The organism is Thiobacillus sp., assembly GCF_024708915.1.
On record NZ_JANJXQ010000050.1, the window covers coordinates 1 to 55,511 of the forward strand.

Consider the following 55,511-nt stretch of genomic DNA (forward strand, 5'->3'; position numbering starts at 1 on the left):
CTTTGTGCGGTCCGTTTCCTATACTGAATGTCCGAAACCCCAAGGAGTCGAGCCATGAACCACAGGATCGCATTGCCAGTTGTCTTGACGGTTGCCTTGGTGGGAGGCTGCGCTGATATGGGCAGCCCGGGAGGGCCGAAATATGGCGCGACAGACAGTGCCGTGGCGAGCCAGACGGATCGCGACGGCACTGTAGCCAAGCTGGAAAACATCGAGGTGGACGACAAGTACAAGCTGGGGGTGGGAACAGCGGTGGGCGCAGTGGCGGGCGGCATTCTCGGCGCGGGAGTGGGCGACAGCACTACGGCCACGGTGGCGGGAGCGGTATTGGGCGGCCTGGCCGGAACCTATGCCGAGAGCAAAATCCATAAGGCGGATGCGCAGCGCGTCACGGTCGACATGAAGACCGGAGGACGCGTGACGATCGTGCAGCCGATGGATGGGCGCCTGCGCGACGGCATGAATGTGCGCGTCGAAGGCAGCGGCGAGAACGCCCGCGTGGTGCCGCGCTGAAGTGGCGCAGCCATTCGCCGGGCGTGTGCCGCCAGGTGTCCAGGCGTGGAATGCCGCCGTTCAATAACCATATCATGATGAAAACTTTGGTTATCGAACGGTTTTTCGCTGTCGTTTGTACTATCCGCCGCGGGCCTTATTAGCGGTATTCGTGACGGCATCTGGTGGCTAGGATGCCCGGTTCGAAAATAGCTGTCCGCATGCCTCATGGCCCGTAGTGCCGTCCCCCTTACCGAGAGCCGTATCCGCCAGATCAGAGCACCCGACAAGCCGACCAAGCTGGCCGATGGCGGCGGCATGTATTTGCTGCTGCGGCCGGATGGTTCGCGTTACTGGCGACTGGATTACCGTTTTGATGGCAAGCGCAAGACGCTGGCACTGGGCGTATACCCGGAGATTTCGCTTGGCGAGGCGAGAAGGCGCCGCCGTGCGGCGAAGGCGCTGCTGGCGACCGGACAGGATCCCGGCGCAGTGAGGAAGGCGGACAAGGCAAATAAACCGGGGACCGGCGCGGATGAGCAGGCCTATGCCCTGGCCATGCTCGGCGAGGGAATGTGGGACTGGGATCTGCGCAGCGGTCGGGTCAGGCATAACGCGCAGTGGGCGCAGCTGATGGGGCTGGACGAACGGCAGCAGGAACACGACTGGCAGCAGGCCGTGGCGGCGCTGCACGAGCAGGACCGGGAAGCGGTGATGACGGCGATACGGCACTGCCTCGATGGCACGGCCGCCTTCGAGTGCGAACACCGTATCCGCCACGCCGACGGCGCCACGATCTGGGTGCGGAACCGCGGCGAGGTCATGCGGCGCGATGCCGACGGCACGCCGCTGCGCATGGTGGGCAGCCTGCGCGAGGTGACCGAACAGCGGCATGAGGCGCGGGTCATGCGCTGCCACAATCTGCTGCTGCAGACCATCGCGGCGGTCAACGAAATGCTGATGCAGGAACTGCCGGATCAGGAGCTGATGGCGCGCATCTGCCAGGAGTTGGTGCGCGACAATCTGTTCCGCATGGCATGGATCGGCCTGATCGACGACGACGGCGTGACGGTGCGTCCCGTGGCGGAGGCGGGCAGTGTCCGCGGCTATCTGGCCCAGGCGGATATCCGCTGCGACGACTCGCCGCAGGGGCGGGGCCCCACCGGCAAGGCCATTCGTTCGGGCATCACGGTGATCAACGACGATACCGAGACCAACCGGCAGTTCGTGCCATGGCGGGAGCGGGCGCGTGCCCAGGGTTATCGCTCGTCGGCGTCGGCGCCGCTGCGGGTGAACGGGCGCGTGATCGGCGCGCTCAATGTCTACAGCGATGAAGCGCACGCGTTCGAGCCTGAAAAACGGATATTGCTGGAAAAACTGGCCGCCGATCTCGGCGTGGCCATGGGGAATCGCGCGGCACTGGCCGCGCTGCGCGAGAGCGAGGAACGCTTTCGGTTGATTTCCAGTGTTGCCACCGATCTGCTGTATTCCAGCCTGCAGACGGGGACGGGGTTTTATGCCTTCGACTGGGCAACGGCTTCGGCGGATCGCATCTTCGGCTATACGCTGGACGAGATCCTGGAGCAGGGCTGCTGGCGCAGCTACGTACATCCCGACGACCTGCCCGAATTCGACCGCAACATCACCCATCTGGCGCCGGGACAGCGCAGCGAATGCGAGCTGCGCATCATCGCCCGCGATGGCGCAACCCGCACTATCCGTGCCTATTCCATGGAGGTGAAATCGGATGACGGGCAGCATCGGCTGTATGGCGCCTGCCAGGACATCACCGAGCGCAGACAGGCGGAAGCGCGCATCGCGTATCTTGCCCATCACGATGTCCTGACCGGCCTGCCCAACCGCGTGCTGCTGCGCGACCGCTTCGAACAGGCGCTGGCGGTAGCGCAACGGGCCCGGTCGCATATGGCCGTGCTGTTTCTCGATCTGGACAACTTCAAGGTGGTGAACGACAGCCTGGGGCACGCCGCCGGCGATGAACTGCTGCTGGCCGCGGTCTCGCGCCTGTCCCACTGCATGCGCGACAGCGACACCATCAGCCGCCAGGGTGGCGACGAATTCGTCCTGCTGCTGAATGACATCCCGGATTTGGATACGGTAAAACGGGTTGCCACCGATATCCTCAGCCATCTGGCCGAACCGCTGGAGATCAACGGCCACGTGCTGAACGCATCCTGCAGCATCGGCGTCGCGATTTATCCCGGGGACGGCAGCGATTTCGACAGCCTGCTGCAGAAGGCCGATACCGCCATGTACAACGCCAAGGGCGCCGGCCGCAACAGCTATCGCTTCTTCGACGAACAGATGAACCAGCAGGCCCAAGAGCATTTGATGCTGCAGCACCGGCTGCACCAGGCGCTCTACCGTGCGGAACTCCAGGTGCATTATCAGCCGCAGCTGGAAATCGGCAGCGGCAAGGTGATCGGCGTGGAGGCCTTGCTGCGCTGGCAGAATGCGGAGCTGGGCGAGGTGGCGCCGGACCGCTTCATCCCGGTGGCGGAAAGCTGCGGCCTCATCGTGCCCATCGGCGCCTGGGTGCTGGAGCAGGCCTGCCGTCAGGCCCAGGCATGGCGCCAGGCCGGATTGGCCGACCTCGCCGTGTCGGTCAACCTGTCCGCCATGCAGTTCCACCGTTTCAGCCTGGTCGAAATGGTTGCAGGCGTGCTGGGCAGAAGCGGCCTGCCGCCGCACTTGCTGGAGCTGGAACTGACCGAGTCCATCCTGCTGCAGGATGTGGAGGGCACCCTGGATACGGTGCGGCAACTGAAGCGCCTGGGCGTACGCTTGTCCATCGACGATTTCGGCACCGGCTATTCGTCGCTCAGCTATCTCAAGCGTTTCGCCGTCGATCGGCTGAAGATCGACCAGTCCTTCATGCGCGGCGTCAATACCGACCCGGACAATGCCGCGATTGTCCGCGCGATCATCCAGCTAGCCCGCAGCCTGCGCCTGGACATCATCGCCGAGGGCGTGGAAACGCCGGCGCAACTGGCTTTTCTGCGCGAGGAAGGATGCCGCGAAGCGCAAGGCTACCTGTTCAGCCGGCCGCTGCCGCCGGCCGCCATGGAGGCCTTTTTGCGCGAACGCATCGCACCGGCCGGTGCGATGAACGGGGCGGCGCTGTAATTCCGGTTCGCCTCCCGGCGTCTCTCGCCCTATGCTGGAGGGATGTTGGTTGCCAATGCAGGTGACGGCCATGAGTCACAAGCGCGAGAGTTTGCTGCGATCCATTTTTGCAGGGCCGGTCAGCGGCAATGTCCACTGGCGCGAGGTGGAGTCGATGCTGACGCACCTGGGCGCCAGGGTGGAGCCGCACCATGGCGCGAATTTCCGCGTGGTCCTGAACGGGGTGGAGGGTTTTTTGCACCGCCCGCACAACAGCAACACCTGCACCAAACAGGAACTGCGCCATGTCCGCGATTATCTGGTGTCGGCCGGCGTGAGCCTGTCGCAGGATGGGGGCGGAGAACAATAAGCGCAGTTTGAAAGCCGGCATGCCGATGCCGGAGAAGCCGGCGGATGGGTCGAGGACGCGTTCCCTCCGTCGGCGGGTGATCCGATGGATCGGGAAATTTGCATAAGTACTTTTTGTTCCTATAGTTTTTTTTATGCGTTGCCGACGCATGGAAAACGGGAGAGACGACATGCAAGTGACTCGAAGACAGTTCTTCAGAATCTGTGCGGCGGGGGTGGGCAGTTCCAGTCTCGCAGCGCTGGGTTTCGCGCCCGGCGAGGCGTTGGCGGAAGTGCGCACATTCAAGCTTGCCCAGGCCACGGAAACCCGCAATACCTGCCCCTACTGCTCGGTGGGCTGCGGCCTGCTGATGTACAGCCTGGGCGACAAGTCCAAGAATACCGAAACCGCGATTTTCCACATCGAGGGCGACCCCGACCATCCGGTCAACCGCGGCACCCTCTGCCCGAAAGGCGCCGCCCTGGTGGATTTCGTGCGCAGCCCGAATCGCCTGAAGTACCCGGAATACCGCGCGCCGGGCAGCAAGGAATGGAAGCGCATTTCCTGGGACGACGCCTTCGACCGCATTGCCCGTTTGTTGAAGGACGACCGCGACAAGAACTTCATCGCCACCAACGACAAGGGCGAAACGGTCAACCGCTGGCTCACCACCGGCGTCCTCGCCGCCTCCGCCTCCAGCAACGAAACCGGCTACGTGACGCACAAGGTCGTCCGTAGCATGGGGATACTCGGATTCGACAACCAGGCGCGTGTCTGACACGGCCCGACGGTGGCAAGTCTTGCCCCGACGTTTGGCCGTGGAGCGATGACCAACCATTGGGTTGACATCAAGAACACGGACCTGGTTCTGATCATGGGCGGCAATGCCGCCGAGGCGCACCCCTGCGGATTCAAGTGGGTGACCGAAGCGAAGGCGCACCGCAAGGCGCGGCTCATTGTGGTCGACCCGCGCTTCACCCGCTCGGCCGCGGTGTCCGATTACTACGCGCCGATCCGTGCCGGCTCGGACATCGCCTTTCTCGGCGGCGTCATCAACTACCTGCTGACGCACGACAAGATCCATCACGAATACGTCAAGAACTATACCGACTCCAGCTTCCTGGTGAAGGACGAGTTCTCGTTCGAGAACGGCCTGTTCTCCGGCTACAACCCGGAGAAACGCAGTTACGACAGATCGTCATGGGGCTACCAGATCGGCGAGGACGGCTACGCCAGGGTCGACCCCACGCTGCAGCATCCGCGCTGCGTCTTCCAGTTGATGAAGGCGCACTACAGCCGCTACACGCCCGAGATGGTTTCCACCATTTGCGGCACGCCGCAGGCGGCCTTTCTCAAGGTGTGCGAGATGATCGCGGAAACCTCGGCGGCCAACAAGACGATGACCATCATGTACGCGCTGGGCTGGACCCAGCACTCGGTCGGATCGCAGATGATCCGTACCGGTGCGATGGTGCAGTTGCTGCTGGGCAACATCGGCGCGCCCGGCGGTGGCATGAATGCGCTGCGCGGCCACTCCAACATCCAGGGGCTGACCGACCTGGGGCTGCTGTCCGATCTGCTGCCGGGGTATCTGACGCTGCCGCGCGATGCGGAGCAGAACTTCGATGCCTACATCGACAAGCGCGCCTCCAAGCCCTTGCGTCCGGGGCAGCTGAGCTACTGGCAGAACTACAAGAAATTCCACGTCAGCCTCATGAAGGCTTGGTTCGGCGACGCCGCCAGCGCGGAGAACAACTGGTGCTACGACTGGCTGCCCAAGATGGACAAGGGCTACGACCTGCTGCAGGTATTCGAGGACATGGGCCAGGGCAAGGTCAACGGCTACGTCTGCCAGGGTTTCAACCCGCTGGGATCGGCGCCATGCAAGGTCAAGGTGTCCAATTCTCTGTCCAAGCTGAAGTTCCTCGTCATCATCGATCCGCTGGCAACCGAGACCTCGGAATTCTGGCAGAACCATGGCGAGTACAACGACGTCGACCCGGCCAAAATCCAGACCGAGGTGTTCCGCCTGCCGTCGACCTGCTTTGCCGAAGAGGACGGCAGCCTGATCAACTCCGGACGCTGGCTGCAATGGCACTGGAAAGGCGCCGAGCCGCCCGGCGACGCCTTGCCGGATCAGCAGATCATGGCCGGCATCTTCCTCAGGATCCGTGCGCTGTATCAGAAAGAGGGCGGCGCTTTCCCCGACCCCGTCCTCAATCTGACGTGGAAACACAAGGTGACGTCGTTCCCGGCACCCGAAGAACTGGCAAGAGAGTTTTCCGGCAAGGCGCTGAAGGACGTGACCGATCCGAAGGATCCGGCCAGGGTGCTGGTCAAGGCGGGCGAGCAGCTGAACGGCTTCGGCGAACTGCGCGACGATGGCTCGACCGCCTGCGGCTGCTGGATTTTTGCCGGCGCCTGGAGCGAGAAGGGCAACCTGATGGCGCGGCGCGACAACGCCGATCCCTTCGGCATCGGCCAGACCCTGAACTGGGCCTTCGCCTGGCCGGCCAACCGGCGCATCCTGTACAACCGCGCCTCCTGCGACCCGAGCGGCAAGCCGTACGATCCGACGCGCAAACTGATTGCCTGGGACGCCGGGGCGGGCAAGTGGACAGGGGCCGACGTGCCGGACTTTGCTGCCGATTCGGCGCCTGAAAACGGGATGAACCCCTTCATCATGAACCCCGAAGGGGTGGCGCGCTTCTTCGCGGTGGACAAGATGGCGGAAGGCCCTTTCCCCGAGCACTACGAGCCTTTCGAGACGCCGCTGGCGGCCAATCCGCTGTCTCCCGACAATCCGCTGGTGCGCTCTTCACCGGCTGCGCGGGTGTTCAAGGATGACTGGGCGACGTTCGGCAAGGCCGACAAATTTCCGTTCGTCGCCACCACCTATCGGCTCACCGAGCACTTCCACTTCTGGACCAAGCATGCCCGCCTGAACGCCATCACCCAGCCCGAGCAGTTCGTCGAGATCGGCGAGGAAATGGCGAAAGAGAAGGGCATCAAGGCCGGCGATCATGTGCGGGTGAAGTCGAACCGCGGCCATATCGTCGCGGTCGCGGTGGTGACCAAGCGCATCATGAGCCTGAACGTGAACGGCAAGCGGACCCATACGGTGGGTATTCCCCTCCACTGGGGCTTCATGGGCCTGGCGAAAAACGGCTATCTCACCAATACCCTGACCCCCTTCGTGGGCGACGGCAACACCCAGACGCCGGAGTTCAAGGCGTTCCTGGTGGATGTTGAAAAAGTCTAGGAGGCGATGACATGGCACTCCAATCGCTCGACATCAAGGCCCGTTCCGCCACCACCACCCCGCCGCCCAGGGCGCGCGACCCGATTCACGTCGCCAAGCTGATCGACATCTCCAAGTGCATCGGCTGCAAGGCCTGCCAGGTGGCGTGCATGGAGTGGAACGACCTGCGCGACGAGGTCGGCACCAATGCGGGAATCTACGACAACCCGCGCGACCTCACCGCCCAGTCGTGGACGGTGATGCGCTTCTCCGAGGTGGAGGTGGAGCAGGGCAGGCTGGAATGGCTGATTCGCAAGGACGGCTGCATGCACTGCGAAGACCCCGGCTGCCTCAAGGCCTGTCCAGCGCCAGGGGCGATCGTGCAGTCCGTCAACGGCATCGTCGATTTCCACCAGGAGCACTGCATCGGCTGCGGCTACTGCATCACCGGTTGCCCGTTCGACATTCCGCGTCTGTCGAAGAAAGACAGCAAGGTCTACAAGTGCACGCTGTGTTCCGACCGCGTGGCCGTGGGAATGGAGCCGGCCTGCATCAAGACCTGCCCCACCGGCGCGCTGGTGTTCGGCACCAAGGGTGACATGATCCGCCATGCCGAAGGGCGCATCGCCGACCTCAAGGAGCGCGGCTATGCCAATGCGGCGCTGTACAACCCCGAGGGTGTCGGCGGCACCCACGTGATGTATGTGCTGCAGCACGGCGACCAGCCGGAGATCTACGCGAATCTGCCGAAGGATCCGCACATCAGCCCGCTGGTCAGCCTGTGGAAGGGCATCGCCAAACCGTTGATGAGCCTGGGCATCGGGCTGGCGGTTTTTGCCGGGTTCTTCCATTTCGTCACGGCGGGCCCGAAGGAAGTCGAGGAAGAGGAGGAGCGGCCATGAGCACGATGATTCAACGCTACACCGCGCGGGAACGCAGCAATCACTGGGTGGTGGCGATCGCCTTCATCCTGGCCGGCCTCTCGGGGCTGGCGCTGTTCCACCCGGCCTTTTTCTTTCTCACGAATCTGTTCGGCGGCGGCCCTTGGACGCGCATCCTGCATCCCTTCATCGGCGTGGCGATGTTCCTGTTTTTCATGGTGATGGCGGTGCGATTCTGGAGCCACAACCGCTTCACGCCCGCCGACCGCCAATGGCGGAAGCGCATCAAGGATGTGCTCTGCAACCGCGATCAGGGGCTGCCCGAACTCGGCAAGTACAACGCCGGGCAGAAAATCCTGTTCTGGGTCATGGTGGTGAGCATCCCGCTGCTGCTGATTTCCGGCATCGTCGTCTGGCAGCCGTGGTTCGCGCCGTTTTTCTCCGTCGGACTGCTGCGCGTGGCGGTGGTCGTGCATGCGCTGGCAGCCTGGATCCTGATTCTTGGCATCGTCGTCCACATCTATGCGGCGATCTGGGTCAAGGGAACGGTCCGGGCGATGACGCGCGGCACGGTGTCGGCCGCCTGGGCGAAGCAGCATCACCGCGCCTGGTACCGCGAGATGACCGGCAAGTGAGTATTGGCGACTTCACACAAGGGATACGCTAGCGCATATGACCACCACCCTCCTGCAACCCGGCCAGATCGAAGCGGCGGCCGGCAGTATTCCCGAGTTGCGGCTGCCGCCCGCCGACGTCTTCCTCACCCGCGCCAGGAGGCTGGAGCAACTGGCCGAAGGCCATGCGCTGGCCGACTACCTGCGCTTCGTCGCCCGGCTCGCGCGCGCCCAGCAAGACCTCCTCGACGCCGGCCCGGCGGGCGGCCTGCCCCCCGCCGAACGGCTCGATCAGTGTCGCGCATACGGCATGCCGCCGCTGGCGCCGGCAGGCCTTCCGCGTCCGGCCGGCTGGCACGGCACCGCCCGCCAGCTTGCCCGCACCGTCCAGCCGCTGCTCACGCCCGCCGGCCAGGCCGCGCTGCAGCCGCTGGTGGACGGCGCCGACGCCTGGCTCGACGAGCAGGCGACGCGCCTGATCGAGAACGATACCGAGCACGTGAATGCCGCGGTCGCACCGATCATCGGCGCCGCGCTGCAGGCGCACTGGACCCATCTCGCACGCCAGCTCGACTCCGCCCAGGTGGCGCGGCCCGAGCATCCCAACCTGTGCCCGGTATGCGGCTCGCATCCGGTCAGCTCCGTGGTACGTATCGGCGGCGCCGAAAACGGCCTGCGCTACCTGCATTGCGCGTTGTGCAGTTCGGAGTGGCACGTTGTACGGGCCAAGTGCAGCAACTGCGACAACACCCGCGGCATCGTCTACCATCATCTGGAAGGGAGCGACAACGGGGTGCGGGCCGAGAGTTGTCCGGAATGCCGGACCTATCTGAAAATCGTCCACCAGGACAAAAACCCGCAGGCCGATCCGGTGGCCGACGATCTCGCCAGCCTGGCGCTCGATCTGCTGATGGACGAGACAGGTTTCGTCCGCAGCGGGGTCAACTGGTATCTGATTCAAGGCAGCCCATGAAAGAGTTCATATAAGGTAGCGCTGTAGCGCTGCAAAACGCCGATTCATAAACTGCAAAGGGATGGTCTATCGTGCATAGCGCCCCGCCTCTCCGCCCCCCTTCGATCGACCGCATCCTCAACTGGAGCGCCGTCGCCACGCTCATCACCGAATACGGCCGCGAACCGGTGCTCGCCGGCGCGCGCAGCGTGCTCGATTCGGCCCGCCAGGCCACACGCGATGGCGCACGGGCCGACTATACCGAGCCCACCCTGACGGCCCATCTTGAGGCGCATCTGGCGCAGCGCAACGCGCCACGCCTGCAGCGGGTGTTCAACCTCAGCGGTACCGTCCTGCATACCAACCTGGGCCGCGCAACACTGCCGGAAGAGGCGGTGGACGCCTTGATCATGGCGGCGCGCCATCCCTGCGCACTGGAATACGACCTCGAAAGCGGTGGCCGTGGCGACCGCGACGACGTGGTCGAGGGCGTGCTGTGCGAGCTCACCGGCGCCGAGGCCGCCACCGTAGTCAACAACAACGCCGCCGCAGTGTTCCTGCTCCTGAATACGCTGGCGATGCGGAAACAGGTGATCGTCTCGCGCGGCGAACTGGTGGAAATCGGCGGCGCCTTCCGCGTGCCCGACATCATGAGCCGCGCCGGCGCCAGGCTGGTGGAGGTGGGCACCACCAACCGCACCCACCTGCGCGACTTCGAAGGCGCCATCGGCCCGCGCAGCGCCATGCTGATGAAGGTGCACACCAGCAATTATGCGATCCAGGGCTTTACCGCCAGCGTGCCGGAGGCGGAACTGGCGACGCTTGCCCACGCCAGCGGGCTGCCCTTCGTGGTCGACCTCGGCAGCGGCACGCTCGTCGACCTTGCCCGCTTCGGCCTGCCGCGCGAACCGACTCCGCAGGACTCGATCGCCGACGGCGCCGACCTCGTGAGCTTCAGTGGCGACAAACTGCTGGGCGGGCCGCAGGCAGGCATTCTGGTCGGCAGCCGCGAGCTGATTCGCCGCATCAAGAAAAATCCGCTCAAGCGCGCACTGCGCGTCGGCAAGCTCACCCTGGCTTCGCTGGAGGCGGTGCTGCGCCTCTACCGCGACCCCGACCGCCTGCCCGAACGGCTCACCGCGCTGCGTCTGCTGACACGGCCGCAGTCCGAGATCCGCGCGCAGGCCGAGCGCCTGCTGCCCGCACTGCAAGGTGCGCTCGCCGGCTGGCCGGTCGGCGTGACGGTCGAGCCCGCGCTGTCGCAGATCGGCAGCGGCTCGCTGCCGGTGGACCGCCTCGACAGCTGGGCGCTGGCGGTGAAGCCATCCACGCGCAGGACCGGCGTGCTGCACGACATCGAAGCCGTGCTGCGCGGCCTTCCGGTTCCCGTGATCGGGCGCATCGCCGACGGTGCGCTGCGGCTCGATCTGCGCTGTCTTGCTCCGGGCGACGAAGCCGACTTCGCCGCGCAATTCGCGCAGTTGATTCCAGACAGTCCCTGAGAGAAGGAGAGCACCATGCAACGACGCGAATTCCTTTGGTCCTCGGCGGCGCTTGCCGCGGGTGTCATGTGGCCAGCCCGGCGGGCGACCGCCGCGTTCACACCGTCCCCGGACAACGGCTGGCGCCTCTTCGAGGTCACCCACCGGGTCGAGGTGCTGCAGCCGGAAGGCACCACCCGTGTCTGGCTGCCGCTGCCTTCGGTTCAGGAGGAGGGCTGGATCCGCACCATGGGCAATCTGTGGCAGGGCAACGCACTGACGGCGCGCCTGCTGCGCAATCCGGAGTACGGCGCCGAGATGCTCTACGCCGAATGGGCGCCGGGCGAGAAGCCGGTGCTCGAGGTGACCAGCCGTTTCGCCACGCGCGACCGCGCCATCGACCTCGAACGCGCCGCCCGGCCCGCGCCGCTGTCGCGCGCCGACCGTCAGCTCTATACCAAGGCAACCAGGATGCTGCCTACCGACGGCATCGTCCGCGATACCGCACGCGAGATCACCCGCGGTGCCAGGACCGACGAGGCCAAGGCGCACGCCATCTACCAGTGGGTGGTCGACAACACCTTCCGCAATCCGAAGACGCGCGGCTGCGGGCTCGGCGACATCCGCTTCATGCTCGAATCGCGCGATCTCTCCGGCAAGTGCGCCGACCTCAACGCACTCTATGTCGGACTCGCGCGCGCGGCCGGCCTGCCGGCGCGCGACGTCTACGGCATCCGCGTCGCCGATTCGCGCTTCGGCTACAAGAGTCTGGGCAAGAGCGGCGACATCAGCCGCGCGCAGCACTGCCGCGCCGAGGTCTGGCTCGGCCGCCACGGCTGGGTGCCGGTCGACCCCGCCGACGTGCGCAAGGTCGTGCTCGAGGAGTCGCCCGGAAATCTCGCGCTCGACGATCCGAAGGTGACAGACGTGCGGCGGCGCCTGTTCGGTTCCTGGGAAATGAACTGGCTCGCCTACAACACCGCACACGACCTGCCGTTGCCGGGCTCGCGCGACGTCACCGTGCCCTTCCTCATGTATCCGCAGGGCGAGACCGCCGCCGGCATGCTCGACAGCCTCGACGCGTCGGCCTTTACCTATCGCATCACCTCGAAGGAAATCACCGCATCCGTATGATCGTCGGAACCGCTGGCCACATCGACCACGGCAAGACCACGCTGGTGCATGCGCTCACTGGCGTAGACACCGATCGTCTCGCGGCGGAGAAAGCGCGCGGCATCAGCATCGAGCTCGGCTACGCCTACCAGCCGCTGGAAGCCGGCGGCGTGCTCGGCTTCGTCGACGTCCCCGGCCATGAGCGCTTCATCCACACCATGCTCGCCGGCGCCGCCGGCATCGACTTCGCGCTGCTAGTGGTGGCCGCCGACGACGGCGTGATGCCACAGACGCGCGAGCACCTCGCCATCCTCGATCTGCTCGGCATCGAGCGCGGCGCGGTGGCGCTGACCAAGGCCGACCGCGTCGATGCGGTCCGCATCGATGAGGTCGAGCACGACCTCGCACAGTTGCTCGCCGATACCGCGCTCGCCGGCAGCCCGCTGTTCCCGGTATCCGCAGTGAGCGGGCAGGGGGTCGATGCCTTGCGCGAGCACCTGCATGCGGCGGCGCAGGCGATACAGCGTGCTGATGAAGCAGGCGGGTTTCGCCTCGCGGTCGACCGCAGCTTCAGCCTCAAGGGTACCGGCACCGTCGTCACCGGCACCGTGTTCGCCGGCCGCGTCGCGGTAGGCGACGAACTGATGGTGACGCCGTCGGGAATGCCGGTGCGGCTGCGCGGCCTGCACGTGATGAACCAGCCGGCGCAGGCGGGGCAGGCCGGCCAGCGCTGCGCGCTTAACCTGGGTGGCATCGGCAAGGACGAGATCGCGCGCGGCGACTGGATCGTCGCGCCGGCTCTGCACGTGCCGACCGCGCGCTTCGACGTGCGGCTCAATCTCGCGCCGCAGGCGCTCGCGCCGCTCGCTCACTGGGCACCGGTCCACCTGCACCTCGGCGCGGCGCACGTCATGGCGCGCGTGGCGCTGCTCGAAGGCGAGAAGCTCGCGCCCGGGGAATCCCTACTGGCGCAGCTGGTCGCCGATCGCCCGCTCGGTGCGTTGAACGGAGATAGATTCATCGTGCGCGACGCCGAGGCGCGTCACACCCTCGGCGGCGGCACCGTGCTCGACCCCGACGCGCCGGCGCGCAAGCGCAAGACAGCGCTGCGCCTGGCCGAGCTCGCTGCGCTGGAAACCTCCGATATTCCGCAGCGCCTGGCACGTCTGCTCGACCTCGGCGGCGTGAACCTGAATACCTGTGGCGTGCACTGGAACCGCAGCGATCTCGTCGAGCATTTGCCGGACGACAGCACGCATGTCAGCGCTGGCCGCGAGGACTGGGCGTTTTCCGGGGCGCACTGGGCGGGTCTCAAGGACAAGCTGCGCGCCGACCTGGCCGGTTTCCACGAGCGCTTTCCCGACGAGCTCGGCTCCGAGGCCGCGCGCGCGCGCCGCATGTTCTTTCCCAAGCTGGCCGCGCCGGTCTTCGCTGCGCTGACCGATGCCGTGCTCGCCGATGGCAGCGTGCGGCGCAGCGGCGCCTGGCTGCACCTGCCGACGCATTCCGTCGAATTGAGCCGCGAGGACGAGGCATTGTGGCAGCGTGTCCGACCCTGGCTCGTCGAATCGCCGATCGACCCGCCCTGGATGCGGGATCTGGCGAAAAGGGCAGGGCGCGACGAGGCGTCGATGCGCCGCTTGTTGCAGAAGCTCGCGCGGCAGGGCAAGCTCTACCAGGTCGTGCGCGACCTGTTCTACCTGCCGGAGGCCGTTGCCGGATTGGCGGCGTGGGTGCAGGAACTGGAGCACGCCTGCGGCGAGACCCGTGCCGCGGAGTTTCGCGACAAAAGCGGCCTTGGCCGCAAGCGCGCGATTCAGGTACTCGAGTTCTTCGACCGCGTTGGCTACACGCGACGCGTGCGTGAAGCCCACCGGTTGCGCAACCCGGGGCTGTTCGGAGGTGATGCGCACAGGATTTGAAACAAAGGTTCCAAACGGAAGGGATGCGTTCCTGGTGGTGCGGCCGGACTTCAAATCCGGTTGGGGGTGTCAGTCGCTCCCGGGTGGGTTCGACTCCCACTCCCTTCCGCCACTTTTCGTCGGCATGGCAATCCGGCATGCCTGCTGACCCGTGCCCAGAGCGCAAGCCAGATTTTCCCGAGTTGAAGAGTGTCACCGACGGCGTGTCTCCAGCCAGGGCGGGCCGAGACACGCCTGGTAGAAGCGGGCGGCGCGCTCGAGATCGGACGCGCCGAGGGTGACGAGACTGATGCGCGGCTCCATGGCGTTCTCCCGGGCGAGCGTGCGGTCAGGCCAGCGGTTTCAGGAAATCAAGCATGTCGTCGAAAACCTGCTTCGAGTTCATGATGAAGGTGTGGGTAGAGGGCACCTTGACCGATTCCGCTTCGAAGCGGCCGGTGGCTTCGGACACGCCGAGAATGCAGTCGTTGGCTTCCATGCCGAACGGCAGCCAGGACGCGCGCGGGCAGCCGACGCCCGCATAGATCCGGGTCGGCATCGGCGGCATCGGCAATTGCAGCATGAACGATTCGAGCGCCAGCAGCTGGCCCATTTCGCCCGTCAGCAATCGATAGAGCCTGAAGCGGGAAAAAAACCTTGCAGCCCTGCAGGCAACCATCGGTGGCGCCAGGAAAAAGCAGGCGGATGGCGCCCGGTTTTCCAACTGGCCGAGCGCCGTCCGGATGATCACCGTCCCAAGGGAATGCCCGACCAGCGCGTAGTTCCCGGTGTCCACCCGGCGATCGATCAGTTTCACCAGGCGCGCGACCGCGCCCTGCAGGGTTTCAAATGCGGGAGCGTAGCCGAACAGCACCGGATTGTGCCCGGCCCGCCGTAATCGCCGGCGCAGCCGCACCATCGAGAGCGGGGTTCTGCCCATTCCATGAATCAAGACCAGGTCCATGCGTCCCGGAACAATGCTTTGCGGGTGGGCAGCGAAGCGGCGGCGCCAAGGCCGGCAGGGTAAACAGGATTTTTCATGGTCTGAGGCACGGGCTGCGCGCCGCCGTTCTCGATCCGCAATTCGATATGCTTGAATGGTCCCATTGGCCGCTCAAGGTGCCGAGCGTTCCAGGCGCGGGGATGACGGATTGCGCTAGCGGCCACGCGCAAGAACGAAGGCTTTCAGGACCACTGCGTCGTTGAAGCGCTCTTCCTTCGCGCCGAACAGCAATGTCACCGGGCGCGTACCGGCCAACTCGACCAGCTGCGCCAGCGCCGCCGGCTGCTGGCGCAGTTCCTGCTGGTAGCGTTGCCTGAATTCGTCCCACTTTGCGGGGTCGTGATTGAACCACTTGCGTAGCTCGGTGCTGGGCGCAAGCTCCTTCAGCCATAGATCGACGCGGGCCTTTTCGCGGCTGAGGCCGCGCGGCCACAAGCGGTCGACCAGAATCCTCGCGCCGTCCTCCGGCGACGGGAGTGCGTAGACGCGCTTGACGCGAAGCTCCATCCGGCTATCCGCGTTGCCCGCCGCGTTTCGCATCCACGCTGAATGCGCCGGCGCCGTGGACGTAGAGCATCAGCAGCCCGCCTCCCATGGCAAGGTTTTTCATGAACATGATCGTCTGGGTCTGATCGCCGAAGTTGGTGTGGAAGAACAGGGCTGAAACAATACTGAATGCCGCCAGCGCAAGCGCGGCCCAGCGCGTGAGGAAACCCGCGATCAAGGCGAGACCGCCGCCGATTTCCAGGGCGATGACCAGCGGCAGCAGCATGCCGGGCACTCCCATGGCCTCCATATAGCCCTGCGTTCCGATGTAGCCGGAACCGAGTTTGCCCAGTCCGGAGATGAGGAAAATATGTGCGAGAAGAATCCGTGCGAGCAGCGTGATTGCATTGTTCATGAAACCTCCTTGGTTGAAAAAAGCGCCGCCCGATCGCCGGCCCCGGCGCGCCAGCCACCCAAGGGGCGGGCCAGTGTTCCAACCAATATAGTCGCTCCGCAGACAAGCAGGCGCCTGCGCAAATCGAACCGCGCCCCCAGCGGGGCTGTCGGTTCCGCAGCGGTCAGGCAGGCGTTGCCAGCTTCAATCCGACAATGCCGGCCACGATCAACGCAAGGCTGAAAATCCGCGCCGCGTTCACCGCTTCGCCCAGCAGCACGATGCCGAGCAGGGCCGTGCCGACGGCGCCTACGCCAACCCAGACGGCATACGCCGTGCCGACCGGCAGCGTACGCATCGCGATGCCGAGCAAGGCCAGGCTCACCACCATCGCTACCACGGTTCCAACGGTCGGCCAGAATCGCGTAAAGCCGTCGGTGTACTTCAGGCCGATCGCCCAGCCGATTTCGAACAGGCCTGCGACAAACAAAATCGCCCAGTTCATACAATGAATCTCCTTTGTACCGGGTCGTCCCAGGGTCGAAGCGCGTGTGCGGGGTCGTCCCCGCGGCGCGGAGGGTGTCGTGCCTGACGGCCGGCATTTGTGGCCGCCGCAGCCTGCGTTCAGGTCTGTCTGGGAGGCAGCATGCGGCGCAGCACGTCGTCGCGCTTGACGTAATGATGGTAAAGGGCGGCGCCGGCATGGAGCAGAATCAGAACCCAGACCAGATACGCGCCGGAATTCTTGTGCACGAAGTCGATCGGTTTTTCGAAGGTTTCCCAGGCCACGCCGAATGATTTGAAGAGCGCGGTGTCCTTGAAGCTCGGAATGTCGCCCAGCCACGGGAACTCGATCGCAACCCCGGTTCCCAGATAGCCGCTGATGGGCATGACGATCATGACCAGGTACAGCACGCCATGCATCGCGTGCGATGCGAGGTGCTCGAAACGGGTGCCGGGCGGGTCGTCCGGCTGGATGCTGCGGAAGAACCAGAACACGCGCGCCACGACCAGCGCGGCGACGGCAACGCCCGCGACCAGATGCGTTTGCAGGGCGATCCAGTTGGCGGGCGTTTCCGGCAGCGTGAACCAGTGCCGATAGTAGACCGCCACATAGCAGACCAGGAACAGCACGGCGATGCTCCAGTGCAAGGCCTGGGCGACCGAGCCGTAGCGCGCGCGGCTGTTCGCCCATGACGGCAATTGCCCGTTGTCTGTCTGTTCCGCACCTGCTGGCGCCATACTTGAAAGCGGCTTCTTCGCCATGATCCGGTGACACCTCAAAAAAACCGTAGCGTTAGAGTATATCCAATTAGAAATCAGGTACGGGCGCGAGGGCGCTGCTGCGTTCTAACGCCTGATTCAAGCTGACCCGCGAAGCGGATTCGGCTTGAATGAATGGTTAGCCGCCGAAGTGGAATGCTGAAACCATAATGGCATCTACATTAAATCAGGCCCTGGCAGGCGTTCCGATCAGCGGCAGCTTCGCCAGCATGTTTTTCAGCGCCAGAGCATCCCAAGGGAGATGCTCGGCAATACCGAGGCCGACCACATCGGCGACCGCCGCTACATCGCCCAGCAACTGTACGACCTCATCCATCGCCAGTTTCCCTTGTGCAATGCCGTCAAACGCATTGGCGGGAATGTCCGGCTTGGCGAACAACAACGCACGAAATAGCGACGGATCAAGGACGTCAAGGTCGAAATGGATGGCCAACCGACTGGCGCCTGTGGAGTTGAGCCAATCCAGCACCGGGCGACTACCGTGCTCTGCCAGTTCAAGAGGCGTAACGCTTCCAAGACCAAGCTGCCGGAGAGCGGCGGCCTCCCACTCGGTCGGATTATTCATGCCGACGTACAACACGTTCTGTGGCTTGATCGGACGTGCAACGGCTCGAACGAAGTCAGCATCCCCATGCCCCAACAGATTTCCAAGCACCATCGCATGGGCATGTTGGAACTCCCGTGGCGTCATGATATCCGGGTGAGCATCCACCCAGAGCACAGCAAGATCGCCGTCATAACGTTCATTCAGATAAGCGAAGGGGGCCAGGTCCACCAGGCAATCTCCGCCGAGGACTACCAGGCGATCCGGTTGATGCTTGTCGATAAGCCTGCGGGCATGGCGCAACTGCCCCAACAAGGCATTGCGCGCCACCACGCCATCTTCTATCGGCAGAGGCTCATCCGTTGGAAGCGGTACTGGCACTTCTTCTACAGGGCCAGTGGGCTCAGGCGCAAGCCATTCAAGAAGTTTGGAACCAAAGTGGTAAGGCGGATTATTGCCTCCTTGCCATTGTGGAAAGACAAGACGCAGCGTTTTGTCAGATGATGGTGCCATGGAAAACTCCGGATGAGGACGAGGCTGCAGCACTCGTCGTTATGAGGGCTGACGTCGAAATTCAGGGGCGCGGAGCCGGCTTACCGGCGGAGCGTCCCTCTTGATCGTGATGTTAGGCATGCCCTCGCACGCGGCGGTAAGCATAAATGGCGAGGGAAATGCCAGTCAGAAGCGGCCCCGAACCGAAGATGCCGCCCAGGCCGCAGAGATTGCCCATTTTTTCAGCCGAGCAGAACACTGCAATACCCAACGCCGCGCCGACGAACAATGCAACGATACCGATTGCGGCTGAAGTCAGAACGTAACGGCCGAGCCATCTCGCCTTATTGTCGCTTTGGCGTGTGAATCCGAATATCGCCAGGGCAATCGACACGATCAGGCCCAACAGCAAAACCACGGGTCCGATTTTGATCAGCTGATTGAATACGTCGGCCACGGGCGGGCTCCTGGTCAGGACAGGTTAACGAAGCGGCAAAGGCGCAGCCTGCCCGGCGAGAAGCTGCAAGGCAAAAATCAGCAGCCATAGACCGCCAGTACCGTAAAGGACGAACATCACCCAGAACCTCACGGGCTGTTCGTTCATCCTGAACTCAAGCCTGCCCTTGAGTCCGTTTGGGCCGCAGGGAAGCCAGCCACCGCGCAATGCCCGATAGTCCATCCACAATAGTCCGGTGCCGAAAAACAGAAACAACAGCCCCTGAAAAATCGACATCAGAACTTCCTCGAACTCAAGCGGAATCTGGCCATGAACACAGCAACGCCGACGGTCGGCAGGGCAAGAATCGAAAATACGATCAAGCCCAGTGGCAACAGACCAAAATCAGACCCGGATACGATCAGCACTAATGCCTGCGCCAACATCACGGCCAGCCCCCAGCGCCAAGGTTTCTCGGGAACCCAATAGCCAAGACCGCCCGCGAGGCCAATCCCCAGCGGATAGGCGACAGTCCAGTAAATGGAAGAATCCCAAGCCTCCCGCTTGCCGCTGACCCCCGCTACTGCCAGCCACAAGACAGCGCCTCCGACAAACGCAGCTATCCAGGCCCATGTTGCTCGATGCTTCATACTTGTTTCCCCGATGCATCCTGACGCCCGAATTAAGCCGCGCCGCGAAGCGGCGTCGGCTTGAACGATGTTAGGCGGCGACACAGGTTGAGAACCACAACTGATACCGTCCGGGCAGTGACAACCATTCTTCTAGAGCCCTGCAGGGGCGCCTTGTGGCGGCTCAGTCATAATGCTCAAGGCTTTCGGATGGATCTTCCTTTACCTTTTTCAGCCACGATGAATTCCAGGAATCGAGCACCTTCAGTCTTGCTTGGATTCCAATGGGAATGAGTGGTACCCGCCGGAACGAGCAGGCTGTCACCCGGCTCTAGGGTAATGGATTCCTTGCCGTCCTCCTGAAAAACCATTGTCCCAGAAACCAAATAGAAGGTGAGCGCCGCCGGATGGAAATGGCGACGGTTGATGCCTTCTGGCTCGTACTTCACATCTAAAACCGTGAACGCCAGATTCGCTGTTCCATCCACTTCGTTTACTACGAGATCCTTGGATGTTACCCCAGACCTTTGAGGGGTGCTTTCGGGGTTTTGTGCATGAGCTATAGGTGGAACAATAACCACCACAAGAAAGAAACCGGCAGCAGCCCAGAGCATAGTTAGTCTTTTCATTTTCAATCTCCATATCGATGAATGGATGACGCGATGATGCCTCTTGCCGCCTGACGAATGGAGTTAAGGGCGCGTTTTCGGCGCATGCCGAAAACGTCGACGCTTGAGCGAGTTGTTGGATGCGGCGTACCTCTCAATCTCTGCACTGGCACTAACATTGGCATGGGTGATAGGCAGAACCAGACCGTACCGCCTCCGAGGGATCAGCCCTTGAAATCCTTCTCGGGATTCGATCCGTCGTGGTGCTGGAAAACATTCATGAAGCCCGGGACGGTCGCCTCGCGGTTCCAGTCGCGTTGCAACTCGCAATAGAGTTGTGTCTTGCTGATGAGTTTGCCTCCCGCCTGCTCGATCCGGCGCAGGGCAGCCTCGTGCGCGGCGAGCGAAGTGCCGCCGACGGCGTCCACCACCACATAGACGTCATAACCTTCCTTCAGCGCGTCGAGTGCCGGAAAGGCAAGGCAGGCCTCAGTCCACAAGGCGGTCATAATGAGCTTCTTGCGGCCGGTTGCCTTGACCGCCTGCCTGAACTCGACATCTTCCCAACTGTTGATCGTGGTGCGGTCATACGTAGGGAGGTGGCCGAGAATTTCCTGCAGTTCGGCGATCGGCGGCTTGTTGTGCCCCGTCTGGACGTTCACCGTCGAATGGACGATGGGCAGGTTGTAGTTGAGCGCTGCCTTGGCGGTATTGACGATGTTGAACACCATTTCCTTCTGGTCCATCGAACGGATCGAGGACACTTGGATCGGCTGGTAATCGATGACGATGAACGCCGAGTTCTCCGGCGTGAGCAAGTGATCCTTGAGCGGATCGCGAATTGGTTCACTGGCCATGACGAGCTCCTTTTCGGGTTGGGCTTTCCAGCATAGACCAGACATTACTGTCCGGTTAAATCGTGAATATATTCAGTTGGTTGCGTGGCATACCCTCTGGGGGAATGTGCTCGCCAGCCGAAACGGTTGCTGAACCGGACAGCAGTGATCTTAAACCCTCAAGAAATTTCGCATGTCAGGGGCGAGGTGCCCCCTATGCCGCCGCGCGGACGGCAAGGCGAAGTGTTGCCTACTGACCGGGATGTGCCGGCAGAAAATAGGCGGATTCCAATATGGGCGGCGTATTCAGGGCTTTCCATATTGAGCAATGTGACAGATCTGACGCAGAGTGTTTCAGCTGACACGTTAAACGATACAAGGAAACGGGTGTTGCGAAATGGGGGTAATTGAGCGGGTATTCGGATTTTCCATTGTGACAGCCGTGATACCGCGATATTACGTATTGTCTCTAGGGTCACGCCCCAATTTGATTGATCTGGCACGGCCTATGCTTGACCCTGTTCAGGGAGTGTTTTTACCTTGCCCAACTCGATAGGAGACAAGAATGTCACGTAACGAAATTGCCTGGAAAGAGCAGCCTAAGTTCCCGTCTACTCATTTCGTGGATACCAGGATTTATACCGACGAGCAGATTTTCCGCGAGGAGCAGGAAAAGATTTTCAATAAATGCTGGATCATCGGCTGCCACGAATCGGAGCTGCCGAACGCCTACGATTACCGGACTTTCAGTCATCCTGGCGGGGCAAAGCTCTTTATGATTCGTGGCGAAGATATGAAGGTACGCGCTTTCTACAATATCTGTCCGCACCGTGGCAATACGCTCCTCTACGATCCTGTTGGAAACGCCAAGCGTGTCACCTGCATTTTCCATGCCTGGTCGTTCAACCCCCAGGGGGATTGCATTGACATCCCCCGCAGCAAGGAAGGCTACCAGGATCGCTATAGCAGCAAGGACGCTGGTCTGCGTGAAGTGAAAAGCGAAGTCGGCTTCGGCGGTTTTGTCTGGGTAAACGTGGACGATAACAGCGGCACGCTCAAGGAATATATCGGCGATGCGCTCGGCATGATGGAGGAAAACCTCAGCCAGCCTTTGGAGGTTTTTACCTATCACAAGGCAATCGTCAATACGAATTACAAGTTGTGGCATGACACGAACAGCGAGTTCTACCATGACTATATGCATTACTTCAACCGTATCACGGGGATGATGCAACCGGGCTATTTCGATCGCAAGTACAAAGGCTATCCCGGTGGCCATGCATCAGTGGGGTCGATGGAAATTAAATACGATGCCTATGCAGGCAGCCAGGAGCGCGCTGTGGGCTGGCCGGGTCTGGCGCCGGGCGGCTGGGTATTGATCGACCTTTTTCCTGGAATGACCTTCAACCTGCGGACATCGGTGCTGCGTATGGACACGGCTATTCCGCTGGGGCCGGACAAGCTGATCATCGAATTCCGTGGTCTCGGGCTGAAGAGCGACACCCCGGAGCAGCGTGCCGAGCGGGTGCGTGACCACAATACGATTTGGGGGCCGTTCGGTCGTAACTTGCATGAAGACCTGCTGGGTGTACATGGTCAGGGGCTGGCCATGCGCGAGAAGAGCGACAGCAAATGGGTGCTGCATGGCCGTGAAGAAAACTCGACGATCCATGACGAGGTTGGGATGCGGCACTTCTATGCTGAGTGGGGCAAGCGCATGGGGCGTCCGGCATACGATCCCTTCGGCGACAACAAGTTGAGCTGAGCAACGCGGTTGATGGCTGCCGTTCCACGAATATGACGACAGCCATCTGCAGGCTTTCATTACGTCAATAAGAGGAGTACTGGTGTGGCATCAAAACAATCAATTGATGAGCTGATTTATCGATCCGGCCTTGCAATGGACAGCAAGGACTTTGCTGGATTTCTTGACTTGTGCGACCCGGCATTTCGTTATGCCATTACTGCTTATATCCCGGAAATCCGCAAGGAAATGACCTGGCTTGAGCAGGACAAGGAAGGCATGAAGCTTTTATTCGACAATCTGCCCAGACACAACAGTGATCATTCGCCATTAAGCCGTCACATCACAGTGTGTATCGTCGACCAGGACGAAGCCAGGCAACAGGCAAAAACGATCAGCACGCTACAGGTCTTCAAGACTTCGCTTGACGGCGGCGCAACCGAACTGTTCGCGGTGGGGAAAATCTACGACACCGTCGCATTGAATGGAGACGCTCCAAAATTGCTGGACCGGAATATTCGTCTTGATACACGGATGCTTGGTGCCGGCTATCACATTCCATTTTAATGGCCTTAGTGGACTGACACACTATGAAAATCCAGATCAACGCCCGAAACCGCGCGCACAACTTCAATGTGGCCGAGGGAGAAAAAATACTCTACGCCGGGTTGGGCGGTGATATTGACCTGCCTTATGAATGTGCCAGCGGGACATGCGGAACATGCAAGGCGCGGCTGATCTCCGGGGAGATTGTCGATGCCTGGCCTGAAGCGCCCGGACGCAAATATCTGAAGGGCGAAGACGAGTTTCTGATGTGCCAGTGCATGGCCAAGACTGATGCCACGATCGCAGTGGAAAGCTTTGTCCAGACCGTGGAAAAGTCGGGTGTCAGCGTGCCCGCTGCATTGAGTGGGCATATCAGCTCGGTGAAGCTGTTGACGCCCGACGTAATCCATCTCCAGGTCAAGCTGAGCCAGCCAATGGCGTTTGATGCCGGCCAGTTTGTGATGGTCCGGGTGCCGGGCATAGCGGGCTTTCGCGGCTGGTCAATCGTGAACTACCAGCGTGAGGCGGAAATACTTGAGTTTGTTGTCAAGAAAAAGCCTGGTGGCGGGATATCCGAATGGTTGTTCAACAATCAGTGCGAGGGGGTGGCGGTCGAGTTGTTCGGTCCTCTGGGACACGCGACGTTTTACCCCGGTCTGGCCAAAAACATACTGTGTATCGCTGGCGGCAGCGGCATTGCAGGGATGATGTCCATTCTGTCCCGTGCCGCGCAGGACGGCTATTTTTCCCAATATAGAGGCGATGTGTTCTTTGGTGTGCAGACACTGAAGGATGCCTTTTTACTCCAGGAACTCTCCCAGTTGCGTGCCCAGTGCGGCAACAAACTGAGTGTGACCATAGCCCTGTCAAAAGAGGAGCCCCCCGGTTCCGTCCTGAATGATTACCCGCAATTGAAATTCGACACAGGTTATGTGCACGAGGTGGCAGGACGTCAAATGCAGGGCAGCTATCAGGACGTCAGGGCCTATCTTGCCGGGCCGCCGCCAATGGTCGATGCGGCCGTCCGGATATTGCTTATGGCGAGATTGACCACCGATAACATTTGTTATGACAAATTCAGTTAGGAATGGGCATGAGCAAGATACGCGTATGTAATACGGCCGAAATTCCCAGCAATGGGATGAAGGATTATGACATTGAAGGCGGGCTCAAGGTCTTGATAGCCAACGCAGGTGACTACTATTACGCCTATCAAGGCATTTGCCCTCACCAGGAAGTCTGTCTGGCCGAAGGATATTACGATGGCGCAGTGCTTACCTGCCACCAGCATTTATGGCAGTGGGATATCACTACCGGAAAGGAAATTGGTCTCGCCGAAGCGCCGCTGGAGAAATACGAAGTCCAGGTTGAGGATGGCGAGATATTTGTAGTGCAATCCAGCGCACTGAAGGTAGCACAGTTGTTCATGGACGTTTCCGACGTCACGCTGCAGCGGCTCGATCAGCTTGCACGCCGTGAAAAATACGCAAGTGGCAGCACCCTCTACAACATCGGCGATCCCACCGATGATCTTTATATCCTCGAATCGGGCCGCGTTGAGTTTCTGATTGGCCGCGACGGCACCAGCCCTGCCGGTTTTGTCTTGCGCAAGGGAGAAGTATTCGGCTGGGCGGCGTTACTCGAGAATCAGCCGCGGCGCATTGCGAAATCTACCTGCCTGGAAGATTCGGTGCTGTTGCGGCTGAATGGCGAGGAAATCTTGAAAGCCCTCGAATCCGATCCGGTATCAGGGTATTTCGTCATGCGCAAGCTTTCGACGCTGATCACCCGGCATCTGGCCTCTCCAGGAGAAAAATAGCCCAAGTCCATTAATGCATTAATAGCGGGATGAGCACCAATATCTTGCTTTGTACAGCATGTGAATTCGTACCGATATGAAGAGTAATCGAGGTTGATTACGGCCCGTATCAAGGATCAGTTTCCAACAAGAGGAGATTTTCATCATGACTTGTCTTAAGAATTGGTTTGGTCGTCGTACTTATCGTGCATTACCAGCTTTGGCCGCGACCTTCAGTCTTGCCGTTGGCAGCGCGTTTTCCGCCTACGCGGCCGATCTCAACTATGGCAAGGTGGGTGAGCCCGTTCACCTGACCATCGGCTACCAACCTTATTACACGGAGTCCTGGTCGGGCGTGGTGATGCAGCCCATGAAGTTTTATGAGAAATACCTGCCCAAGGGATCCACCGTGAAGTTTTCGATTGGATTGCAGGGCGCCGTTATCGTCAATGCGATGCTCGCAGGCAAGCAGGATATCGGTTACATGGGCGACATGCCGGCTATTGTTTCCACCACAAAAGAGCGGGTCGCGGATCTGCGCATTGTTGCGTCACCGGGTTTGGGTGTCGATCAGTGCAACATTTTTCTTGCGAGGAAAGATGCCCCCAACTTTGCCAATCAGGACGATGCCCTCAAGTGGCTGAATGGGAAGCGGGTGGCCGTGCCCAAGGGTTCCTGTACGGATCGCTTTGCGCAAGAAGTCTTCAAGAAGAAGGGGATCAAGCCGGCAGCCTATCTGAATCAGAACATTGAGGTCATTACCAGTGGTTTCCGGGCGGGCAAGATCGATGCCGCGGTTATATGGGAGCCCACTGCGTCGCGTCTGGTGCTGGAAGGCCTTGCCAAGCGCATCGCGTCGGGTACGTCCATCAATGAGCATGACGGCGCGTTCATTGTCATGCGCAATGACCTCATCAAGCAGCGCCCGGATGTGGTCAAGGCATGGCTGAATGCCGAGCTCGATGCCCAGCTGTTTATGGCTGACCCGAAAAATGCAGAAAAGATTGTTGCGGCGGTGGAATCGCAAACCACAGGCTTCACCAGGCATGTTCTGTGGACGTCCCTGTATGGCTCTTACCCGGTCGCGCAGGGGGGTACTCCGGAACGGGTCAAGCTGCCATTTACGATCACGCCGGAAGCTTCGGACCTGATCAAAAAAGCGACAACCTTTCTTTATGAAGTGAAGAGCATTCATACGCCCAAGCTGCGGCCGGAAGCGGTCATGCCGGAATTTGCCGAAGCAATACTGAAAGAGCGCGGATTGAAAGCCCCGGTTGGCTCGGTCAAGGCTTTGCCGGATTCGGCCTACACAGGCAAAAGATAACTCGTCTACCTATTCAATCAAGACTACCCCAGCCGTGTGCATGACACAGGCGCGGCTGGCGGGATCTTGACGTCTGCAGTGCACGGGCACCCGCTTCTCCAACGCCCCGAACTCAGCCGGAATGATGCCACAAGGAATATTTTATGGAAATTGACCAGACTGTAGCCTTACTGAAGCGATCCATGCCGTTCCAGACGGTACCGAACGATGTGCTCGAAGCAATCGCCAGGCTTGCCAGGTATGAGTCTTACGCCCGTGGGGATGTGATCTATCACCAGGGTGATTTCGCTGACGATGTTTACATCGTGTCTTCAGGTGCCGTGCAGCACACACTTGGGATTGGCTTCCAGGCGATACATCCGGAAAAAATCCTGCATAGCGGCGATGTGTTCGGCTGGGCAGCCGTGCTCGAGAACCAGCGCAGCCGTTTGGCAAAGACCGTCTGCCTGGAACGGACTGAACTGATCCGGATCAACGGCGAGGAACTGATCAACCTGTTCAAGGCGTCGCCCGAGACAGGCGACATTGTCATGAGCCGCTTCGCGACCATGATCAATAAGGAATATACCCTGCCTGAAGAAATGGCGGGTCACGTGCCGCATTTCACGCAAGTGCCAGTCACTGTGGCAACCGGCTTGACCCTGACGATGTTTCGCCTGTCGCAGTGGCTGAAAAGTCCCAAGCCCTACCTGATGCTCACGGGATTCGGAATCCTGCTGGCTACCTGGTACCTCACAGTCGAAATCTGGAAATTGCCCAGGTTTGCAGACATGCCAGGGTTGACCGAGGTGTTTAAAGAATGGTTCAGCAAAGACCCGATCTACGGCTTGTCGATCTATACGCCTGAGTATTACCAGCATATCTGGGTCAGCGTCCGCCGAATCCTGATCGCATTTTTTCTGGCCACGGTGCTAGGCGTGCCGCTTGGATTGTTTTTAGGTTGGTCCAAGACATTCCGCGAATACGTCTTCCCGGTCTTTGAAACACTGCGTCCCATTCCGATTCTCGCTTGGGTACCCCTGGCAATCCTGATGTTCCAGGGCTCGGAAACGCCGGTCATCTTCCTGACCTTCCTTGCATCCTTCTATGCCACCGCTCTGAATACCATGCTTGGCGTCGAAACCATCGACGAATCCTACAGCCGGGCGGCCGCTTGCCTCGGCGCAAGCAAGTGGCAAACCTTCAAGGAAGTGATCGTGCCGGGTGCCATGCCATTCATTTTTACAGGTTTGCAAATATCGATTGGCGTTGCCTGGTTTTCTCTGGTGGCCGGAGAAATGGTGTCTGGCGAGTTCGGGCTGGGTTATGTGATCAATACGTCTTATACGATGGTTCGCTATCCAACCATCGTGATCGGCATGATCACACTTGGCATAGTTGGCTACGTTTCAAGCGCACTCGTGCGTATGGCGGGTGATTACATGATGCAGTGGCGGGTTCGTGAACTTGCTTTAGGAGGTCGTTGATGAGCGCTGTATTGCAACAAGCCGAGAAGGCTGGAAAAGGTATGCTGAAAGGCGCAATCCGGATCGAGGATGTAGTCAAGATCTATGATCCGGATGGCGCTGCCGTGATGGCTGTGGATCATTGCTCGCTTGATATCCCGGCCGGCGAAATATGCATGATCGTCGGGCCGTCGGGTTGTGGGAAGACCACATTATTGAATGCGATTGCGGGATTCCACAGCATCACCTCTGGCAAGATTTTCCTCGATGATGAGCTCTTGTGCGGACCCGGAAAGCCCATGGCACAGCCAGGCTCGGATCGCATTGTGGTGTTTCAGAACGGGGCGCTGTTTCCATGGAAATCCAACCTGGACAACGTCGCTTTTGGCCTCATGATGCAAGGCAAGCTGGGCAAAAAGGAAATCTACGACAAAGCCCGCAGCATGATGGCGGATGCGGGCTTAAGCGGCACCGAGCACAACTTCCCCGGCGAAGTTTCCTCGGGCTTGCGCCGCCGTGTGGAAATTGTCCGGGCCCTGATGAATGAGCCAAAGGTATTGCTGTTCGACGAACCCTATCGGGCACTCGACTCGCTCACCAAATCGGTGATGCATGAGGCTTTACTGGAAATTTACTACAAGAACAAAGTCACCATTTTCTTTATCACCCACGATCTGGAAGAGGCGATTTTTCTTGGACATCGACTTGTCATCATGACCTCGCGTCCCTGCAAGCCGAAGAAAATCATCGACGTCGATATTCCTCACCCCCGCGATTACAGCGTGCTGACCAGTACACGGTATCGCCAGCTGATGGATGAAACCGTGGAACTCGTACATGAAGAGGCCAAGAAGGCTTTTACGGCCGGCGAAAAAGAAGGGTAGACGACATGAACATCAAACGTTTTAGAAAACAATTGTTTAGTCGCTCCAAGCTACGAGCCGTCATTGCCATTTTCGTGTTTCTCGCGCTGTGGGAGTTGGGCTCGCGGTCCAATGAATGGTTTGGCTTTACCCCGCCGTGGATCGGCCATGTACCGGCACCGACCGCCGTTCTTGTTGCGTGGTATGCATTGCTTGGCGACCCAGGGTACTGGCAAAGCTGGTATTTGAGTACGCTCCGCGTGCTGGCGGGATTCTTTGCTGCCATGCTGATCGGAATTCCCCTGGGCTTGTTCATGGCGGTGAACAAAACATTCCACGGCATCGTTTTCCCTGCGTTTGAGATTTTGCGCCCGATCCCGCCGCTGGCCTGGGTGCCGGCATCGATCATTTTCTGGCCAACCCAGGAATTGTCCATTGCATTCGTTACTTTTCTCGGGGCCTTTTACACCATCGTGATCAACGTGGTGGGCGGTGCGAAATCCATTGATGTCCGATTCTTTCAATCTGCGCAATCGATGGGCTCCTCGCAATGGGATGTCTTTCGGCGAGTCGTTCTCCCTGCAACCCTTCCATCGATCGTCGTTGGATCCGCTGTGGGCATGGGGATTACCTGGGAGGTGGTGGTTGCTGCGGAAATGATTTCGGGCGGCGGCGGCGAAACCGGCTCCGGTGGGGGACTTGGCTTCTTTATCTGGAACTCCTATGTCGGCGGATCATACGAACAAATTGTCGTAGGCATGATCAGTATCGGCATTGCTGGATTTATCTGCAGTGAGCTTTTGCGGAAGCTCGGTAGTTTCTTCACCCCGTGGTTGAAAAAACGGTAAAGGATGAATCGTATGAACGATATTACTCAGAATCAATCCACTGCTACGCCGAATAGCGTGAATCCGAAGAGGGTTGGTGAAATAAAAGTTACCAATATCGGAAAAACGTATGGTGCTGCGCAATTTGCTAAAGAAGTACTCAAAAATTGCTCATTCACCATCGAACGCAACAAGCTTACGGTGATGATCGGCCCATCGGGCTGCGGTAAGAGCACCTTGATACGGCTCCTTGCCGGCTTTGAAAAGCCTTCATCCGGCACGATCGAAATCGACGGGAAGCGAATAACCGGACCGGGACGTGACCGCCTGGTTGTGTTTCAGGAATCGGCATTGTTTCCGTGGATGACCAGCTACGACAACATCATGTACGGCCCCAAGGCACGCGGCGAAAATACACAGCAAAACCGTGATCAGGCTGAATACCTGCTTGAAAAGGTGGGCTTGTCGGCTTTCCGGGAGAAATATCCGCCGCAACTCTCCGGTGGCATGCAGCGCCGGGCTGAATTGGCCCGCGCGATGATCAATAACCCCGATGTCATGATTCTCGATGAGCCGTTCCGTGGCCTGGACTGCATGTCCAAGGAATTGATGTGGGAATACTACTCAGGGCTCTATGAAGAGTCGCATAGAACGAACTTTTTCGTTACCACCGACATCGACGAGGCGATTTTTCTGGCTGATCGTCTGCTGATCATGTCGAATATTCCGGGCCAGGTCCGTGCGTCCATCGAAGTTGATTTGCCACGGCCGAGAAGACTGGCTTTTGTTTTTGACAATGACCGTGCGATTGCCGTGAAGATGGAGGCCTTGGCCATCCTTCACCAGGAAGCAATGAAATCGTTTAGTGGTGGAAGCAAGGCAGCGGCAGATTTTGTTGAAGCTTATTCAAAACGGTCAGGCGGCAATGGGACTGCCGGTAGCAAGGAACCGGCATGACATCATTGTTTTACATGTTGTCATTTAATTTTGAATGTTGAATCTGTTTTTTAAATATCCGGAGACGAGAAAATGGAAAAAAAAGTAATCGATATGCGCAGCAGGCCTTCATTTCTGCATGATTTTTATGGGGCAACACCGGGTACGAATGAATATGAAGTGGTTAAATGGCTGAACAGGCGGGTGGGCTCAAAAGACGACGAACATTTTACACGTTCAAAAAACGTCGAAGGATTCGTGGATGAAATCAGGGAAACCGGCATAACGGCAGCCGTGGTGGTGGGCCGTGACATTCCGGGGATCCGGCATACCAATGATGAGATCAGCGAATTAACCAAAGGCCACAAAGAGCTTATCGGTGTCGGCTCGGTGGATCCTCTGGCACTGGGTGTCAAAGGCTCGATCGCCGAAGTGGAAAGAGCCGTCAAGAAACTCGGATTGAAGGGCATTAATCTGGAACCCGGATTTGGCAGTGCTCCCATGAAGGCCGACAATCCTTTGCTATACCCGATCTACGACGCATGCGATCAATTGGGCGTTCCCGTTTGCCTCATGTCGGGGCCGACTTCTCCCAGCCTCGAACTTACCGACCCCGCTCCCGTGGGCCGGGTTGCGAAAGCATTCCCTGGCCTGTCTATCGTCTGCTATCACGGGTTTTATCCTTATGTAAACGAAGTAATCGCAGTTGCTTTCCGCTATGAGAACGTTCACCTCGTGCCGGACATGTACATTTTCCTGCCGGGTGGAAGCCTTTATGTTGAAGCTGCAAACGGTTTCATGAAAGATCAACTCTTGTTCGGCAGTTCGTACCCCTTCCGGGCGATGGGGCAATCACTTGAAGATTACAGAAACCTCGGATTCAAGGATGACGTTATCGATCAGGTGTTGTACAAGAATGCCAAACGGGTTCTTAAACTCAAAAGCTAGCACAGCAGAATGCTTCTTCCCTGTGGTTATTGCTTCAGACGACAATTCAGGTTGGCCTGTTTTAATCTTCTGGATGAAATATCCATCAGGGATGCGGGATCATCGGGTCTTCCTCGGTTGATCGGGCTTTACAAATTGCCCGATTTTTATCCGCGGAATAACAACCAATAGTATGGCTGCTTGATTGTAAAAACCTTGAAAAACCGGGATATCAATCAATCGCCATGCGCCTCCGGCGCTATATGGAAGTGCCTGCGCCCGCTGCATTATTCCTGATGCCGCCATATCGATGACTATTGCCTGGCTGCTCGTCATTTCCCTGGTCGTTGGCGTCCTTATCGGCGCTGTGGGAATAGGGGGGATTCTTCTAATCCCCGCGCTCAACATTCTTGGCGGATTGACGATCCAGGAGGCAATGGCCACGGCCTTGTTCACCTTTATTTTTACCGGCCTCATCGGGGCCTTTTCATTTCAGCGTCACGGGAGTATCAACTGGAGCATTACCGTGCCGCTGTGCATTGGGGCAGCCGTGTTCGGGTTCTTCGGCGCCTGGGCAAATTCAAAAATCGATGCGCAAGGGCTCTCCTTGATCCTTGCATCAATAATTATTTTCTCGGGAATTTATACCGTTTTAACCAATAAAAGGACGAGATCGGCAATTTTCAAGGATTGGCCCAGATTGCAGCAGGTATTGTTGTTTGGAATCGGTGCCGTCGTGGGTTTCGGCTCGGGTCTCACCGGGGTAGGGGGGCCGGCCTTGTCCGTCCCTATCATGATCCTGTTGGGGTTCCCTGTTCTGAGCACGATAGGGGCAAGCCAGGTGATCCAGATCCTCGCGGCAATCTCGGGTACGGCAGGGAATCTGCAGTATGGGTCGATTAATTACAAGTTCATGGCCATATGCACGATCTTTGAAGTCATTGGGGTTGTGCTTGGCGCGCGGATCGTACATGCCGTAGACGCACAATCCTTGCGTGGCGGCGTAGGCTTGTTGTGCATTCTTGTTGGTGCCGGACTCATGCTGCGTACATTGGGATTTTTATAGCCTCCGCGCTCTCGGCAATGTTTACGAGGCCAGGCGCAGTGTTCGCGAATGTGTTGATGATGTCTATATTTCTCAGCGTTTTCCGTAGTTGACGGCCGATGCATCCCCCACATCCGTAGAAGGCAGGAACCGCTCCATCCTGATCCGACCGATCACGGCGCTTGCATGGAACGATGTGTCACCCGCCTGAAAGTACCCTGGAAAGCCGAATGGGTATTGCGGGTCGTGACAGCGTGACAATTTGCCAGGTTCCAGCGCCCGTTTCAGGCCGTTTGAACGGGACACTCTGTCACGACGCAGATACTTTCCGGATGGGGGCCATATCGTAAGCGCTGGGTTTAAGTGCTTGTTTATGGATGGATTATCCCCTGCCGCCAGCTCGGTAAATTGATTGGTATGTAAATTGCTTCAAGCAGTACATATCCAATGGTTTACTCGATTGCTGCAGAGGATTTATGTCCAGTACAAATCAAGCCGACTTGTTACCTGCATTGCACCAGCTGCAGGAACGATTCGGCTATATCCCCGACGATGCTATTGCCGATCTGGCAAGAACCCACAACATGTCGCGAGCTGAAGTGGTGGGCGTGATTGGTTTCTATCATGATTTCCATCGCACGCCGCCCGGCCGCCAGCGTCTCCGTATCTGCCGCGCAGAATCGTGCCAGGCCATGGGGGCGGATGCCCTCGCCATGCATGCCAGCGAGCGCCTTGGCGTCGAGTTTGGCGCCACCACGGCCGATGGCGGGGTGACGCTGGAAGCGGTCTATTGTCTTGGCAACTGCGCCTGTTCACCAGCCGTGATGCTGGATGGCGAACTTCATGGGCGGGTCAGCACTGAGCGCCTCGACGCAATTCTTGCGGAAGGGCGGGGAACATGACGCAACGGATTTTTGTCCCGCGCGATGCCAGCGCCGTTTCGGTCGGTGCGGAACGCGTGGTGCGTGCGATCGAGCGCGAGGCACAGAGCCGGGGGCTGGCTGTGGAGATCGTGCGTAACGGCTCGCGCGGATTGTATTGGCTGGAGCCGCTGATCGAGATCGAGTCCAGCGGGCAGCGCATCGCCTATGGGCCTGTCAGGCCGGAGGATGTGGCCGGCCTGTTCGATGCCGGATGGCTGCAGGGCGGCCTGCATGCCTTGTGCCATGGCCCCAGTGAAGATATTCCTTATCTGAAACGTCAAACCCGGCTTACCTTTGCCCGCATGGGGGTCACCGACCCTCTGTCGCTGGAGGACTATCGTTCTCATGGCGGATTAAAGGGGCTGGAACGTGCGCTTGCCATGAAGGCTGAAGACATCGTGGGCGCCATTGATACGGGCGGCCTGCGTGGCCGCGGTGGCGCCGGCTTTCCCACCGGGATCAAGTGGCGCACGGTGATGAATGCGGGCGGTGGCCAGAAATACATTGTCTGCAATGCCGACGAGGGGGATTCCGGCACGTTCTCGGACCGCATGCTGATGGAGGGTGATCCCTATTGCCTGATCGAGGGCATGATCATCGCCGGCCTGGCGGTGGGTGCGGATACCGGCTACATCTACTTGCGTTCGGAATACCCGGAGGCCTGGGATGTGCTGGAGGAAGCCATCGTCATCGCCACCCGCGAAGGGGTGCTGGGCGACAATGTGCTCGGCTCGGGGCGGCGTTTCGACCTGAATCTTTTCAAGGGCGCAGGCGCTTACGTGTGCGGCGAGGAAACCTCGTTGCTGGAAAGTATCGAAGGCAAGCGCGGACTGGTGCGCGCCAAGCCGCCGTTGCCCGCATTGCAGGGCCTGTTCGGCCAGCCTACGGTGGTCAACAACGTCATTACGCTGGCCAGCGTGCCCTGGATCCTGGCGCAGGGCGGCGAGGCCTACAAGGCACACGGCAGCGGCCGTTCGCGTGGCACGCTGCCGTTCCAGCTCGCCGGCAATCTGAAGCATCCCGGCCTGGTCGAAGTCGCCTTCGGCATGACCCTGCGCGAATTGCTCTACGACTTCGGCGGCGGCTCCGCCAGCGGACGGCCGATCCGTGCCGTGCAGGTGGGCGGCCCGCTCGGCGCCTATCTGCCCGAATCGCGCTTCGACCTGCCGCTGGATTACGAGGCGTTTGCTGCGGTAGGCGCCACGGTTGGCCATGGCGGCATCGTCGCCTTCGACGATAGCGTCGACATGGCCAAGATGGCCCGCTACGCCATGGAATTCTGCGCCATCGAATCCTGCGGCAAGTGCACGCCGTGCCGCATCGGCTCGGTACGCGGCGTGGAACTGCTGGATGGCATGATGGCCGCGCGCCCACAGCAATCCAACGACGACACGCTGTTGCGCGATCTTTGCCAGACCATGCTGGATGGATCGCTGTGCGCCATGGGCGGCATGACGCCGTATCCGGTTCTGTCCGCACTCGATCATTATCCAGAAGATTTCGGCCTGGCGCCGAAGCAAAAGGAGGCCTCCGCATGAGCCTGCATTGCCACCACGACCGGGGCACCCCGGCACGCACATCCACCCAGCGCGTCACTTTGTCCATCGACGGGGTTCCCGTCACGGTTCCGGCTGGAACGTCGGTCATGCATGCCGCTGCCGAGGCGGGGATCGACATCCCCAAACTGTGTGCGACCGAACAGCTGGAATCGTTCGGCTCCTGTCGCCTCTGCGTGGTCCAGGTGAAGGACCGGCGCGGCTATCCCGCTTCCTGCACCACGCTGGTGGAGGAGGGCATGGAAGTGACCACGGAGAACGACGCCCTGTTCCGCCTGCGCCGTGGCGTCATGGAACTGTATATTTCCGACCACCCGCTCGATTGCCTGACCTGCTCCGCCAACGGCAACTGCGAATTGCAGGACATGGCCGGCCGCGTCGGCCTGCGCGAGGTGCGTTACGCCGAAGGCGACAACCATCTGGCTGAGACGGCGGATACCTCGAATCCCTATTTCACCTACGATCCCGCCAAGTGCATCGTCTGCTCGCGCTGCGTGCGCGCCTGTTCCGATATACAGGGCACGTTCGCGCTGACCACCACCGAGCGTGGCTTCGAGTCGCGTATCGCGGCGGCGGGCGGCGACGATTTTCTATCCTCCGAATGCGTCTCCTGCGGTGCCTGCGTGGCGGCCTGCCCGACGGCGTCGCTGCTGGAGAAATCGGTGATCGAGCGGGGCCAGCCGCAACGCAGCATCACCACCACCTGTGCTTATTGCGGCGTGGGCTGCTCGCTCAATGCCGAAATGCAGGGCGAGAAGGTGATCCGCATGGTGCCCGACATCAATGGCGGCGCCAATCACGGCCACGCTTGCGTCAAGGGCCGTTTTGCCTGGGGCTATGCCACGCACGCCGACCGCATCACCACCCCGATGATCCGCAGTTCGATCCGCGATGCCTGGCGCGAGGTGAGCTGGGAAGAAGCCATTGCCCACACGGCGAGCGAATTCCGCCGTCTGCAGGGGCAATACGGGGCCGAGTCGATCGGTTCGATTACGTCCTCGCGCTGCAGCAACGAGGAGACCTATCTGGTCCAGAAACTGACCCGCGCCGCCTTCGGCGTCAACAACGTCGACACCTGCGCCCGCGTGTGTCATTCCCCCACCGGGTACGGCTTGAAGCAGACCATGGGAGAATCCGCCGGCACTCAGGATTTCGATTCGGTGATGCAGGCCGACGTGATCCTGGTGATCGGCGCCAACCCCACCGACGCCCATCCGGTGTTCGGCTCCCGGATGAAGCAGCGCCTGCGTCAGGGCGCCAAGATCATCATCGCCGACCCACGCAGCATCGACCTGGTGGAGACCCCGCACGTCCGCGCCACCCATCACCTCCCGCTGCGGCCCGGCACCAATGTGGCCCTGATCAATGCCCTGGCGCATGTCGTCGTCACCGAGGGGCTGGTGGACGAGGCTTTCGTGGCGGCACGCTGCGAGCCGGAAGCTTTCGCCAAGTGGCGCACCTTCATCGCCGATCCCCGCCACAGTCCCGAAGCCACCGCTGAGATCACCGGCGTGCCGGCGGATGAGATGCGCGCTGCCGCCAGGCTGTACGCCACCGCTGGCAATGCGAGCATCTACTATGGCCTGGGCGTCACCGAGCACAGCCAGGGTTCGACTATGGTCATGGGCATCGCCAACCTGGCCATGGCCACCGGCAACATCGGCCGGCCCGGTGTGGGCGTGAATCCCCTGCGGGGGCAGAACAACGTGCAGGGTTCCTGCGACATGGGTTCCTTCCCGCATGAGTTTCCCGGCTACCGCCACGTCGCCGACAACGCCACGCGCACGCTGTTCGAATCCACCTGGGGGGTGACGCTGTCCGCCGAGCCCGGGCTGCGCATTCCCAACATGTTCGATGCCGCCATCGCCGGCAGCTTCAAGGGCCTGTATGTGCAGGGCGAAGACATCGTCCAGTCCGATCCCAACACCCAGCACGTTACCGCCGCCCTGGAGTCGCTCGAATGCCTGGTGGTGCAGGATCTGTTTCTGAACGAGACCGCCAAATTCGCCCACGTCTTCCTGCCTGGCTCGTCCTTCCTCGAAAAGGACGGCACCTTCACCAACTCGGAGCGGCGCATTTCCCGCATCCGCAAGGTGATGCGTCCGCTGGCGACTTATGCGGACTGGGAAGTGACCCAGATGCTGGCCAATGCCCTGGGCTATCCCATGCACTACACGCACCCGTCCGAGATCATGGACGAGATCGCCAGTCTCACGCCGACCTTCCAGGGCGTCACTTACGCCAAACTGGACGAACTGGGCAGCATCCAGTGGCCATGTGACGAGGCCCACCCGGCCGGCACGCCCACCATGCACGTGGAGGAATTCGTGCGTGGCAAGGGGCGCTTCATGCTCACCGAATACGTGGCCACGGAGGAACGCGCCAACCGCCGCTTCCCGCTGCTGCTGACGACCGGGCGCATCCTGACCCAGTACAACGTGGGCGCCCAGTCCCGGCGTACCGCCAATGTCGTCTGGCATCCGGAGGACGTTCTGGAACTACATCCGGTGGACGCGGAAGACCGCGGCATCCGCGACGGCGACTCGGTCGGCGTGCAAAGCCGTGCCGGCGAAATCATGCTGCGCGCCAGGATCAGCGAGCGCATGCAGCCCGGCGTGGTCTACACCACCTTCCATTGGCCCGGTTCGGGAGCCAACGTGGTGACTACCGAGAATTCGGACTGGGCCACCAACTGCCCCGAGTACAAAGTGACCGCCGTGCAGGTTTTCCGTGTGGAACAGCCCTCTGCCTGGCAACAGCAGTTCGCCCGTTTCGACGCGGAGCAAATGGCCCTGCTGGAGGCGGAATCGAAATCGAAGAGGGATCATGCGCCTGTGTGATCTGCCCGAGCCGGCCTTGATCCTGCCGCCCGCCCTGATGGAAGCGGCCGCCCACAGCGGCGGCGGCGCACGCGTGGACACCGTGCCGGAGGAGGTGCCGGTGGCCTTGTCGTACAACGGCATTTCCCACGCGGTGATGCTGGCCAGCCCGGCCGACCTGGAAGACTTTGGCCTCGGCTTCAGCCTGAGCGAGGGGATTCTGACGGATCCCTCCGAACTGTACGACCTGGAACTGGAAGTGGGCGAACGCGGCGTCGTCGTGCAGATGCGCATCTCCGAAGCGCGCCTGGCCGGCCTCAAGCAGCGTAGACGGGCGCTGGCTGGACGCACCGGCTGCGGGCTGTGCGGTGTGGAAAGCCTGGAACAGGTGGCGCGCGTGCTGGCGCCGTTGCCGGCAGGGCCGGCTATTGCGGCGGCATCACTGCAAAAAGCGCTGACCCATCTGCAGCAGAACCAGCCGCTGCATGCCAGCACCGGTGGCGTACACGCTGCCGCCTGGGCCGATCCGGCCGGCAATCTTCTGGCGGTGCGGGAGGATGTCGGACGTCACAACGCGCTGGACAAACTGATAGGCGCGCTGGCGCGCGAGCACCGCGACATGCGCGCCGGCTTCGCCCTGATCACCAGCCGTGCCAGCTTCGAAATGGTGCAGAAGGCGGCCAGCGTCGGCATCCCGATGCTGGCGGCGGTGTCCGCGCCGACCGGTTACGCCATCCGCCTGGCGCGCGAATGCGGGCTGACCCTGGCCGGCTTCGTGCGCGACCGGCGCTATACGCTCTACGCGCATCCCGAACGTATCATCGAATAAACAAGGAACGCATGTTCATGAATGTCGAACACCTGATCCAGATGGCCAACCAGATTGGCGCCTACTTCGCTGCCGAACCCGATCGTGCCGTCGCACGCGATGGTGTGGCCGATCATCTGGCACGCTTCTGGGAGAAACGCATGCGACAAAGCCTCTACGCCAGTTTCGACCAGGGCACTGCGACCACGCTCGCTCCCCTGGTCAGCGAGGCGCTGGTCGAGCATCGCGAACGCATCCTGGGTAAAAAAGCCGCATGAGCCTCGCTTTCATCGCACTGGGCGGCAATCTCGACTGTCCCGCCGCCCGTCTGCTCAAGGTCATGGGCGAACTGGACAACCTGCAGCAGACCCGTCTGCTGCGCACCTCTTCGCTGTATCGCACCGCTCCGGTGGGCTACGCCGGGCAACCCGATTTCGTCAACGCCGTGGCCCTGATCGACACGGCGCTGCCGCCGCAGGCGCTGATGGCGGAACTGCTCGCCTGCGAGGCGCGCCATGGCCGTGTGCGCGACCAGCGCAACGGCCCGCGCACGCTGGACCTCGACCTGCTGCTCTACCAGGATCGGGTACTCGAAGACAGTTTCGTCACGCTGCCGCATCCACGCATGCACGTGCGTCCGTTCGTGCTGGTGCCGCTGCTGGAAATCGCGCCGGACTGCGTCGTTCCCCGGCACGGAGAGGCCCGCGCGCTGCTCGCCGCCTGCCCGGATCGGCACGATGCGAGGCGCATCGAGCGCGTTGCTTTCGATTGGGGTTTGCACACCCTGCGCCGGATGGGGCAAGGCCTGGTTGCGCCGGATAATGCATTCTCCCCGTAGCGGCCCGAAGCGGAGTTAGGCGCCTGCTGTTCTGAATGCGCGCGGCGCCCTTGTCCCCAGCCGTTCATTCAGATGACGGCACCGCGCCCATGCGGACCAGGGCGGCGGGCAGCCCCGACCCTATCGGCACTCATTACGAACCCGACGCGGGGACGTCGGCACGTCATACTTGTCGCAGAAAATAAACTAGAATGGCGGACACCGAACTTTCGGGCCCGGAAGTCTTCTCCACCGCCACACCCCACGATTCTCGATATAGCAATGCCAAAACATGCCTACTACGGCAGGCTTTCCGTGGTTGTACCTGTCAAAAACGAGCAGGACAACGTCGAGCCGCTGGTGCGCGAAATCGCGACAGCGCTGTCCGGCAACACCACATTCGAAATCATCTACGTCGACGACGGCAGCACCGACGCCACCCAGGCCCGGCTGCAGGCCCTGAAAGCCGAATTCCCGATGCTGCGGATGATCCGTCATCGCGCCTCGTGTGGGCAGAGCCGGGCGGTGACGACGGGCGTGACTGCGGCGCGCCATGAGTGGATCGCCACGCTCGACGGCGACGGCCAGAACGACCCGGCCGATATCCCGGCGCTGCTGGCCGAACTGGCCAACCCGGTGCAGCCGGCCAACCTGGAACTGCTGGCGGGCTGGCGCGCCCGGCGCAACGACACCTTTCTGCGCCGCCTGTCGTCGAAAATCGCCAATGGCGTGCGTTCGCGCATGCTGAAGGACAATACGCCGGATACCGGCTGCGGCCTCAAGGTGTTTGCCCGTGAAACGTTTCTGCAGCTGCCCAACTTCGACCACATGCACCGTTTTCTGCCGGCATTGGTGATGCGCAACGGCGGTGCGGTGGTGTCGGTTCCGGTCCATCATCGTGCCCGTGAGCGCGGCACGTCGAAATACGGCGTGCACAACAGGCTGTGGGTCGGCATCGTCGACCTGTTCGGCGTCGCCTGGCTGCAGCGGCGGGTGCGTCTGCCGGTGATCGAGGCCGATTCCGATCGCTAGATGAAGGCGCGCATTATCGTCAAAGGCCTGGTGCTGATCCTGAGCCTGGCGCTGCTCGGCTACCTGTTCAAGACCAGCGATCTCGGCAACAGCGTCAACGAGGCCTGGATCGACGCGCGGGTGCGCGGACACGGCGTCAACGGCGCCTTGCTGTTTCTGCTGATGGGCGGCGTGTTCACCGCCCTCGGCCTGCCGCGGCAGATCATCGCTTTTCTCGGCGGCTACGCCTTCAGCGTGGGGCTGGGCACGCTGCTGGGCACGCTGGCGGCACTCCTGGGCTGCATATTGAACTTCGTTTACGCGCGTTTCTTCGGCCAGGGCCTGCTGCGTGCGCGGCTGGGTGCGCGCGCCGGCCGTTTCGACCGCTTCATCCACGAGCACCCGTTTTCCATGACGGTATTGATCAGGTTGCTGCCAGTAGGCAGCAACCTGCTGACCAATCTGGTGGCCGGCATTTCGAGTATCCGCCCCGCGCATTTTTTCCTCGGCACGCTGCTCGGCTATCTGCCGCAGACGCTGGTGTTCGCGCTGGTCGGCAGCGGCGTTCACATCGCGCCCGCCCTGAAGCTCGCGCTCGCCATCGGCCTGTTCCTGGTTTCGGGCGCGCTGGGGGCCTATCTTTATCGCCGTTTCCGGCATGGCCAGAGCCTCGGCGACCAGGTCGATGCCGCGCTGGACGAAACTGACACAGGCGTTGCTCGTGAATCCCTATCGAAATGACGGGCGCGGCCTGTTGCTGTTGAGCCTGCTGCTGCTGGCGGCGTTGACTGCAGTGGCGATGCTGGCGCGGCCGCTGATCCCGGTCGACGAAACGCGCTACGTCAGCGCGGCGTGGGAAATGTGGCTGCGCGGCGACTTTCTGGTGCCGTTCAAGAACGGCGAACCCTATAGCCACAAGCCGCCTTTCATGTTCTGGATGTTCCATGCGGGCTGGGCGCTGTTCGGCGTCACCGACTGGTGGCCGCGGCTGGTGCTGCCGCTGTTTTCCGCCGGCGCGCTGCTGCTGACGTATTCGCTCGCCCGCCGCCTGTGGCCGCAGCGCGCCGGCCTCGGCGGGCAGGCCGCGCTGATTCTGGTGAGCGCACTGCTGTGGATCGTCTTTTCCACCTCGGTCATGTTCGACGTGATGCTGGCGTTCTGGGTGCTGCTGGGGACGCACGGCGTACTCGCCGCCGCCGACGGCAAGCGGCGCGGCTTCGTCATGCTGGGGATCGCGGTCGGCATGGGTGTGCTGACCAAGGGCCCGGTCATCCTGCTGAATCTGCTGCCGGTTGCCGTGCTGGCGCCGTGGTGGAACCCCGGCATGCAGTGGCGCCGCTGGTTCGGCGGGATCGTGCTGGCGGTGCTGCTGGGTGCGGCCATAGCGCTGGCGTGGGCAATCCCGGCCGGCATGGCCGGGGGCGAGGCTTACCGCAACGCGATTTTCTGGGGCCAGACCGCCGATCGCATGGTCGAATCTTTTGCCCACCGGCGGCCGTTCTGGTGGTACCTGCCGTTGTTGCCGCTGCTGCTGTTTCCGTGGTTCGTCTGGCCGGGATTCTGGCAGGCGCTGGCGCATCACCGGCGGGCCGGGCTGGACCGCGGCACGCGCTTTTGCCTCGCCTGGATGCTGCCGGTGTTCATTGCGTTCTGCTTCATCAGCGGCAAGCAGCCGCATTATCTGGTGCCGCTGTTTCCGGCGTTTGCGCTGCTGGCTGCGCGCGTACTGGCTGACCGTCCGGCTTTCCGCGTGGGCGTGCCTGCCCTGCTGGCAATGGGGTTGGGCGTGGCGTTGATGCTGGCTGCCAGCGGGAAAATTGCGGCACTCCACGAAGAGGCCGCTGCGTTGCCGGCGCTATGGCCGGGCGCGGTGCTGGCGGTGCTGGCGCTGGCCGCCTGGGCGATCGGCCGGCGCGGTTTTCCGGCGGTGCCGAATCTGGCGCTGCTGGGGGCAGCCACGCTGGCGCTGGTGCAGCTGGCCGCCAAGCCATCGATCGATCCGCTGTACGACATCAAGGCGCTGGCGCTGGCGATCGGAGAGGTGCAGGCACAAGGTCTGCCGGTGGCGAATGCCGCAAGGTACCACGCGCAATATCAGTTTCTGGGCCGTCTGCAAGCGCCGCTGCTTGAATTGCACGGTGCCGAGCTAAAGCGCTGGCTGGCCGAGCACCCCGAAGGCTACGCGGTGATCTATCTGAAGGACAGGCAGAAGATGGACGCGATCCCGGCGCGCCACAAGCAGGCGTATCGCGGGGGGGCAGCCGTACTGGTGGACGCGCGTACGGCGGCCGGGCTGCTGCCCGTTCACATTGAAAACTGAGGTTCAGGCCTCGGCGTCGCGCTGCGGCAGCACCACTTCGCGCGAGGGCGAAATAGTCGAGATGGCATGTTTGAAGATCATCTGCGCGGCCTGGTCCTGGCCTTTCAGCAACACCACGAACTGATCGAACGATTCGATCCGCCCCATCAGCTTGATCCCGTTGACAAGAAAGACCGATACCGGAATGCGCTCCTTGCGCAGGGTGTTGAGAAAAACGTCTTGCAGGTGGTTGTATTCTTTGCTGGCCATGCTTGGCTCCCTGTCAGGTAAAGGCGGGGCAGGCCCCCGCTTGAGTCATTATTAGCGGATTACTCGATTTTTGCACTGGCACGAACTGACGTGATGGCGTCGCGGATGCGCTGCTGCTGCAACTGCTTGACGATTTCGCCGCGTACGGCATCCAGCGGCGGCAGCTGCGCCTGACGCGTGTCGTCGAGACGGATGACGTGGTAGCCGAACTGCGTCTTCACCGGCGTCTTCGTGGTTTCGCCTTTTTTCAGGCCGGCCAGGGCGTCGGAGAATTCCGCTACGAACGCGCGGCGGTCGGACCAGTCGAGGGCGCCGCCGTTTTTGGCCGAGCCGGTATCCTTCGATTGCTTTTTGGCGAGATCCTCGAATTTGGCCTTCTTGCCGAGGTCGGCAATGATCTTCTTCGCTTCGGCTTCGGTTTTCACCAGGATGTGGCGCGCGCGGTATTCCGGCTCGGCGGGCTCGGCCTTGGCCTTGTCGTAGGCGGCCTGGATTTCCGCGTCGTTCACCGGATGGGCTTTGACGTAGTCTTCCAGATAGGCTTTGGCCAGCTGATCCTTGCGGCGGATATCCAGCGCCGCGGCGAGCGGCGGCTCCTTGTCGAGCCCCTTGTCCATGGCGGCGCGCGACAGCAGTTCCAGGTTGATCAGCGATTCGCGCACGCGCTCGGCGAGCTGCGGGGTATCGGGCTGGCCCTGGGCCATTTCGCGCTTGACCAGATCGCCGTACAAGGCGGGGATTTCCTTGCCGTTGACTACGGCCAGCGGTTTATCGGAGGCGGCAACTGGGGCGGGCGCCGCAGGGGCAGGGGTTTGCGCCTGCGCCAGCGGGGTGAGGGCCAGCAGGATCAGGGCGGGGAGAAGGGCAAGACGCATGCGGATTCCTTTCAGAGTTCTTCCGGAGTTAAGGCAGTGATCGACAGCGCGTGAATCTCGCGCTGCATGAGCTCGCCCATGGCTTCGTACACCAGCCGGTGGCGAGCGAGGGTGGAGAGGTTACGGAATCTGGATGACACCAGCGTGAGACGGAAATGCCCGCCGCCGGAAGCGGCGCCGGCGTGACCCTTGTGCTGGGCGCTTTCGTCTTCCAGGGTGTAGGTTTCGGGTTCCAGCGCGGCGAGGCGCTGGCGGATCAGGTCGGCGGTGCTCATGCGGGAAACGCTTTCTTGAACGGTTTGACGCTGACCGCCGCGTAGACCCCGGCAGCCACATAGGGATCGGCATCCGCCCACGCCTGCGCGTCGGCCAGCGAGTCGAATTCGGCGACGATCAGGCTGCCGGTAAAGCCGGCTGCGCCGGGATCGTCGCTGTCGATGGCGGGGAAGGGGCCGGCCAGCAGCAGACGCCCCGCCTGCTGCAAGGCATGCAGGCGCTCAAGATGCGCGGGGCGGGCGGCCAGGCGCTTGGCGAGGCTGCCGGGCCCGTCCTGGCCGACGATGGCATAGAACATTATTGCTTTTCTTCCTTGTCCAGATATTTGGTCAGCATCATGCTCTGGCCGATGACAAACACCAGCATCAGCCCCAGACTGCCGAACAGCTTGAAGTTGACCCAGGCATCGGTCGAGAAGTTGAAGGCGACAAACAGGTTTGCAACCCCCATGAAGGCGAAAAATCCGCCCCAACTCGCGTTTAACCGACCCCAGGCAATGTCAGGAAGTTCCATTTGCGCGCTCATTAAACTTTTGATGACGTTGCGGCCCAAAGCGGCAGCGCCAAAAATGATGGCGGCGAAAATCCAGTACAGCACAGTCGGCTTCCATTTGATGAAGCTCTCGTCGTGCAGCCACAGGGTGGCGCCACCGAACAGCACGATGATGCCAAGGCTGACCCACATCATGGTTTCCACCTTGTGGCCGCGCAGCTTGACCCAGCCGATTTGTCCGAAGCTGGCGACGATGGCCACCAGGGTGGCGAGGTAGATGCCGGGTTTTTCGTTGGCGCCCAGCGGCTGCGGCAGGCCGAGTCCCGCCAGGAAGGCGCGCGTGGCTTCGGCGTTGGCATCGCCTACTTTGTAGGCGATGAAGAAGACGATGATGGGGAAGAGATCAAACAGTAATTTCTTCATTATGTTGGTGCTTGGCGACCGGCTGCAATTCGGGTGACTGCGTATTTTGCTATGATTCCCCCTCCCAACCAAGCGCTTTTGGCCCCGTCCGCCCGATCCCGATCATCGATGCTCAATATCGATCTGCATTGCCATTCCAATATGTCCGACGGTGTGTTGTCGCCCGCCGAAATCGTCGCGCGCGCCGCGGCGAATGGCGTGCACGCGCTCGCGCTGACCGATCACGACGACGTGGCGGGAATTGCCGCTGCGCAGGCGGCGGCGGCGACGGCTGGGCTGAGGCTGATCCCGGGCGTCGAAATCTCGGTGAGCTGGGGCGGTCAGACCGTGCACATCGTCGGTCTGCGCATCGATCCGCGGCATCCCGAACTGGCTGCCGGCCTGCACGGCATCCGCCGCGGGCGCATCGAGCGCGCCCGGCGGATGGGAGACGATCTGGCGCAGTCCGGCATCGCCGGCGCCTACGCGGGCGCCTGCGGCTATGCGGCCAACCAGCAGCTGGTGGGACGCACCCATTTTGCGCGCTGGCTGGTGGCGCAGGGCCACGTCCCCGACATGCGCGCTGCGTTCAGGCGCTTTCTCACGCGCGGCAATCCCGGCTACGTCGAACACGAATGGGCCACGCTGGAGAACGCCGTCGGCTGGATCCACGCCAGCGGCGGCACGGCGGTGATCGCGCATCCCGGACGCTATGCCTTCAACGCGCGCGAACTGCACCTGCTGCTGGATGCTTTCCGCGCACTGGGCGGCGAAGGCATCGAAGTCATCAGCGGCACCCATCACCCGACCGAATACGGCAAGTTTGCCGATCTGGCGCGCGCGTTCAGCCTCAAGGCCTCGCGCGGAACGGATTTCCACGCGCCGGGCGAGGGCGCCGATATTGGCCGCCTGCCTGCGCTGCCGCATTATTGCCAGCCGGTGTGGCAGGGCTGGCCGGAGCTGGCAGCCCATTTTTCTTCTTCTCTGGCCTGAGCATCAGCATCTATGGCGCAATTCTTCAATATTCATGCCGACAATCCGCAGCCCCGACTGATCCAGCAGGCGGTGGATATCCTCAAGCGCGGCGGCGTGATCGTTTATCCCACCGATTCGTGCTACGCGCTGGGTTGCAAGATCGGCGACAAGGAAGCGGCGATGCGGCTGCTGTCGGTGCGCGGACTCGATAGCGGGCACGACCTCACGCTGATCTGCCGCGACCTGTCCGAGCTCGGACGCTACGCCCAGGTGGACAACACCCAGTTCCGTTTCCTGAAGGCGCACACCCCCGGCGCCTACACTTTCATCCTGCGCGGCACGCGCGAAGTGCCGAAGCGGCTGCTGCACAAGAAGCACGACACGATCGGCTTGCGGGTTCCCGCGCATCCGATCGTGCAGGCGCTGCTGGCCGAGCTGGACGAGCCCATCCTGTCGTCCACCCTGCTGCTGTACGGCGAAGACGTGCCGCTGACGGAGCCATGGGAAATTCGCGAGCGCCTGGAGCACCAGGTCGATCTGGTCATCGACGGCGGCGCCTGCGGCCTGACCCCGACCACCGTGGTCGACATGACATCGGATGTCCCGGCGGTGCTGCGGTTCGGCAAGGGCGACACCTCGGACTTCGAGGTCTGATCCTGCATGGAATTGACCCTGATCCAGAAAATTGCCGTGTTCGCGCTGCCGGTGATTTTCGCCATCACCTTGCACGAAGCCGCGCACGGTTACGTCGCGCGCTTCTTCGGCGACATGACCGCCGCCGCCGCGGGGCGCATCACGATCAATCCGCTCAAGCACATCGACCCGGTGGGCACCATCCTGGTGCCGCTGGCGATCCTGCTGACCAGCAAGCTGCTGGGCGGAGGCGCGATCCTGTTCGGCTGGGCCAAGCCGGTTCCGGTCAATTTTTCCCGCCTGCGCCGCCCCAAGCAGGACATGCTGTGGGTCGCCCTGGCCGGCCCCGGCATGAACTTCGTCATGGCGCTGTTCTGGGCGCTGATGATCCAGCTCGGCCACGCGCTCGGCAGCGGCTTCGCCAGCGCGCCGCTGATGCTGATGGGCGCCGCCGGCGTGTTCATCAACGTCATCCTGATGGCGCTGAACCTGATCCCGCTGCCGCCGCTCGATGGCGGCCGCATCGCCGTCAGCTTGCTGCCGATGAAGCAGGCCATGCAGTTTTCCCGGCTGGAGCCGTATGGCCTGTTCATCCTGCTCGGCCTCCTGTTCACCGGTATCCTCGGCATCATCCTGTGGCCGCTGATCAGCCTGTTCGTCGGGCTGACCGCGCTCGTCACCGGCCTCGATCCTGCGCAACTGATCGGCCTGATCCAGGTCGTGCTGTCCTGATTCCAGCCCTTGAATTCCTAGCCCCTCGCCTCTAATCATGTATTCCGACCGCGTTCTCTCCGGCATGCGCCCCACCGGGCGTCTGCACCTGGGCCACTACCATGGCGTCCTGAAAAACTGGCTGCGCCTGCAGAACGAATACCAGTGCCTGTTTTTCGTCGCCGACTGGCACGCGCTGACCACGCATTACGACACGCCGCAGGTGATCGAGGATAACGCGCGCGACATGGTGGTCGACTGGCTCGCCGCGGGGATCGATCCGGCGCAGGCCACGCTGTTCGTGCAGTCGCGCGTGATCGAGCATGCCGAGCTGCATCTGCTGCTGTCGATGATGACGCCGCTCGGCTGGCTGGAACGCGTGCCCACCTACAAGGATCAGCAGGAAAAGCTGACCAGCAAGGATCTCTCGACCTACGGCTTCCTCGGCTATCCGCTGTTGATGAGCGCCGACATCCTGATCTACCGTGCCAACCGGGTGCCGGTCGGCGAAGACCAGATCCCGCATATCGAATTCACCCGCGAGCTGGCGCGCCGTTTCAATCACATGTACGGCCGCGAGGCGGGGTTCGAGGACAAGGCGCGCGCTGCGGTCAAGAAGCTCGGCTCGAAGAAGGCCCGCCTGTACGAGGAATGCCGCACCGCCTATCAGGAACAGGGCGACGACGAGGCGCTGGAATCCGCCCGGGCGCTGTTGAACGACGCCCAGAACCTGTCGATGAACGACCGCGAACGACTGTTCGGCTACCTCGAAGGCTCCGGCAAGATGATCCTCGCCGAGCCCGACGCGCTGTTGACCGAGGCGTCGAAAATGCCGGGACTGGACGGGCAGAAGATGTCCAAGTCCTACGGCAATACCATTGCCCTGCGTGAAGACCCCGAGACCGTCACCAAAAAAATCCGCACCATGCCGACCGACCCCGCGCGCGTGCGCCGCACCGATCCGGGCAATCCGGCCAATTGCCCGGTGTGGCAGTTTCACCTGGTGTATTCCGACGACGCGACCCGCCAATGGGTCACCGCAGGCTGCACCAGCGCCGGCATCGGCTGCCTCGAATGCAAGCAGCCGGTGATCGACGCCGTGCTCAATGAACTCGCGCCGATCCGCGAGCGTGCGCAGTATTACGAGGACAACCCCGATCAGGTCCGCAACATCCTCGCCGACGGCTGCGAAAAGGCGCAGGCGCTGGCGCGCGATACGATGCGGGATGTGCGCGAGGCGATGGGGCTGACGTTCGGCTAGACAAGGGCGCTGCGCCGGCTCAGCTGTTATCGGTTCCCGGTTTCATGGTGCGCAGTTTCTTGGTTTCCCCCCGCCGCTGCTTGCTGTCCAGCCGCCGCTTTTTGGAAGCCAGCGTCGGGCGGGTGGGGCGGCGCGGCGTCTCCACTTCGCAGGCTGCGCGGATCAGCGCGAGCAGCCGTTGCAGCGCATCGTCGCGGTTGCGCCGCTGGCTGCGGTAGCGTTCGGCCGAGAGGATCAGCACGCCGTCCTGGGTGAGGCGGCTGCCGGCCAGAACGATCAGGCGGGCGCGCACCGGCTCGGGCAGCGAAGGCGAGCGGGCGACGTCGAAGCGCAGTTGCACGGCGCTCGACACCTTGTTGACGTTCTGCCCGCCGGGGCCCGAGGCGCGCACGAAATCCTCCTGGATTTCCCGCTCGTCGAGTTCGATCCAGGCGTTGACCCGGATCATGCGCAGGGCTGTGCGGCTACCACTTCACCACGTGCACGTTGTTGAGCGTGCGCCCGAGGAAACGCTCGCCGATGGTCTGGAAGCGCAGCGGCACGTCGGTGACGTAGAAGTCGTAGCGCGGCTGGGCCGGGCCGGGGTTGGCGATCTGCTTCTCGGCCAACACCGCGGCGACCTGCTCGGCCATGGCTTCGGCGGAATCGACCAGCGCGACCCCCTCGCCGACCACGTGGCGCAGCAGCGGCTTCAACAGCGGGTAATGGGTGCAGCCGAGGACCAGGGTATCGATCTGCTCGGTCAGCAGCGGCTTCATGTATTCCTGCGCGGTCAGCCGGGTCACTTCGTGGTCGAGCCAGCCTTCCTCCACCAGCGGCACGAACAGCGCGCAGGCCTGCGAATGGATACGCGAGTCGGGCGCGTAGTCGTGGATGGCGCGCGCGTAGGCGTTGCTGTTGATGGTGGTGGGGGTGCCGATGACGCCGATCTTCCTGCCGCCGCGCGCGGAGGCCGCGCCGGCGTCGATGACGTCGAGCACCGGCACCGGCGACAGATCCTTGACGACTTGCGAGGCCACCGCCGCCATGGTGTTGCAGGCGATGACCAGCAGCTTGACGTCCTGTTCCAGCAAAAACTGCGCGATCTGGGTGGTGAAGTGGGTGATGGTCTCGACCGACTTCACGCCGTAGGGCACGCGCGCGGTGTCGCCGAAATAGACGATGTTCTCGTAGGGCAGACGCTCCATCAGGGCGCGCACCACGGTCAGTCCGCCGATGCCGGAATCGAATACGCCAATTGGTCGATTTAGGCCCAGCGTTTGCTCCCTCTCCCGCGAGCGGGGGAGGGTTGGGGAGGGGGGCTGGTCGCTGGTGGACATGGGTGGCAGGATGGCGGGATGACAGAGCCAGTATTTTACCTTCAGGGCCGCCTGCGGCGGCATCCGGCATGAGCGGCTGCGGCTGCGATTCGGTGTGCAACGCGGCGCCGCCCGACCCGGGTTATCGGCGTGCGCTGTGGGTCGCGCTGGTGCTGAACGCGCTGATGTTCGGCGTCGAACTGGCGGCGAGCTTTGCGGCGCAGTCGGTGTCGCTGCTGGCCGATGCGGTCGACTTTCTGGGCGACGCCGGCAACTACGGCGTCGCCCTGTTCGTGCTCGGGCTGGCGCCGGTATGGCGTTCGCGCACCGCGCTGTGGAAGGGCTGGCTGATGGTCGGCTACGGCGTGTTCGTGCTCGGCAAGTCGGCCTGGCAGTGGTCGGCGGGCGTGGTGCCGGAGCCCTTCATCATGGGCTGGGTGAGTCTGCTGGCGCTGGCGGTCAACGTCGGCGTGGCGGCACTGCTGTATGCCCATCGACAGGGCGACGCGCAGGCGCGCTCGGTGTGGCTGTGCTCGCGCAACGACGCGCTCGGCAATCTGGCGGTGATGGGCGCAGCGGCCGGGGTGTGGGCCACCGCACACGGCTGGCCGGATATCGTGGTGGCACTGGTGCTGGCAGGACTGGCGCTGAGTTCGGGGGCGTCGGTGATCCGCCATGCGCGAGAGGAATTGCGCACCAACGGTAGGTAGGAGGGCCGCCCTCGGCCCGAATTTCGAACCCTTGCAAAGACCACGGTATCGGGCCAGGTACCCAAAGAACGGGCATAAAGACGGCCCTCCCACAAGGTTTGACCGTAGCCCTCTGTTTACGGCGCTGTCTGCTGGCGCGCCAGCGCCCACGCCACGTGCTCGTGCACCAGTTCGGACGGGTGCTGCAGGCGCGCGCCAAGCGCCGCTTGAATCTCAGGCGAGGGCGGCGCGTTGCCCAGCGCGACCGCGATATTGCGCAGCCAGCGTTCGTGGCCGATGCGGCGGATCGGCGAACCGGCCAGCCGTTCGTTGAAATCGGTTTCGCTCCAGGCAAACAAATCCACCAGTTGCGCACTATCGAGCCCGTTCCGCACGCCGAAGTCCGGCAGCGCGGCGGTCTGCGCGAAGCGGTTCCATGGGCACACCAGCTGGCAGTCGTCGCAGCCGTAGATGCGGTTGCCCAGCAGCGGGCGCAACTCCGGCGGAATGCTGCCCTTGAGCTCGATGGTGAGATAGGAAATGCAGCGCCGCGCGTCGAGCGTGTAGGGGGCGACGATGGCTTGCGTCGGGCAGACGTCGAGGCAGGCCCGGCAGGTGCCGCAGTGGCCGGCCTCGGGCGCGTCCACCGGCAAGAGCAGGTCGGTATAGATCTCGCCGAGAAAAAACCACGAGCCATGCTGCCGGTTCAGCAGCAGCGTGTGCTTGCCGCGCCAGCCGAGCCCGGATTTCGTGGCGAGTTCCACTTCCAGCACCGGCGCGCTGTCGGTGAAGACGCGGAAACGGTGTTCGCCGATTTCCGCGCCGATCTTTTCGGCCAGTCTTTGCAGGCGGTTGCGTAAGACTTTATGGTAGTCGCGCCCCAACGCGTAGCGCGAGACGTAGGCCGCGGCGGCATCGGCCAGCACCGCATGCGGGTCGGCTGCGGCGGGCGGAAAATAATCCAGCCGCGCGCTGATGATGCGGACGGTGCCGGGCACCAGTTCGGCCGGCCGGCTGCGCTTCACGCCGTGCGCCGCCATATAATCCATGTCGCCATGAAAACCCCGATCCAGCCATGCCTGCAAGCCCGCTTCGGCGCCACTCAGTTCGCCGTCGGCGATGCCGACGGCGGCAAAGCCGAGCTCGCGCCCCCATTGCTTGATTTGTTGCGCCAGTCGGCTTAAATCCTGTTCATGCATAAACACGATGATACCGTGCGATGCCGCTGCCACCTGGCCGACGAGGCGGCGACGCTGGCCTTCGGCGCACGGCTGGCGCGGGAACTGACGCCCGGATTGACCCTCTACCTCGAAGGCGATCTGGGTGCGGGGAAGACCACCCTGGTGCGTGGGCTGTTGCGGGCGCTGGGCCACGGCGGGCGGGTGAAAAGCCCGACCTATACCCTGGCGGAAACCTATAGCCTGCCCGCATTTGAGCTGTATCATTTCGACCTGTATCGTTTGCACGACCCGCGCGAATGGCTGGACGCCGGGTTTCGCGATGTCAGCGGCGGCCAGGCGGTGAGTCTCATCGAATGGCCGGAGAAGGCTGCCGGCTGGCTGCCGCCGCCGGACGTGGTGGTCCGCCTGCGGATCGACGACGACAGCCGCGATGCCGAATGCGAAGCCGTCAGCCCGCGCGGCGCCCATTATCTGGAGGCATGTTGCACGCCCTGCTGAAAATTTTCCTGTTGTGCGGTTTGCTGGCGTCGGGCTGGGCCCAGGCGCTGCAACTCAGCGCCACACGCCTGTGGCCGTCGCCCGATTACACCCGGATCACGCTGGAGGCGGCGCAACCGGTCGCGCACAAATACTTCGCGCTGTCGAACCCCGAGCGCCTGGTGATCGACCTCGAGGGCGTGGAGGCGGGCGCAGCGCTCGACGCGCTGGGCGGACAGCTGAGCGCAGAGGATCCCTATATCGGCGCCATTCGTGTGGGGACGAATCGTCCCGGGGTGATGCGCCTGGTGCTGGATCTGAAAGCCGCCGTCAAACCCTCGGTGTTCCAGTTGCCGCCGCTGGGACAATACGGCCACCGGCTGGTGGTGGACCTGTATCCGGTTCAGACAGACCCGGCGCAGACCGCCGACACTGCGGCGAATCCGGTCGCGCCGCCGCAACCCGGCGTGGCCGAACAAGCCAGGCCCGCCAAGCCTGCCGCGCCGCAATACGCGCGGCTGATTACGGTGGCGATCGATGCCGGCCACGGCGGCGAAGACCCCGGCGCGATCGGCGCCAACGGCTCGCACGAGAAGAACATCACACTGGCGCTGGCGAAAAAACTCAAGCAGAAAATCGATGCGCAGGAAAACATGCGCGCCGTGCTGATCCGCGACGGCGACTACTTCGTGCCGCTGGCGCAGCGGGTCACCAAGGCGCGCGCGGTGAAGGCCGATCTGTTCATGTCGATCCACGCCGACGCCTTCATCAAGCCGCATGCGCGCGGCTCGTCGGTGTTCGCGCTGTCGGAGCACGGGGCGACCTCGGTCGCGGCGCGCTGGCTGGCCAAAAAGGAAAACGAGGCGGATCTGGTGGGCGGCATCAACATCGACGTCAAGGATCCTTTTCTCAAGCGCACCCTGATCGACCTGTCGCAGACCGCCACCATCAACGACAGCCTGAAGCTGGGGCGCGCGGTGCTGAAGGAGATCGGCGGCGTCAACACGCTGCACAAGGCGCACGTCGAGCAGGCGGGGTTTGCGGTGCTGAAGGCACCGGATATTCCGTCGATCCTGATCGAGACCGCGTTCATTTCCAACCCGGAAGAAGAGAAACGCCTCAACGACTCCGCCTACCAGGATCGACTGGTCGACGCCATCGTCGTCGGCGTCAAGGATTACTTCGACAAGCACCCGCTGACCGCGCCGTCGCGGCTGACGCGCAATCCATGACCGGCAGCCTGCTGGGTGCGGCGGCCCCGGGATTCGACCGGCCGCTGGATGTGCTTGAGGCCTGCCATGGCCGCATCGCCAAACAGTGCGACACCCTGGAGAAAATACTGGCGCATCTGCCGGCGCACGGCGCCGACGCGCAGGCGCAACAGGCCGCGCGCGCGGTGCGGGCTTACTTCGACACCGCTGCGGTGCACCATCACGACGACGAAGAACGCAACCTGTTCCCGTTGCTGGAACAGGCGGGCGCGCCCGGCGCCTGCGATCTGGTCGAAACCCTGACGCTGGAACACGACGAGCTGGCCCTGCTGTGGCGGCGGCTGAGCGTTGCCTTGCGGCAGATCGAGACGGGCGCGGCGAATGCGCTGGACGAGGCGCTGACGCGCCGTTTCATTACCCTCAATCGCAGCCATCTCGAATTCGAGAACACCCATGTGCTGCCGCTGGCGCGGCAAGCGCTCGGCGCCGCCGATATCGAACGGCTGGGCCGCGCCATGGCGGCGCGGCGTGGCGCGCCGTTTGTGGAGCGGCCATGAGCATCCGCGTATTGCCCGATGTGCTGATTTCGCAAATCGCCGCCGGCGAGGTGGTCGAACGCCCCGCAGCGGCGCTGAAGGAGATACTGGAAAACAGTCTCGATGCCGGCGCCAGCGAAATTCAAATCGAACTGGAGCAGGGCGGCATCAAGCGCATTCGCGTCAGCGACAACGGCGGTGGCATCCCGAAGGACGAACTCGTGCTCGCGCTGACGCGCCATGCCACCAGCAAGATCGCCAGCTTGAGCGACCTCGAGCGGGTGGCGAGCCTGGGCTTCCGCGGCGAGGCGCTGGCGTCGATTGCCGCGATCGCGCGGGTTCAGCTGACCAGCCGCAGCGTCGATGCGGCGCATGCCTGGGCGCTGCAGGCCGAAGGCGGGCAGCTTGCCGCGCCCGCACCGGCGGCGCGCGCCGGCGGCACCACGATCGATATCCAGGATCTGTTTTTCAACACGCCGGCACGGCGCAAGTTTCTCAAAACCGACGCCACCGAATACGCCCACTGCGCCGAAACCGTGCGCCGCCTGGCGCTGGCGCAGCCGCAGACGGGATTCACGCTGACGCACAATGGCCGCGTGCAGCTGCGCCTGAATGCCGAGCCGGCCGATGCGCGGGTGCGCCATGTGCTGGGCGACGCCTTCGAGCGCAACGCCATTGCGGTCGAGGCGGCGGCGGGCACCCTCAGGCTGAACGGCTGGGTGATCCGTCCCGGCGCCGCCACCGCCGGCCGCGACAGCCAGCACGTGTTCGTCAATGGCCGCTACGTGCGCGACAAGCTGATCGTCCATGCGCTGAAGGAAGCCTACCGCGACGTGCTGCACCAGCAGTTGAACCCGGCGTATTGCCTGTTCATCGAACTGCCGCCGGAAACGGTGGACGTCAACGTGCATCCGGCCAAGACCGAAATCCGGTTCCGCGACAGCCGGGGCGTGCACCAGTTCCTGTATCGCGCGGTCGAGCGCCTGCTGGGGGCGCCGGTGGCGTCCGGCGAGGCGTCCGCCATCGCCCCTGCGCCCGCATCCAGGCCGCCAGCCTGGGGCGCGCCGCAGCAAGCGGCGATGCCGCTGCAGGTGGCCGAGGCGATGGCGTTCTATGCGCCGTTTCAGGGATCAGGGGGCAGGGGCCAGGATTCAGGGGAGTTTGTTGCGCCTGCGGCGCAGGCTTTGCCTGAAAGCGGGCAGGGCGACGCACCGCCGCTCGGTTATGCGCTGGCGCAGTTGCACGGCGTCTACGTACTGGCGCAGAACGCGCAGGGGCTGGTGGTGGTCGACATGCACGCCGCGCACGAGCGGGTGGTATACGAAAAGCTCAAGTCCGCGCTCGACGCCCGTGCGGTGCCGGCGCAGACGCTGCTGATTCCCCTGGCGCTGACGGTCGACGCGTGCGACGTGGCGGAGATCGGGCCGCATCTGGCTGCGCTTGCCGACATCGGCTTCGAACTGTCGGTCACCTCGCCGACCTCGGTGGCAGTGCGCTCGGTGCCGTGGCTGCTGAAAGATGCCGATCCCGTCGAGCTGACCCGCGCGGTGCTGGCAGAGGTCGCCGAATTCGGCGTGGCGCGGCTGCTGGTCGAGCGCCGCAACGAACTGCTGGCGACGCTCGCCTGCCACGGCGCGGTGCGCGCCAACCGGCATCTGACGCTGCCCGAAATGAATG

At 62.2% G+C, this 55,511-nt stretch carries 59 protein-coding genes and 1 tRNA gene (1 of these 60 running past the window's edge); 40 read left to right on the forward strand and 20 right to left on the reverse strand.

Annotated elements, in window-relative coordinates:
• The first annotated feature begins 54 nt into the window (after window positions 1-54).
• The 11 genes from Q0L94_RS03865 to Q0L94_RS03915 all read left to right on the forward strand — a co-directional run bounded on the left by Q0L94_RS03865 (window position 55) and on the right by Q0L94_RS03915 (window position 14,280).
• Complete coding sequence (locus Q0L94_RS03865; protein ID WP_296750231.1) at window positions 55-513, forward strand: glycine zipper 2TM domain-containing protein; 459 nt, start codon at window positions 55-57, stop codon at window positions 511-513.
• A gap of 207 nt (window positions 514-720) precedes the next feature.
• Window positions 721-3,636: an EAL domain-containing protein gene (locus tag Q0L94_RS03870; protein ID WP_296750233.1), complete on the forward strand. Its 2,916-nt coding sequence runs from the start codon at window positions 721-723 to the stop codon at window positions 3,634-3,636.
• A gap of 70 nt (window positions 3,637-3,706) precedes the next feature.
• Window positions 3,707-3,985, forward strand: coding sequence for a type II toxin-antitoxin system HicA family toxin (locus Q0L94_RS03875; protein ID WP_296750235.1), 279 nt, complete (start codon window positions 3,707-3,709; stop codon window positions 3,983-3,985).
• A 169-nt stretch (window positions 3,986-4,154) separates the two neighbouring features.
• A complete protein-coding gene (gene fdnG, locus Q0L94_RS03880) occupies window positions 4,155-7,226 on the forward strand; it encodes a formate dehydrogenase-N subunit alpha (protein WP_296750236.1) in 3,072 nt (1,023 codons plus the stop codon).
• A gap of 11 nt (window positions 7,227-7,237) precedes the next feature.
• On the forward strand, window positions 7,238-8,107 hold the full coding sequence (gene fdxH, locus Q0L94_RS03885; protein ID WP_296750238.1) for a formate dehydrogenase subunit beta: 870 nt from the start codon (window positions 7,238-7,240) through the stop codon (window positions 8,105-8,107).
• Entirely contained in the window at window positions 8,104-8,721 is a 618-nt protein-coding gene (locus tag Q0L94_RS03890; protein ID WP_296750240.1) for a formate dehydrogenase subunit gamma, read from the forward strand. Before fdxH ends, Q0L94_RS03890 begins: the two co-directional genes overlap by 4 nt.
• A gap of 37 nt (window positions 8,722-8,758) precedes the next feature.
• The gene (gene fdhE / locus Q0L94_RS03895; RefSeq protein ID WP_296750242.1) at window positions 8,759-9,673 is read left to right on the forward strand and encodes a formate dehydrogenase accessory protein FdhE; all 915 of its coding nucleotides are present in this window, start codon (window positions 8,759-8,761) and stop codon (window positions 9,671-9,673) included.
• Window positions 9,674-9,744: 71 nt separating this feature from the next.
• A complete protein-coding gene (gene selA / locus Q0L94_RS03900) occupies window positions 9,745-11,154 on the forward strand; it encodes an L-seryl-tRNA(Sec) selenium transferase (RefSeq protein WP_296750244.1) in 1,410 nt (469 codons plus the stop codon).
• Between the two features lie 15 nt (window positions 11,155-11,169).
• Window positions 11,170-12,267, forward strand: a complete 1,098-nt coding sequence (locus tag Q0L94_RS03905) for a transglutaminase family protein (protein ID WP_296750246.1) — start codon at window positions 11,170-11,172, stop codon at window positions 12,265-12,267.
• Window positions 12,264-14,168: a selenocysteine-specific translation elongation factor gene (gene selB / locus Q0L94_RS03910; RefSeq protein WP_296750247.1), complete on the forward strand. Its 1,905-nt coding sequence runs from the start codon at window positions 12,264-12,266 to the stop codon at window positions 14,166-14,168. The genes Q0L94_RS03905 and selB overlap by 4 nt, the downstream gene beginning before the upstream one ends.
• A 16-nt stretch (window positions 14,169-14,184) precedes the next feature.
• Window positions 14,185-14,280: transfer RNA gene (locus tag Q0L94_RS03915), tRNA-Sec, on the forward strand.
• A 216-nt stretch (window positions 14,281-14,496) separates the two neighbouring features.
• Here the strand turns inward: Q0L94_RS03915 and Q0L94_RS03920 are convergent.
• The 12 genes from Q0L94_RS03920 to Q0L94_RS03975 form a co-directional block, all read right to left on the reverse strand.
• On the reverse strand, window positions 14,497-15,111 hold the full coding sequence (locus Q0L94_RS03920; protein WP_296750250.1) for an alpha/beta hydrolase: 615 nt from the start codon (window positions 15,109-15,111) through the stop codon (window positions 14,497-14,499).
• Window positions 15,096-15,254: a hypothetical protein gene (locus tag Q0L94_RS03925; RefSeq protein ID WP_296750252.1), complete on the reverse strand. Its 159-nt coding sequence runs from the start codon at window positions 15,252-15,254 to the stop codon at window positions 15,096-15,098. The genes Q0L94_RS03920 and Q0L94_RS03925 overlap by 16 nt, the downstream gene beginning before the upstream one ends.
• Before the next feature lie 49 nt (window positions 15,255-15,303).
• Window positions 15,304-15,657 (reverse strand): DUF488 domain-containing protein, encoded by a 354-nt coding sequence (locus Q0L94_RS03930; RefSeq protein WP_296750253.1) that lies wholly within the window; start codon window positions 15,655-15,657, stop codon window positions 15,304-15,306.
• A 4-nt stretch (window positions 15,658-15,661) separates the two neighbouring features.
• A complete protein-coding gene (locus Q0L94_RS03935; RefSeq protein WP_296750255.1) occupies window positions 15,662-16,051 on the reverse strand; it encodes a DoxX family protein in 390 nt (129 codons plus the stop codon).
• Between the two features lie 163 nt (window positions 16,052-16,214).
• A complete protein-coding gene (sugE, locus tag Q0L94_RS03940) occupies window positions 16,215-16,535 on the reverse strand; it encodes a quaternary ammonium compound efflux SMR transporter SugE (protein ID WP_296750256.1) in 321 nt (106 codons plus the stop codon).
• A gap of 119 nt (window positions 16,536-16,654) precedes the next feature.
• Window positions 16,655-17,233, reverse strand: coding sequence for a cytochrome b (locus Q0L94_RS03945; protein WP_296750257.1), 579 nt, complete (start codon window positions 17,231-17,233; stop codon window positions 16,655-16,657).
• A gap of 247 nt (window positions 17,234-17,480) precedes the next feature.
• Entirely contained in the window at window positions 17,481-18,371 is an 891-nt protein-coding gene (locus Q0L94_RS03950) for an arginase family protein (RefSeq protein ID WP_296750259.1), read from the reverse strand.
• 112 nt (window positions 18,372-18,483) lie between these two features.
• Window positions 18,484-18,807 (reverse strand): hypothetical protein, encoded by a 324-nt coding sequence (locus tag Q0L94_RS03955; protein WP_296750261.1) that lies wholly within the window; start codon window positions 18,805-18,807, stop codon window positions 18,484-18,486.
• 24 nt (window positions 18,808-18,831) lie between these two features.
• Window positions 18,832-19,083 carry a hypothetical protein gene (locus tag Q0L94_RS03960; protein WP_296750263.1) on the reverse strand — a complete coding sequence of 84 codons (252 nt, stop codon included), beginning with the start codon at window positions 19,081-19,083 and terminating at the stop codon, window positions 18,832-18,834.
• The gene (locus Q0L94_RS03965; RefSeq protein WP_296750265.1) at window positions 19,083-19,436 is read right to left on the reverse strand and encodes a hypothetical protein; all 354 of its coding nucleotides are present in this window, start codon (window positions 19,434-19,436) and stop codon (window positions 19,083-19,085) included. Before Q0L94_RS03965 ends, Q0L94_RS03960 begins: the two co-directional genes overlap by 1 nt.
• A gap of 176 nt (window positions 19,437-19,612) precedes the next feature.
• Window positions 19,613-20,044 carry a cupin domain-containing protein gene (locus tag Q0L94_RS03970; protein ID WP_296750267.1) on the reverse strand — a complete coding sequence of 144 codons (432 nt, stop codon included), beginning with the start codon at window positions 20,042-20,044 and terminating at the stop codon, window positions 19,613-19,615.
• Between the two features lie 203 nt (window positions 20,045-20,247).
• Window positions 20,248-20,880 carry an isochorismatase family protein gene (locus tag Q0L94_RS03975; RefSeq protein ID WP_296750269.1) on the reverse strand — a complete coding sequence of 211 codons (633 nt, stop codon included), beginning with the start codon at window positions 20,878-20,880 and terminating at the stop codon, window positions 20,248-20,250.
• Between the two features lie 544 nt (window positions 20,881-21,424).
• Here Q0L94_RS03975 and Q0L94_RS03980 point away from each other — a divergent pair.
• The 20 genes from Q0L94_RS03980 (at window position 21,425) to Q0L94_RS04075 (ending at window position 42,568) form a co-directional block, all read left to right on the forward strand.
• Window positions 21,425-22,624, forward strand: coding sequence for an aromatic ring-hydroxylating dioxygenase subunit alpha (locus Q0L94_RS03980; protein WP_296750271.1), 1,200 nt, complete (start codon window positions 21,425-21,427; stop codon window positions 22,622-22,624).
• Between the two features lie 84 nt (window positions 22,625-22,708).
• Entirely contained in the window at window positions 22,709-23,170 is a 462-nt protein-coding gene (locus Q0L94_RS03985) for an aromatic-ring-hydroxylating dioxygenase subunit beta (protein ID WP_296750273.1), read from the forward strand.
• 23 nt (window positions 23,171-23,193) lie between these two features.
• Entirely contained in the window at window positions 23,194-24,234 is a 1,041-nt protein-coding gene (locus Q0L94_RS03990) for a 2Fe-2S iron-sulfur cluster-binding protein (protein ID WP_296750275.1), read from the forward strand.
• 8 nt (window positions 24,235-24,242) lie between these two features.
• A complete protein-coding gene (locus Q0L94_RS03995; RefSeq protein WP_296750277.1) occupies window positions 24,243-24,968 on the forward strand; it encodes a cyclic nucleotide-binding domain-containing protein in 726 nt (241 codons plus the stop codon).
• Window positions 24,969-25,113: 145 nt separating this feature from the next.
• Window positions 25,114-26,271, forward strand: coding sequence for an ABC transporter substrate-binding protein (locus tag Q0L94_RS04000; protein ID WP_296750278.1), 1,158 nt, complete (start codon window positions 25,114-25,116; stop codon window positions 26,269-26,271).
• A 143-nt stretch (window positions 26,272-26,414) separates the two neighbouring features.
• Window positions 26,415-27,737: an ABC transporter permease subunit gene (locus tag Q0L94_RS04005; protein WP_296750279.1), complete on the forward strand. Its 1,323-nt coding sequence runs from the start codon at window positions 26,415-26,417 to the stop codon at window positions 27,735-27,737.
• Window positions 27,737-28,600, forward strand: coding sequence for an ABC transporter ATP-binding protein (locus Q0L94_RS04010; RefSeq protein ID WP_296750281.1), 864 nt, complete (start codon window positions 27,737-27,739; stop codon window positions 28,598-28,600). The genes Q0L94_RS04005 and Q0L94_RS04010 overlap by 1 nt, the downstream gene beginning before the upstream one ends.
• A gap of 5 nt (window positions 28,601-28,605) precedes the next feature.
• Entirely contained in the window at window positions 28,606-29,427 is an 822-nt protein-coding gene (locus Q0L94_RS04015) for an ABC transporter permease (protein WP_296750283.1), read from the forward strand.
• 12 nt (window positions 29,428-29,439) lie between these two features.
• Complete coding sequence (locus Q0L94_RS04020) at window positions 29,440-30,363, forward strand: ABC transporter ATP-binding protein (RefSeq protein WP_296750285.1); 924 nt, start codon at window positions 29,440-29,442, stop codon at window positions 30,361-30,363.
• Window positions 30,364-30,435: 72 nt separating this feature from the next.
• Window positions 30,436-31,290 (forward strand): amidohydrolase family protein, encoded by an 855-nt coding sequence (locus tag Q0L94_RS04025; RefSeq protein ID WP_296750287.1) that lies wholly within the window; start codon window positions 30,436-30,438, stop codon window positions 31,288-31,290.
• Between the two features lie 289 nt (window positions 31,291-31,579).
• Window positions 31,580-32,335 (forward strand): sulfite exporter TauE/SafE family protein, encoded by a 756-nt coding sequence (locus Q0L94_RS04030; protein ID WP_296750289.1) that lies wholly within the window; start codon window positions 31,580-31,582, stop codon window positions 32,333-32,335.
• Window positions 32,336-32,790: 455 nt separating this feature from the next.
• A complete protein-coding gene (locus tag Q0L94_RS04035; RefSeq protein WP_296750291.1) occupies window positions 32,791-33,216 on the forward strand; it encodes a formate dehydrogenase subunit gamma in 426 nt (141 codons plus the stop codon).
• Entirely contained in the window at window positions 33,213-34,775 is a 1,563-nt protein-coding gene (locus Q0L94_RS04040) for a formate dehydrogenase beta subunit (RefSeq protein WP_296750293.1), read from the forward strand. The genes Q0L94_RS04035 and Q0L94_RS04040 overlap by 4 nt, the downstream gene beginning before the upstream one ends.
• Window positions 34,772-37,633 (forward strand): formate dehydrogenase subunit alpha, encoded by a 2,862-nt coding sequence (gene fdhF, locus Q0L94_RS04045; protein ID WP_296750295.1) that lies wholly within the window; start codon window positions 34,772-34,774, stop codon window positions 37,631-37,633. Before Q0L94_RS04040 ends, fdhF begins: the two co-directional genes overlap by 4 nt.
• Window positions 37,620-38,441: a formate dehydrogenase accessory sulfurtransferase FdhD gene (gene fdhD / locus Q0L94_RS04050; RefSeq protein ID WP_296750297.1), complete on the forward strand. Its 822-nt coding sequence runs from the start codon at window positions 37,620-37,622 to the stop codon at window positions 38,439-38,441. Before fdhF ends, fdhD begins: the two co-directional genes overlap by 14 nt.
• A gap of 17 nt (window positions 38,442-38,458) precedes the next feature.
• A complete protein-coding gene (locus Q0L94_RS04055) occupies window positions 38,459-38,698 on the forward strand; it encodes a formate dehydrogenase subunit delta (protein ID WP_296750298.1) in 240 nt (79 codons plus the stop codon).
• Window positions 38,695-39,258, forward strand: a complete 564-nt coding sequence (gene folK / locus Q0L94_RS04060) for a 2-amino-4-hydroxy-6-hydroxymethyldihydropteridine diphosphokinase (RefSeq protein ID WP_296750300.1) — start codon at window positions 38,695-38,697, stop codon at window positions 39,256-39,258. The genes Q0L94_RS04055 and folK overlap by 4 nt, the downstream gene beginning before the upstream one ends.
• Before the next feature lie 261 nt (window positions 39,259-39,519).
• Window positions 39,520-40,269, forward strand: a complete 750-nt coding sequence (locus Q0L94_RS04065; RefSeq protein WP_296750302.1) for a glycosyltransferase family 2 protein — start codon at window positions 39,520-39,522, stop codon at window positions 40,267-40,269.
• Window positions 40,270-40,989 (forward strand): TVP38/TMEM64 family protein, encoded by a 720-nt coding sequence (locus tag Q0L94_RS04070; RefSeq protein ID WP_296750304.1) that lies wholly within the window; start codon window positions 40,270-40,272, stop codon window positions 40,987-40,989.
• Window positions 40,970-42,568: a glycosyltransferase family 39 protein gene (locus tag Q0L94_RS04075; protein WP_296750305.1), complete on the forward strand. Its 1,599-nt coding sequence runs from the start codon at window positions 40,970-40,972 to the stop codon at window positions 42,566-42,568. The genes Q0L94_RS04070 and Q0L94_RS04075 overlap by 20 nt, the downstream gene beginning before the upstream one ends.
• 3 nt (window positions 42,569-42,571) lie before the next feature.
• On the opposite strand, the gene hfq is transcribed toward Q0L94_RS04075, so the two are convergent.
• Genes hfq through Q0L94_RS04100 form a run of 5 tightly spaced genes read right to left on the reverse strand, consistent with a single transcriptional unit; the run spans window position 42,572 to window position 44,883 of the window.
• Window positions 42,572-42,817 carry an RNA chaperone Hfq gene (gene hfq / locus Q0L94_RS04080; protein WP_018077292.1) on the reverse strand — a complete coding sequence of 82 codons (246 nt, stop codon included), beginning with the start codon at window positions 42,815-42,817 and terminating at the stop codon, window positions 42,572-42,574.
• Between the two features lie 59 nt (window positions 42,818-42,876).
• Window positions 42,877-43,692: a peptidyl-prolyl cis-trans isomerase gene (locus tag Q0L94_RS04085; RefSeq protein WP_296750308.1), complete on the reverse strand. Its 816-nt coding sequence runs from the start codon at window positions 43,690-43,692 to the stop codon at window positions 42,877-42,879.
• 11 nt (window positions 43,693-43,703) lie between these two features.
• The gene (locus Q0L94_RS04090; protein ID WP_296750310.1) at window positions 43,704-43,967 is read right to left on the reverse strand and encodes a BolA family protein; all 264 of its coding nucleotides are present in this window, start codon (window positions 43,965-43,967) and stop codon (window positions 43,704-43,706) included.
• Entirely contained in the window at window positions 43,964-44,266 is a 303-nt protein-coding gene (locus Q0L94_RS04095; RefSeq protein WP_296750312.1) for a YciI family protein, read from the reverse strand. The genes Q0L94_RS04090 and Q0L94_RS04095 overlap by 4 nt, the downstream gene beginning before the upstream one ends.
• The gene (locus tag Q0L94_RS04100) at window positions 44,266-44,883 is read right to left on the reverse strand and encodes a septation protein A (RefSeq protein WP_296750314.1); all 618 of its coding nucleotides are present in this window, start codon (window positions 44,881-44,883) and stop codon (window positions 44,266-44,268) included. The genes Q0L94_RS04095 and Q0L94_RS04100 overlap by 1 nt, the downstream gene beginning before the upstream one ends.
• Window positions 44,884-44,991: 108 nt before the next feature.
• Between Q0L94_RS04100 and Q0L94_RS04105 the strand changes: the two genes are divergently transcribed.
• The 4 genes from Q0L94_RS04105 to Q0L94_RS04120 are packed head-to-tail and all read left to right on the forward strand — an operon-like array spanning window position 44,992 to window position 48,442.
• A complete protein-coding gene (locus Q0L94_RS04105) occupies window positions 44,992-45,855 on the forward strand; it encodes a 3',5'-nucleoside bisphosphate phosphatase (protein WP_296750316.1) in 864 nt (287 codons plus the stop codon).
• 12 nt (window positions 45,856-45,867) lie between these two features.
• A complete protein-coding gene (locus tag Q0L94_RS04110) occupies window positions 45,868-46,491 on the forward strand; it encodes an L-threonylcarbamoyladenylate synthase (RefSeq protein ID WP_296750318.1) in 624 nt (207 codons plus the stop codon).
• Between the two features lie 6 nt (window positions 46,492-46,497).
• Window positions 46,498-47,202: a site-2 protease family protein gene (locus Q0L94_RS04115; protein WP_296750320.1), complete on the forward strand. Its 705-nt coding sequence runs from the start codon at window positions 46,498-46,500 to the stop codon at window positions 47,200-47,202.
• Between the two features lie 37 nt (window positions 47,203-47,239).
• Window positions 47,240-48,442 carry a tryptophan--tRNA ligase gene (locus Q0L94_RS04120; protein WP_296750322.1) on the forward strand — a complete coding sequence of 401 codons (1,203 nt, stop codon included), beginning with the start codon at window positions 47,240-47,242 and terminating at the stop codon, window positions 48,440-48,442.
• A 19-nt stretch (window positions 48,443-48,461) separates the two neighbouring features.
• On the opposite strand, the gene arfB is transcribed toward Q0L94_RS04120, so the two are convergent.
• Both arfB and murI read right to left on the reverse strand, forming a co-directional pair.
• On the reverse strand, window positions 48,462-48,890 hold the full coding sequence (gene arfB / locus Q0L94_RS04125) for an alternative ribosome rescue aminoacyl-tRNA hydrolase ArfB (RefSeq protein ID WP_296750324.1): 429 nt from the start codon (window positions 48,888-48,890) through the stop codon (window positions 48,462-48,464).
• Between the two features lie 16 nt (window positions 48,891-48,906).
• Window positions 48,907-49,761 carry a glutamate racemase gene (gene murI / locus Q0L94_RS04130; RefSeq protein WP_296750326.1) on the reverse strand — a complete coding sequence of 285 codons (855 nt, stop codon included), beginning with the start codon at window positions 49,759-49,761 and terminating at the stop codon, window positions 48,907-48,909.
• A gap of 68 nt (window positions 49,762-49,829) precedes the next feature.
• Between murI and Q0L94_RS04135 the strand changes: the two genes are divergently transcribed.
• A complete protein-coding gene (locus tag Q0L94_RS04135; RefSeq protein WP_296750328.1) occupies window positions 49,830-50,450 on the forward strand; it encodes a cation transporter in 621 nt (206 codons plus the stop codon).
• A gap of 116 nt (window positions 50,451-50,566) precedes the next feature.
• Here Q0L94_RS04135 and queG read toward each other — a convergent pair whose 3' ends face one another.
• A complete protein-coding gene (queG, locus tag Q0L94_RS04140; protein ID WP_296750364.1) occupies window positions 50,567-51,628 on the reverse strand; it encodes a tRNA epoxyqueuosine(34) reductase QueG in 1,062 nt (353 codons plus the stop codon).
• Here queG and tsaE point away from each other — a divergent pair.
• The 4 genes in view from tsaE to mutL are tightly spaced (each overlapping or abutting the next) and all read left to right on the forward strand, a layout consistent with a single transcriptional unit that may run on beyond the window.
• Window positions 51,623-52,108 (forward strand): tRNA (adenosine(37)-N6)-threonylcarbamoyltransferase complex ATPase subunit type 1 TsaE, encoded by a 486-nt coding sequence (gene tsaE, locus Q0L94_RS04145; protein WP_296750330.1) that lies wholly within the window; start codon window positions 51,623-51,625, stop codon window positions 52,106-52,108. The genes queG and tsaE overlap by 6 nt on opposite strands.
• Window positions 52,090-53,319: an N-acetylmuramoyl-L-alanine amidase gene (locus Q0L94_RS04150; RefSeq protein ID WP_296750332.1), complete on the forward strand. Its 1,230-nt coding sequence runs from the start codon at window positions 52,090-52,092 to the stop codon at window positions 53,317-53,319. Before tsaE ends, Q0L94_RS04150 begins: the two co-directional genes overlap by 19 nt.
• A complete protein-coding gene (locus Q0L94_RS04155) occupies window positions 53,316-53,855 on the forward strand; it encodes a hemerythrin domain-containing protein (RefSeq protein ID WP_296750334.1) in 540 nt (179 codons plus the stop codon). Before Q0L94_RS04150 ends, Q0L94_RS04155 begins: the two co-directional genes overlap by 4 nt.
• Window positions 53,852-55,511: the 5' portion of a DNA mismatch repair endonuclease MutL gene (gene mutL, locus Q0L94_RS04160; protein WP_296750336.1), read on the forward strand. Its footprint extends 116 nt past the window's final position; 1,660 of the gene's 1,776 nt are visible here — the first part of the coding sequence; it begins with the start codon at window positions 53,852-53,854; the stop codon falls past the right edge of the window. Before Q0L94_RS04155 ends, mutL begins: the two co-directional genes overlap by 4 nt.

Excerpts from the sequence above, each read along its gene's own strand:
- Q0L94_RS04065 (WP_296750302.1), top strand. The coding sequence starts at position 39,520 with ATGCCAAAACATGCCTACTACGGCAGGCTTTCCGTGGTTGTACCTGTC.
- Q0L94_RS04070 (WP_296750304.1), top strand. The coding sequence starts at position 40,270 with ATGAAGGCGCGCATTATCGTCAAAGGCCTGGTGCTGATCCTGAGCCTG.
- Q0L94_RS04035 (WP_296750291.1), top strand. The coding sequence starts at position 32,791 with ATGTCCAGTACAAATCAAGCCGACTTGTTACCTGCATTGCACCAGCTG.
- Q0L94_RS04000 (WP_296750278.1), top strand. The coding sequence starts at position 25,114 with ATGACTTGTCTTAAGAATTGGTTTGGTCGTCGTACTTATCGTGCATTA.
- fdhD (WP_296750297.1), top strand. The coding sequence starts at position 37,620 with ATGCGCCTGTGTGATCTGCCCGAGCCGGCCTTGATCCTGCCGCCCGCC.
- Q0L94_RS03960 (WP_296750263.1), bottom strand. The coding sequence starts at position 19,083 with ATGTCGATTTTTCAGGGGCTGTTGTTTCTGTTTTTCGGCACCGGACTA.
- Q0L94_RS03875 (WP_296750235.1), top strand. The coding sequence starts at position 3,707 with ATGAGTCACAAGCGCGAGAGTTTGCTGCGATCCATTTTTGCAGGGCCG.
- fdhF (WP_296750295.1), top strand. The coding sequence starts at position 34,772 with ATGAGCCTGCATTGCCACCACGACCGGGGCACCCCGGCACGCACATCC.
- Q0L94_RS03970 (WP_296750267.1), bottom strand. The coding sequence starts at position 20,044 with ATGAAAAGACTAACTATGCTCTGGGCTGCTGCCGGTTTCTTTCTTGTG.
- Q0L94_RS04155 (WP_296750334.1), top strand. The coding sequence starts at position 53,316 with ATGACCGGCAGCCTGCTGGGTGCGGCGGCCCCGGGATTCGACCGGCCG.
- Q0L94_RS03865 (WP_296750231.1), top strand. The coding sequence starts at position 55 with ATGAACCACAGGATCGCATTGCCAGTTGTCTTGACGGTTGCCTTGGTG.
- fdhE (WP_296750242.1), top strand. The coding sequence starts at position 8,759 with ATGACCACCACCCTCCTGCAACCCGGCCAGATCGAAGCGGCGGCCGGC.
- Q0L94_RS04015 (WP_296750283.1), top strand. The coding sequence starts at position 28,606 with ATGAACATCAAACGTTTTAGAAAACAATTGTTTAGTCGCTCCAAGCTA.
- Q0L94_RS03935 (WP_296750255.1), bottom strand. The coding sequence starts at position 16,051 with ATGAACAATGCAATCACGCTGCTCGCACGGATTCTTCTCGCACATATT.
- selB (WP_296750247.1), top strand. The coding sequence starts at position 12,264 with ATGATCGTCGGAACCGCTGGCCACATCGACCACGGCAAGACCACGCTG.
- Q0L94_RS04020 (WP_296750285.1), top strand. The coding sequence starts at position 29,440 with ATGAACGATATTACTCAGAATCAATCCACTGCTACGCCGAATAGCGTG.
- queG (WP_296750364.1), bottom strand. The coding sequence starts at position 51,628 with ATGCATGAACAGGATTTAAGCCGACTGGCGCAACAAATCAAGCAATGG.
- folK (WP_296750300.1), top strand. The coding sequence starts at position 38,695 with ATGAGCCTCGCTTTCATCGCACTGGGCGGCAATCTCGACTGTCCCGCC.
- Q0L94_RS04120 (WP_296750322.1), top strand. The coding sequence starts at position 47,240 with ATGTATTCCGACCGCGTTCTCTCCGGCATGCGCCCCACCGGGCGTCTG.
- Q0L94_RS03890 (WP_296750240.1), top strand. The coding sequence starts at position 8,104 with ATGAGCACGATGATTCAACGCTACACCGCGCGGGAACGCAGCAATCAC.
- Q0L94_RS04115 (WP_296750320.1), top strand. The coding sequence starts at position 46,498 with ATGGAATTGACCCTGATCCAGAAAATTGCCGTGTTCGCGCTGCCGGTG.
- sugE (WP_296750256.1), bottom strand. The coding sequence starts at position 16,535 with ATGAACTGGGCGATTTTGTTTGTCGCAGGCCTGTTCGAAATCGGCTGG.
- Q0L94_RS04150 (WP_296750332.1), top strand. The coding sequence starts at position 52,090 with ATGTTGCACGCCCTGCTGAAAATTTTCCTGTTGTGCGGTTTGCTGGCG.
- Q0L94_RS03995 (WP_296750277.1), top strand. The coding sequence starts at position 24,243 with ATGAGCAAGATACGCGTATGTAATACGGCCGAAATTCCCAGCAATGGG.
- Q0L94_RS04110 (WP_296750318.1), top strand. The coding sequence starts at position 45,868 with ATGGCGCAATTCTTCAATATTCATGCCGACAATCCGCAGCCCCGACTG.
- fdxH (WP_296750238.1), top strand. The coding sequence starts at position 7,238 with ATGGCACTCCAATCGCTCGACATCAAGGCCCGTTCCGCCACCACCACC.
- Q0L94_RS04055 (WP_296750298.1), top strand. The coding sequence starts at position 38,459 with ATGAATGTCGAACACCTGATCCAGATGGCCAACCAGATTGGCGCCTAC.
- Q0L94_RS03925 (WP_296750252.1), bottom strand. The coding sequence starts at position 15,254 with ATGGGACCATTCAAGCATATCGAATTGCGGATCGAGAACGGCGGCGCG.
- Q0L94_RS04135 (WP_296750328.1), top strand. The coding sequence starts at position 49,830 with ATGAGCGGCTGCGGCTGCGATTCGGTGTGCAACGCGGCGCCGCCCGAC.
- Q0L94_RS03930 (WP_296750253.1), bottom strand. The coding sequence starts at position 15,657 with ATGGAGCTTCGCGTCAAGCGCGTCTACGCACTCCCGTCGCCGGAGGAC.
- Q0L94_RS04005 (WP_296750279.1), top strand. The coding sequence starts at position 26,415 with ATGGAAATTGACCAGACTGTAGCCTTACTGAAGCGATCCATGCCGTTC.
- Q0L94_RS03920 (WP_296750250.1), bottom strand. The coding sequence starts at position 15,111 with ATGGACCTGGTCTTGATTCATGGAATGGGCAGAACCCCGCTCTCGATG.
- Q0L94_RS04010 (WP_296750281.1), top strand. The coding sequence starts at position 27,737 with ATGAGCGCTGTATTGCAACAAGCCGAGAAGGCTGGAAAAGGTATGCTG.
- Q0L94_RS04095 (WP_296750312.1), bottom strand. The coding sequence starts at position 44,266 with ATGTTCTATGCCATCGTCGGCCAGGACGGGCCCGGCAGCCTCGCCAAG.
- Q0L94_RS04040 (WP_296750293.1), top strand. The coding sequence starts at position 33,213 with ATGACGCAACGGATTTTTGTCCCGCGCGATGCCAGCGCCGTTTCGGTC.
- Q0L94_RS03950 (WP_296750259.1), bottom strand. The coding sequence starts at position 18,371 with ATGGCACCATCATCTGACAAAACGCTGCGTCTTGTCTTTCCACAATGG.
- Q0L94_RS03965 (WP_296750265.1), bottom strand. The coding sequence starts at position 19,436 with ATGAAGCATCGAGCAACATGGGCCTGGATAGCTGCGTTTGTCGGAGGC.
- Q0L94_RS04100 (WP_296750314.1), bottom strand. The coding sequence starts at position 44,883 with ATGAAGAAATTACTGTTTGATCTCTTCCCCATCATCGTCTTCTTCATC.
- Q0L94_RS03990 (WP_296750275.1), top strand. The coding sequence starts at position 23,194 with ATGAAAATCCAGATCAACGCCCGAAACCGCGCGCACAACTTCAATGTG.
- Q0L94_RS04085 (WP_296750308.1), bottom strand. The coding sequence starts at position 43,692 with ATGCGTCTTGCCCTTCTCCCCGCCCTGATCCTGCTGGCCCTCACCCCG.
- Q0L94_RS03975 (WP_296750269.1), bottom strand. The coding sequence starts at position 20,880 with ATGGCCAGTGAACCAATTCGCGATCCGCTCAAGGATCACTTGCTCACG.
- hfq (WP_018077292.1), bottom strand. The coding sequence starts at position 42,817 with ATGGCCAGCAAAGAATACAACCACCTGCAAGACGTTTTTCTCAACACC.
- tsaE (WP_296750330.1), top strand. The coding sequence starts at position 51,623 with ATGCATAAACACGATGATACCGTGCGATGCCGCTGCCACCTGGCCGAC.
- Q0L94_RS04105 (WP_296750316.1), top strand. The coding sequence starts at position 44,992 with ATGCTCAATATCGATCTGCATTGCCATTCCAATATGTCCGACGGTGTG.
- Q0L94_RS03905 (WP_296750246.1), top strand. The coding sequence starts at position 11,170 with ATGCAACGACGCGAATTCCTTTGGTCCTCGGCGGCGCTTGCCGCGGGT.
- Q0L94_RS03980 (WP_296750271.1), top strand. The coding sequence starts at position 21,425 with ATGTCACGTAACGAAATTGCCTGGAAAGAGCAGCCTAAGTTCCCGTCT.
- Q0L94_RS04025 (WP_296750287.1), top strand. The coding sequence starts at position 30,436 with ATGGAAAAAAAAGTAATCGATATGCGCAGCAGGCCTTCATTTCTGCAT.
- Q0L94_RS04030 (WP_296750289.1), top strand. The coding sequence starts at position 31,580 with ATGACTATTGCCTGGCTGCTCGTCATTTCCCTGGTCGTTGGCGTCCTT.
- arfB (WP_296750324.1), bottom strand. The coding sequence starts at position 48,890 with ATGATCCGGGTCAACGCCTGGATCGAACTCGACGAGCGGGAAATCCAG.
- Q0L94_RS03870 (WP_296750233.1), top strand. The coding sequence starts at position 721 with ATGGCCCGTAGTGCCGTCCCCCTTACCGAGAGCCGTATCCGCCAGATC.
- murI (WP_296750326.1), bottom strand. The coding sequence starts at position 49,761 with ATGTCCACCAGCGACCAGCCCCCCTCCCCAACCCTCCCCCGCTCGCGG.
- Q0L94_RS04090 (WP_296750310.1), bottom strand. The coding sequence starts at position 43,967 with ATGAGCACCGCCGACCTGATCCGCCAGCGCCTCGCCGCGCTGGAACCC.